Origin of the sequence: Methanofollis aquaemaris, from assembly GCF_017357525.1 — an archaeon.
Classification (GTDB): Archaea; Halobacteriota; Methanomicrobia; order Methanomicrobiales; family Methanofollaceae; genus Methanofollis; species Methanofollis aquaemaris.
Genome location: NZ_CP036172.1, coordinates 1,190,801 through 1,248,471 on the forward strand (window position 1 = coordinate 1,190,801; position 57,671 = coordinate 1,248,471).

The 57,671-nt window shown below is 60.7% G+C and carries 42 protein-coding genes and 2 tRNA genes (1 of these 44 cut by a window edge); 23 read left to right on the forward strand and 21 right to left on the reverse strand.

From position 1 onward, the window contains the following. Positions 1-41 precede the first annotated feature (41 nt). Positions 42-1,379 carry a methyl-coenzyme M reductase glutamine C-methyltransferase gene (locus tag RJ40_RS05730; protein ID WP_265582392.1) on the forward strand — a complete coding sequence of 446 codons (1,338 nt, stop codon included), beginning with the start codon at positions 42-44 and terminating at the stop codon, positions 1,377-1,379. A 97-nt stretch (positions 1,380-1,476) separates the two neighbouring features. Here the strand turns inward: RJ40_RS05730 and RJ40_RS05735 are convergent, their stop codons facing one another. Continuing rightward, positions 1,477-3,729 (reverse strand): efflux RND transporter permease subunit, encoded by a 2,253-nt coding sequence (locus tag RJ40_RS05735; protein WP_265582393.1) that lies wholly within the window; start codon positions 3,727-3,729, stop codon positions 1,477-1,479. A 338-nt stretch (positions 3,730-4,067) separates the two neighbouring features. On the opposite strand from RJ40_RS05735, the gene RJ40_RS05740 reads away from it, so the two are divergent. The 6 genes from RJ40_RS05740 (at position 4,068) to RJ40_RS05765 (ending at position 9,758) form a co-directional block, all read left to right on the forward strand. Then, entirely contained in the window at positions 4,068-4,649 is a 582-nt protein-coding gene (locus RJ40_RS05740) for a TetR/AcrR family transcriptional regulator (protein ID WP_265582394.1), read from the forward strand. A 120-nt stretch (positions 4,650-4,769) separates the two neighbouring features. Continuing rightward, entirely contained in the window at positions 4,770-5,288 is a 519-nt protein-coding gene (locus tag RJ40_RS05745) for an O-acetyl-ADP-ribose deacetylase (protein ID WP_265582395.1), read from the forward strand. Between the two features lie 64 nt (positions 5,289-5,352). Continuing rightward, entirely contained in the window at positions 5,353-5,877 is a 525-nt protein-coding gene (locus RJ40_RS05750) for a LabA-like NYN domain-containing protein (RefSeq protein ID WP_265582396.1), read from the forward strand. 657 nt (positions 5,878-6,534) lie between these two features. Beyond that, complete coding sequence (locus RJ40_RS05755) at positions 6,535-7,827, forward strand: hypothetical protein (protein ID WP_265582397.1); 1,293 nt, start codon at positions 6,535-6,537, stop codon at positions 7,825-7,827. A gap of 31 nt (positions 7,828-7,858) precedes the next feature. Next, positions 7,859-8,596: a carboxypeptidase regulatory-like domain-containing protein gene (locus RJ40_RS05760; RefSeq protein ID WP_265582398.1), complete on the forward strand. Its 738-nt coding sequence runs from the start codon at positions 7,859-7,861 to the stop codon at positions 8,594-8,596. A gap of 151 nt (positions 8,597-8,747) precedes the next feature. Next, positions 8,748-9,758, forward strand: coding sequence for a cytochrome c biogenesis CcdA family protein (locus RJ40_RS05765; protein ID WP_265582399.1), 1,011 nt, complete (start codon positions 8,748-8,750; stop codon positions 9,756-9,758). Between the two features lie 454 nt (positions 9,759-10,212). Here the strand turns inward: RJ40_RS05765 and RJ40_RS05770 are convergent, their stop codons facing one another. From RJ40_RS05770 to RJ40_RS05785, 4 genes are all read right to left on the reverse strand, one after another. After that, entirely contained in the window at positions 10,213-12,396 is a 2,184-nt protein-coding gene (locus tag RJ40_RS05770; RefSeq protein ID WP_265582400.1) for an adenosylcobalamin-dependent ribonucleoside-diphosphate reductase, read from the reverse strand. A gap of 444 nt (positions 12,397-12,840) precedes the next feature. Next, positions 12,841-13,677: an NAD(+) diphosphatase gene (nudC, locus tag RJ40_RS05775; RefSeq protein WP_265582401.1), complete on the reverse strand. Its 837-nt coding sequence runs from the start codon at positions 13,675-13,677 to the stop codon at positions 12,841-12,843. After that, positions 13,664-14,245: a flavodoxin family protein gene (locus tag RJ40_RS05780; protein WP_265582402.1), complete on the reverse strand. Its 582-nt coding sequence runs from the start codon at positions 14,243-14,245 to the stop codon at positions 13,664-13,666. The genes nudC and RJ40_RS05780 overlap by 14 nt, the downstream gene beginning before the upstream one ends. Positions 14,246-14,290: 45 nt before the next feature. Beyond that, entirely contained in the window at positions 14,291-15,421 is a 1,131-nt protein-coding gene (locus RJ40_RS05785) for an aldo/keto reductase (protein ID WP_265582403.1), read from the reverse strand. Between the two features lie 314 nt (positions 15,422-15,735). Here RJ40_RS05785 and RJ40_RS05790 point away from each other — a divergent pair, with 314 nt between their 5' ends. The 3 genes from RJ40_RS05790 (at position 15,736) to RJ40_RS05800 (ending at position 19,641) form a co-directional block, all read left to right on the forward strand. After that, a complete protein-coding gene (locus RJ40_RS05790; RefSeq protein ID WP_265582404.1) occupies positions 15,736-17,589 on the forward strand; it encodes a hypothetical protein in 1,854 nt (617 codons plus the stop codon). Next, positions 17,586-18,794, forward strand: coding sequence for a nickel pincer cofactor biosynthesis protein LarC (larC, locus tag RJ40_RS05795; protein WP_265582405.1), 1,209 nt, complete (start codon positions 17,586-17,588; stop codon positions 18,792-18,794). The genes RJ40_RS05790 and larC overlap by 4 nt, the downstream gene beginning before the upstream one ends. 196 nt (positions 18,795-18,990) lie before the next feature. Next, positions 18,991-19,641, forward strand: a complete 651-nt coding sequence (locus RJ40_RS05800; RefSeq protein WP_265582406.1) for a hypothetical protein — start codon at positions 18,991-18,993, stop codon at positions 19,639-19,641. Positions 19,642-19,647: 6 nt separating this feature from the next. Here the strand turns inward: RJ40_RS05800 and RJ40_RS05805 are convergent, their stop codons facing one another. Then, positions 19,648-20,016, reverse strand: a complete 369-nt coding sequence (locus tag RJ40_RS05805; protein WP_265582407.1) for an HIT family protein — start codon at positions 20,014-20,016, stop codon at positions 19,648-19,650. A gap of 245 nt (positions 20,017-20,261) precedes the next feature. Here RJ40_RS05805 and RJ40_RS05810 point away from each other — a divergent pair, with 245 nt between their 5' ends. Further along, positions 20,262-22,331 (forward strand): PAS domain S-box protein, encoded by a 2,070-nt coding sequence (locus tag RJ40_RS05810; RefSeq protein WP_265582408.1) that lies wholly within the window; start codon positions 20,262-20,264, stop codon positions 22,329-22,331. Between the two features lie 146 nt (positions 22,332-22,477). On the opposite strand, the gene RJ40_RS05815 is transcribed toward RJ40_RS05810, so the two are convergent. Continuing rightward, positions 22,478-23,905: an aldehyde dehydrogenase family protein gene (locus tag RJ40_RS05815; protein WP_265582409.1), complete on the reverse strand. Its 1,428-nt coding sequence runs from the start codon at positions 23,903-23,905 to the stop codon at positions 22,478-22,480. A 547-nt stretch (positions 23,906-24,452) separates the two neighbouring features. On the opposite strand from RJ40_RS05815, the gene RJ40_RS05820 reads away from it, so the two are divergent. Further along, a complete protein-coding gene (locus RJ40_RS05820; protein WP_265582410.1) occupies positions 24,453-27,719 on the forward strand; it encodes a tetratricopeptide repeat protein in 3,267 nt (1,088 codons plus the stop codon). A gap of 197 nt (positions 27,720-27,916) precedes the next feature. Here RJ40_RS05820 and RJ40_RS05825 read toward each other — a convergent pair whose 3' ends face one another. From RJ40_RS05825 to RJ40_RS05840, 4 genes are all read right to left on the reverse strand, one after another. Then, positions 27,917-28,105, reverse strand: coding sequence for a hypothetical protein (locus tag RJ40_RS05825; RefSeq protein ID WP_265582411.1), 189 nt, complete (start codon positions 28,103-28,105; stop codon positions 27,917-27,919). A gap of 111 nt (positions 28,106-28,216) precedes the next feature. Next, positions 28,217-29,551: a serine/threonine-protein kinase gene (locus tag RJ40_RS05830; RefSeq protein ID WP_265582412.1), complete on the reverse strand. Its 1,335-nt coding sequence runs from the start codon at positions 29,549-29,551 to the stop codon at positions 28,217-28,219. Between the two features lie 9 nt (positions 29,552-29,560). After that, complete coding sequence (locus RJ40_RS05835; RefSeq protein WP_265582413.1) at positions 29,561-30,355, reverse strand: FHA domain-containing protein; 795 nt, start codon at positions 30,353-30,355, stop codon at positions 29,561-29,563. Positions 30,356-30,794: 439 nt separating this feature from the next. Next, complete coding sequence (locus RJ40_RS05840) at positions 30,795-31,559, reverse strand: TrmB family transcriptional regulator (RefSeq protein WP_265582414.1); 765 nt, start codon at positions 31,557-31,559, stop codon at positions 30,795-30,797. Positions 31,560-31,830: 271 nt separating this feature from the next. Here RJ40_RS05840 and RJ40_RS05845 point away from each other — a divergent pair, with 271 nt between their 5' ends. Together RJ40_RS05845 and RJ40_RS05850 are read left to right on the forward strand one after the other, a co-directional pair. After that, positions 31,831-32,253, forward strand: a complete 423-nt coding sequence (locus RJ40_RS05845; RefSeq protein ID WP_265582415.1) for a hypothetical protein — start codon at positions 31,831-31,833, stop codon at positions 32,251-32,253. Then, positions 32,250-34,562 carry an efflux RND transporter permease subunit gene (locus tag RJ40_RS05850; RefSeq protein ID WP_265582416.1) on the forward strand — a complete coding sequence of 771 codons (2,313 nt, stop codon included), beginning with the start codon at positions 32,250-32,252 and terminating at the stop codon, positions 34,560-34,562. The genes RJ40_RS05845 and RJ40_RS05850 overlap by 4 nt, the downstream gene beginning before the upstream one ends. 995 nt (positions 34,563-35,557) lie before the next feature. Here RJ40_RS05850 and RJ40_RS05855 read toward each other — a convergent pair. Next, positions 35,558-35,630, reverse strand: a tRNA-His gene (locus RJ40_RS05855). A gap of 299 nt (positions 35,631-35,929) precedes the next feature. On the opposite strand from RJ40_RS05855, the gene infB reads away from it, so the two are divergent. Both infB and RJ40_RS05865 read left to right on the forward strand, forming a co-directional pair. Next, positions 35,930-37,741, forward strand: a complete 1,812-nt coding sequence (gene infB, locus RJ40_RS05860; protein ID WP_265582417.1) for a translation initiation factor IF-2 — start codon at positions 35,930-35,932, stop codon at positions 37,739-37,741. Positions 37,742-37,813: 72 nt separating this feature from the next. Further along, positions 37,814-38,218 (forward strand): 30S ribosomal protein S6e, encoded by a 405-nt coding sequence (locus RJ40_RS05865; RefSeq protein WP_265582418.1) that lies wholly within the window; start codon positions 37,814-37,816, stop codon positions 38,216-38,218. Positions 38,219-38,829: 611 nt separating this feature from the next. Here the strand turns inward: RJ40_RS05865 and RJ40_RS05870 are convergent. Both RJ40_RS05870 and RJ40_RS05875 read right to left on the reverse strand, forming a co-directional pair. Beyond that, on the reverse strand, positions 38,830-39,294 hold the full coding sequence (locus RJ40_RS05870; RefSeq protein WP_265582419.1) for a DUF2240 family protein: 465 nt from the start codon (positions 39,292-39,294) through the stop codon (positions 38,830-38,832). Beyond that, positions 39,291-39,716 (reverse strand): hypothetical protein, encoded by a 426-nt coding sequence (locus tag RJ40_RS05875; RefSeq protein ID WP_265582420.1) that lies wholly within the window; start codon positions 39,714-39,716, stop codon positions 39,291-39,293. The genes RJ40_RS05870 and RJ40_RS05875 overlap by 4 nt, the downstream gene beginning before the upstream one ends. Before the next feature lie 176 nt (positions 39,717-39,892). Between RJ40_RS05875 and RJ40_RS05880 the strand changes: the two genes are divergently transcribed. After that, the gene (locus tag RJ40_RS05880) at positions 39,893-40,231 is read left to right on the forward strand and encodes a DsrE family protein (RefSeq protein ID WP_265582421.1); all 339 of its coding nucleotides are present in this window, start codon (positions 39,893-39,895) and stop codon (positions 40,229-40,231) included. A 27-nt stretch (positions 40,232-40,258) separates the two neighbouring features. On the opposite strand, the gene RJ40_RS05885 is transcribed toward RJ40_RS05880, so the two are convergent. Together RJ40_RS05885 and hypB are read right to left on the reverse strand one after the other, a co-directional pair. Beyond that, a complete protein-coding gene (locus tag RJ40_RS05885) occupies positions 40,259-40,636 on the reverse strand; it encodes a 30S ribosomal protein S8e (RefSeq protein ID WP_265582616.1) in 378 nt (125 codons plus the stop codon). 84 nt (positions 40,637-40,720) lie between these two features. Beyond that, on the reverse strand, positions 40,721-41,368 hold the full coding sequence (gene hypB, locus RJ40_RS05890; protein WP_265582422.1) for a hydrogenase nickel incorporation protein HypB: 648 nt from the start codon (positions 41,366-41,368) through the stop codon (positions 40,721-40,723). Between the two features lie 54 nt (positions 41,369-41,422). On the opposite strand from hypB, the gene RJ40_RS05895 reads away from it, so the two are divergent. The 4 genes from RJ40_RS05895 (at position 41,423) to RJ40_RS05910 (ending at position 43,926) form a co-directional block, all read left to right on the forward strand. Further along, positions 41,423-41,695 carry a signal recognition particle subunit SRP19/SEC65 family protein gene (locus tag RJ40_RS05895; RefSeq protein ID WP_265582423.1) on the forward strand — a complete coding sequence of 91 codons (273 nt, stop codon included), beginning with the start codon at positions 41,423-41,425 and terminating at the stop codon, positions 41,693-41,695. Beyond that, a complete protein-coding gene (locus tag RJ40_RS05900) occupies positions 41,692-42,348 on the forward strand; it encodes a histidinol phosphate phosphatase domain-containing protein (protein ID WP_265582424.1) in 657 nt (218 codons plus the stop codon). Before RJ40_RS05895 ends, RJ40_RS05900 begins: the two co-directional genes overlap by 4 nt. A 328-nt stretch (positions 42,349-42,676) precedes the next feature. Then, entirely contained in the window at positions 42,677-43,687 is a 1,011-nt protein-coding gene (locus RJ40_RS05905) for a transcription initiation factor IIB (protein ID WP_220682778.1), read from the forward strand. Positions 43,688-43,854: 167 nt separating this feature from the next. After that, positions 43,855-43,926, forward strand: a tRNA-Ala gene (locus RJ40_RS05910). A gap of 493 nt (positions 43,927-44,419) precedes the next feature. On the opposite strand, the gene RJ40_RS05915 is transcribed toward RJ40_RS05910, so the two are convergent. After that, on the reverse strand, positions 44,420-47,911 hold the full coding sequence (locus tag RJ40_RS05915; protein WP_265582425.1) for a lectin like domain-containing protein: 3,492 nt from the start codon (positions 47,909-47,911) through the stop codon (positions 44,420-44,422). 369 nt (positions 47,912-48,280) lie between these two features. Here RJ40_RS05915 and RJ40_RS05920 point away from each other — a divergent pair, with 369 nt between their 5' ends. Next, on the forward strand, positions 48,281-48,967 hold the full coding sequence (locus tag RJ40_RS05920; protein ID WP_265582426.1) for a TIGR00266 family protein: 687 nt from the start codon (positions 48,281-48,283) through the stop codon (positions 48,965-48,967). A gap of 169 nt (positions 48,968-49,136) precedes the next feature. Here RJ40_RS05920 and RJ40_RS05925 read toward each other — a convergent pair whose 3' ends face one another. From RJ40_RS05925 to RJ40_RS05935, 3 genes are all read right to left on the reverse strand, one after another. Continuing rightward, positions 49,137-49,337 (reverse strand): hypothetical protein, encoded by a 201-nt coding sequence (locus RJ40_RS05925; RefSeq protein ID WP_265582427.1) that lies wholly within the window; start codon positions 49,335-49,337, stop codon positions 49,137-49,139. 39 nt (positions 49,338-49,376) lie between these two features. Continuing rightward, positions 49,377-53,291 carry a lectin like domain-containing protein gene (locus RJ40_RS05930; protein ID WP_265582428.1) on the reverse strand — a complete coding sequence of 1,305 codons (3,915 nt, stop codon included), beginning with the start codon at positions 53,289-53,291 and terminating at the stop codon, positions 49,377-49,379. 845 nt (positions 53,292-54,136) lie between these two features. Further along, entirely contained in the window at positions 54,137-55,363 is a 1,227-nt protein-coding gene (locus RJ40_RS05935; protein ID WP_265582429.1) for an adenosylhomocysteinase, read from the reverse strand. Between the two features lie 118 nt (positions 55,364-55,481). Here RJ40_RS05935 and hisF point away from each other — a divergent pair, with 118 nt between their 5' ends. Then, positions 55,482-56,288, forward strand: coding sequence for an imidazole glycerol phosphate synthase subunit HisF (hisF, locus tag RJ40_RS05940; protein WP_265582617.1), 807 nt, complete (start codon positions 55,482-55,484; stop codon positions 56,286-56,288). Here the strand turns inward: hisF and pheT are convergent. Next, positions 56,245-57,671, reverse strand: the 3' portion of a protein-coding gene (pheT, locus tag RJ40_RS05945) for a phenylalanine--tRNA ligase subunit beta (protein WP_265582430.1). The gene runs 214 nt beyond the window's last position; only the last 1,427 of its 1,641 coding nucleotides appear in the window; its start codon lies off the right edge, out of view — the gene reads right to left on this strand; its stop codon occupies positions 56,245-56,247. The two genes, hisF and pheT, sit on opposite strands and share 44 nt — an antisense overlap.

Consider the following 57,671-nt stretch of genomic DNA (forward strand, 5'->3'; position numbering starts at 1 on the left):
GATCGCATCTTTCAAGAGTCCTGCAACCGATAGATCACACGATGAAAACCGTGGTCATCTCCCCTGAGATCGCCACCTACGGCGCCATGCTCATCGGCGGGGCGGTGCGGGACGCGGGACACGAGGTCCGGCTCTCGACCGCTCTCGCCGCCGGCGACGCCGGGGCGGTGCTCCTCAGTCTGTACTCGACGCAGCACCTCATGGACTCCCGCGTGAAGGCGTTCGTCGCCTCGGTGCGAGGGGCGGGCAAACGCTGCTATGTCGGCGGCCCGGTCTCGGCGTACCCCGAGTACGTGCTCGGCGAACTCGCACCCGACGCGGTGGTCGTGGGCGAGGGGGAGGAGACGGTGGCGAGGCTCCTGGAGAGCGGGGTCGCTCCCGACCTGCCGGGGATCGCCTACTTCGACGCCGACGGCAGGACGGTGCTGACCCCGCCGGCACCTCCGGCGCCGGTGCGGCACCGTTCGATGCCCCTCATCCCCGTGACCATCGGGCAGCAGTCGGTGCGGGGGGCGAACGTGTATATCGAGACGCACCGCGGCTGCACCGGGGCATGCACCTTCTGCCAGGTGCCGCGGTTCTTCGGGCGCGAGATCAGGAGCCGCGACCTCGACGAGGTGCGGGCCGAGGCGCGGGCGTTCAAAGAGATGGGCGTCAGCCGGGTCTCGGTCTCGGGCGGGACCGGGTCGCTGTACGGCTACGACGGGACGACGATCAACAACGACGCCGTCATCGCCCTCCTCGAAGTGCTCGCCGGGGAGTTCGGGCCAAAGAACGTCTCGGCTCCGGATATCAGGGTGGACGCCCTCACCGACGAGGTGCTGGAGGCGATCAAGAAGTACACCATCGGCTGGCTCTTCTTCGGGTTCGAGTCGGGGAGCGATTCGGTGCTCAGGCAGATGGGCAAGGGGGTGAGCGTCGAGCAGATGCACCGGGCGGTCGAGTGGTCGCGGCAGCACGGGCTCAAGGTCGCCGGGTGCTTCATCGTCGGGTATCCGACCGAGACGCCGGAGGACTACGAGGCGACGAAGGCGTTCATCGAGGAGGAGATGCTCGACGATGTCTTCATCTCGGTCGCCGAACCGATCCCCAAGACGCCGCTCGCCGACCTCGCCCTGCGCACGCCGCACGAGGAGAACCCGGTCTACGTCCCGCACACCGGCGAATATCACTCGCTCCATCTCAGCGAAGCGGAGGCGCGGTGGTTCGACCTCTCGATGCATGCCGATATGTACAAGCCTCTCCTCCATGTGGTCACCGACGAGGTCTTCAATGGCTATCTCGCCGAGGCGAGGAAGCAGGGCGAGGATGTGCGAAGGGTGACGGCGTTGATCGAGCGGTACGACGGGGGAGACGCCCCGGCGTCGCCGCGTGCCTGAGAGAGTCAGGGACAAATGTCGCCGCCGGACACACTCCTCCTTTTTCCCTATCAGTACCCCTCACCCCGGCTCTGCCGGTATCCGCGCGATCCTTCCGCTATCCTTCGGTTACATCGTCGTTCCCGTACCCGGACGTTTCCAGCTCATTCCGCAACACGAGGGCAACGATCGCAGGCATGACGACGATCCCGCCGACGAGCGAGAAGAATATCGTGATCACTGTCGTCTGGCCGAATCCTGAGACGAGAGAAAACGAAGATGCAAGCATGGCCGAGAACCCGAACAGTGTTGTCAGTCCCGATATGGTGATGGGGGTTCCAATTTTCGTCACACCTTCACGGATGGCTTCGTAGAGTTCCATGCCCTTATCCAGTTCTTCCCTGCATCGTTCGAGCATCAGAACCGTGTACTCCATCGCAAGACCGATGGTCATCGAACCGAGGCACGCCGTGAGCGGCGTGTACACGATGTCGAGGGCGTACATGATCAGGTCGTTCCATCCGATGATCATGACGACAGGCACGATCGGCGCCAGAGAGTCGAACCTGCGGTATGCGAGGAGCATAAATATGGTGATCAGGAGAAGACCGAAGAGCGTCATCTGGTTCTTCGACCGGACAATCCCTTCGTACACGTTCCCGTATGCCGTGGACCTCCCCGTGGGCCGGATGTCAACCCCCGGCGGCGGTTCGAGCCAGACCGCATCGCTTCGGATCCGGGAGATCAGAGCGCCCATTCTATCGATCTCCAGATCGTCGGTCGTGAATTCGACCATTGCCTCCATATTGCCCATCAGGTATGCGTCTCGTACTTCGGCAGGAATACGTGCGACGACCTCCGAGATCTCGATTTCTGATGCGGGAATCGTTCCGCCGTTATAGTCGCGGATGAGCGTGGCGATGCTGGTATGAGTGGTGACCTCCTCTTGATGCTCGGTCTCGTAGGTTCCGAACGTATCGATCCATTCGAGGATCTGCGGGTCGAGGATCTTGTCTCCCCTGACGATCACCGGCACGGTCGATCTCCCGCCAATCGCTTCTTCCACCTTTTCGAGGCTGATTTTTGCCGGCATGGTTTCGGGTACGAAGGACTGCTGGTCGACATTAATGTCTATAGCGTCGTCGTACTGAATGCCGACGACGGCGACGAGCGCAAAGACGAGAAGAATCGGAGCGGGATTTTTTGCCACTCTTACCGCCAGACCTCCGAGGAATGTATTGTAGTGTCCGATCACCCCCATCTCTGCGGCGTCCGTCAGGTCCTGCCCGCGTCCGGACCTGCCGTAGCCGAAGAGAGCGAAAAAGGTGGGGACGACGAGGATTGCAAGCAGAAAACACGAGACGACACCGATCAGGCAGGCGGTTCCGAAATCTCTGATCATCGGGACTGAAGAGGAGAGAAGGGCCGCGAACCCGAGAGCAGTCGTACACATGGCGACAAGGATCGGACCTGCGTGGGAGAGCGTGGCGACGATCGCCTCGCGCAGACTTTTGTCCCGGATCTCTTCGTGGAATCGAGAATGGAATTGGACGCCGTAGTCGATCCCGAGACCGATGATCACCGGGAACGATCCGATGACCGGCGAGGTGACTCGCAGGTCGAAGAACCCGATGATACCGAAGGTCAGGAGGATCCCACACAGGATAATCCCCACGGGAAGGAAGCGGTAGCGGACATGGTTGAAGAGCAGTCCGATGGCGACGACCATCAGGACGAGTGCAATTCCTATCATCTGCCCCATCTCCTTGCCCATGGCCTCCTGCATCTGTTTGTCGAAGGCGGGATCTCCGGAGATCGAAACGCTCACCCCGGGAGGCGGTGACGAGACCGAAACGAGGGTTTCGATGGTGTCGAGAAATTGATTCCTGGCATCGCCGGAGAGGTCCGGTTCAAGGGTAATCAGGAGAAGCGTCATCATCCCCGAAGGTACGTACTGTCTCCGTGCATCTGCCGGGAGACGGGAGATCGCCTCTTCGACGCCGGCCTCAGAACGGGGGACGAGGCCGTCATTCACCGACCGTATCGCTGCCGGAAGGGATCGAGTCCCGTCCACGCCTTGTTCGTTGGAGATATCTGTTGCAAGGTGGTCGACATAGTCCAGAACGTCGGGATCCAGCACGTCTCCCGATTCGATGATCAGGATGATCGAATCGGTGCCGAAGGTCTCGATGTAGTGGTCGAGCAGCACGCCCTCCGGGGAGTCCATATCGACGAACGTCTCAAGGCCGGTCTCCATCCGGATCGATGAAGCGCCGTACAGGGAGAATAGTATCAACGAAAGGATCAGGCCTGCAAACAGGTAGGGCCGATCGGCGATGACTCTTCCAAGATATGCAAACGTCGTCTTCATTGCGTATGCTCCTGTTCTGCTGCCCGGTGCAGCAGTTCAACGACGATGCGGCAGAGTCGGGGCGGCCTCATGCCGCTCTCCTCCCAGAGTGCGGAGGTCAGGAATTCTCTATCCGGATACCGGAGGCATTCGAAGAACCCGACTCCGCAGTATTCTCGGACCAGGGTTTCGAAAAGTGCAAAATCTCCATCCTGTGCGGAAAATACCCTGCACGAGACGGTCGGCTCCGCAGGGGGGTCGTCCACATATGACTCTTGTGTAAATTTATCTGACACTCATGTCACTATGATCGATGGAGGCCGACCATATATAATGATACTGACACATGTGTTAGTATAATGCCGAAAGTTGTGCCCGAGTACAAGGATGAGGCAAGACGAAGGATCATCGAAGCCGCGATCGCTGAGGCGGATGAAAACGGTTTTTCCAACCTGAAAATGGAGAACGTCGCATCCAGGCTTGGTATCTCGCGTGCGACGCTCTACCTCTATGTCAAAAACAGGGAGGAACTGATCTCCTCCGCCCTGGTCTTCATCAGATCCTGGCTCGCAGATATCCTGCGGGACACATTCTCCAGAGATACTTTCGAGGACACGTTCTCAGCGATCTTCGACAAAATCATCTATCCGGGGGATGGAACGGGCATGAACGCCGTCCTTGAAGTGTATGCCGGCGCGGTGCGAGACGACATGCTCCATGAAGCCGTTAAAGAAAATTATTCAGTCATCAGCAGCACGCTCTCCGGCTATCTCGAAGAACAAAAAAGTCTGGGCCGTTTTTCCGAAGACCTTGATGCCGACCTCTCTGCAAGAATCATCATCTCGATAATTCTCGGGATCAAGATGGGGGTTGCAGCAGGCCTCAGCCGTGAGGAGGCATACCGCATCTGGGATGCCGCCGTCCGCAGGGCACTGGCATAGGCATTTTTTCAGATCCGGGAGCGGCGGCAGCCTGCGATGTACTTCTTCCCGCGGGCGATCGCCATCTCTGAGACATCCATCTCCAACACACTCATCATGCGCAAGAGCGACTGAGGAACCATGACCAAACTCACCGTGCTCAGGGCCGACATCACGGCCCTCGACGTCGACGTGATCGTGAACGCCGCCAACCCCTCGCTCCTCGGCGGCGGCGGGGTGGACGGCGCCATCCACCGGGCCGCGGGGCCGGGCCTCGACGAGGAGTGCCGGGCGCTCGGCGGGTGCAGGACCGGCGAGGCGAAGGTGACCGGGGGCCACCGTCTCCCGGCGAGGTGGGTGGTCCACACCGTCGGCCCGGTCTGGCGGGGCGGGGGCGGGGGCGAGGACGACCTCCTCGCCTCGTGTTACCGCCGCTCCCTTGAGGAGGCGAAACGACTCGGCGCACGGACGATCGCCTTCCCCGCGATCTCGACCGGGGCCTACGGGTTCCCGGCGGAGCGGGCGGCGGCGATCGCGGTGCGGACGGTGCGGGCCTACCTGGAGGAGCACCCCGCGGCGCCGGAGGTCTTCCTGGTGGCATATTCGCCGGCCGCCGGGCAGGTGCTCAGCGCGGCGGTCGAAGAGGCAGGCGAAGGATAGGAGTCGGGAAGGTCCGCCGGGGCGCACATTTTTATTTGATGCGCATTATAATTGCGCCGGCATTATGGATCGGATTTGTATATTTATCGACGGCAGCAATTTCTATCACGGCCTCAAGCATAACCTGGGCAGGACAGACGTCAATTTTTATCACTTCGGCCAGAAATTGTGCAACGGGAGAAAGTTGATCCGCACCTATTATTACAACGCACCCCTCGACCGCGAGGACAACGACGAGGCCTACCGGGGCCAGCAACGCTTCTTCGACTTTCTCAAGTCCACTCCCTACATCGAGATCAAACTCGGCCGGATGGTCCAGAGAAACGGGTTCAAGATCGAGAAAGGCGTCGACGTCTACCTCGCCGTCGACATGCTCAGGTTCGCCTACACCGACATCTACGACACCGCCGTCCTGGTGAGCGGAGACGGGGATTTTGCATCGGTGGTGAACGCCGTCAAAGACCTGGGAAAACATGTCGAGAACGTGCAGTTCCCGTCAGGGTGGTCGGCGCACCTGAGCGAGTGCTGCGACATCAGCACCGTCCTCGACGATGAGTATCTTGAGGAATGTTTTATGGAGTATCGGTGAGGGGGACCGTGAGGAGGAATTTCAGGGGCAAAACAGTACTCCTGTAAGTGGGGCAAGATGAGAGAGAGGATGGATGCATGGCAGACCTCCGGGAATGAGGAGAGTGGGAAACCCACCGGGGAGAGAGGCCCATGCACGCCTCTGGTGATGGCGATGGGCAAGAGGGATCGCCAGCAGATGCAACAGGTGAGGGGCACCCGCTTTTTCTGGCCATATACCTGACTTTTCTTAAGACAAAAACCGATCACTCACCCCATGACTGGGCAAGGGGGTGAAGGGCGGCGAACTCTCCCCTATAGGTCACAGCGGAGCATGGGGCCAGAGACACAATCGAGCGCAAAGGCACAAAATGGCGCCATCATCAATAAAGCCCGTCGAAAGACGGAAAAAATCCGTATAACCATTTTTCAGGCCACATGTATACGTTCGGGCGAGTGAAATCTCAGTAAAAATTAGATGATCATGCTAGAAACCATATATATATAAACAAGCATATTTTGCATCGTGGAGATCGATTCGGTCTCCCGGTGGGGGCCCGTTGCCAATGTCCAGATGCCGACGGAACCCCGCACTGTCCGGAGGCAAGGAGAGTGTACGCGGTTCCTCTTCTTAATCGTGTGCTTTGTCTGTCTCTGGGGGCAAATGGAGGTGGAACACATGATAAAAAGAATTGGAATACGAGCATTCTCCATGCTCCTGGCAATGCTGCTGGTGAGCGTGACGATGGTGCCGGTAGTGAGCGCCAGCGACGAAAAATGTGAGAACACAAACGCCATCGGTATCGATGTGCCTGTACCGGAGCCGGTGGTTGTACCATCGGATGAAAAATTACAGTCTCTCAGAGAAAGAGACGATGGAGTGATCATCGAGAGTACAATAACCTACCTGACCTATTGGAACAAAAAGATGAAATGGGACTTATCCGAGGAAGAGATCAAGAGATATTCCCAAGATCTTGAAGAAAAAGTACTGGTCGGGTATTATGATGCGAACGATGGTTATTACCGCATACATGATCTGGACATCTTTGGCAAAGAATTAGGCTTGGTTCTAGGGCTCAATACTGAGCAAACCATAGCTTTTGTCCGGACACACAGAGAACAACTTGCGAAGGATCATCAGAACTATCACTGTGACTTCTTCCCACCCAATAACCAGATCAAGCACTACATTTCTCCCAGTACTCGGTCGGCACCCTACGCACATGGAAAGATGTACTACCTTTACATTATCACGAATTTCCAGACTCCAAGCAGTGACGGAGCATGGACCGCCGCTCATCGGGATGATGCAATGAATGACGCATATGTTGGGACGAATGCAATCAGGCAACAAGCGCCTTCAGGTGCGAATGCTGTCAACGACGGTGGTTCTTATACTGTAACGGTTTCGGGATCGAATACCGGCGACAATAGCCAGGCCTGGGGAGTAAACGGCTGGATGGAAGAAGCGGCAAGTAATATCGGCTATTCTGACAGCAACGGTGACGGACGGACGACAGATGACATGGCGAGATCGATCAAAAGTTGGTCCGGAGCGGATACGGTTATAATTCTGTACTTAACCCATGACGACATGGGCGGTTATGCAATCGGTCCTGATCAGGGTTACGCAGACAGAACCGCACTGTCATACTGGGGCAGGGCAGACTGGGGAAGGTTCGATTCGGTCGCCGCGAGTTACGAGCATGAATCATTGCACCTCTATGGTGCCCTCGACGAATATGCAGGAGCAAGTTTCTGCGGACAATCGAGTATTCTTGCTGTCAGCCCGATGCACGACATGTACACCAACACAAATCATGTCTCATGTCCTTCGCCAACCAACAGCGTTATGAGGGATCCATACAGCACATCAACAATCAGTACGTCCACCAGGCGGTTCATCGGTTGGGGTGACAATGACAGTGACGGAATTCTTGATCCGATCGACCCCACGCCGTGGGGTTGATCCCCCCCTCTTTTTCGGACAGGGATCGGCAATGCACATACCCCTGATTATTGTCATGCTGATGGTCATCACGCTTCCTGCAGTATGTTCCGGTCTTCCCTCCGAACAAACGGTACCCACCGGAGAGTCGATAAATCTCATTGTCACCTCCCCGAGTGAAGGAGATGAAGGCTGGATCGATGTCGTTCCGCCTCATGTTGCAGTTGTCGGCGAAGTCCGTGCCCCTTCAGGAATACGGAGCGTTGTTGTTCAGAGCAATACCGGAGAGGTTGCGTGCGGGAACGGGACGACATTCGCATGCTCCGTGCCGGTCTCAGCCGGGGAGAACATGATCACCGTCAAAGCTACCGATAACCTTGGGAACCGGGCTGAAAAAATCCTGAACGTGACCATCCACATCGGGTTGCCCCCGCCTCCGGCGATCACCGTCTCGGGCAGGGTGACTGATCCGGACGACGGTCCGATCGCCGGTGCGTCCATAGAATTCGAGTCGGAATTTACGCTCGACAACGAACCTCTCATGGTGACGAACACCACGGACCAGGACGGCAGGTACCTGATAGAGAACGCACCGGGATACCGGCAGACCATCACTATCAGGAAAGAGGGGTATAAAGATCTCCATCGTGAGATCGAGTTCGAAAATCTGACGAACGAATATGATCTGGAGATGGAACCATCTGGCCAGACTGTTCCGGGGTTTGGTCTCCACCTGAGTGTCCTTGCCTTACTGGGGACTTTTTTGATCCTTCGGAGCAAGGGGAAATGAAGGCGTGCGCCTCATCGTCCGAACCAGAGAATAACGCACGCTGTAAAAACCCTTCATTTCGTATCATAGAAAGGAATCGAGATGTATTGTCCGATGAATTTGAGTTGCCCGGTTCATCGAAATACGCGATTCGTGAACGAGGGGCGTTTATATGGGCAATAGATTTATTTTTCAGGTTATTACCGTTGCAGTGATTATCAGTTTCATCGGCTTAATTCCTACCGTCGATGCATCCGTTATTCAATTAGAATATTTTCACACAGCCCGATGTCTCGAATGCGAAGACACCTCCCCGATAATTTCAGATCTGGAAGAAATATACGGGGAATCATTGAATGTGGAAAAAATTGATGTCAATACACCTGATGGATGGGAACGATGGCATCAATATGGATTTCTCGAAGTTCCTGCGGTGGTCGTGAACAGCACGATAAAAATTCCCCGAGAGGAGATCACCGAAGAGAACGTCAGGATGGCGATCAGGCAATCTCTCTCCGGAACCGAAGAGGAGAGCGGGCCACCTGCAATAAACTGGAACATCCCGCTTGCATATTCATTGGGCCTCTTCTCCGGCTTTTCACCCTGCCTGATGGCAATATTGGGGTTTATACTGGTATATGTCACCGGTTCTTGCAAAGGTCTGAGAAGCAGTCTCATGAACTCGTTGATATTCGGTATGGGGTTGGTTGCCGCATACATCATCATGGGATGTTGCGTCCTGCTGGTGGGGATATCGCTTGGCAGATTCGGTCCCTATCTATCAGTCGCAGCGGGACTGATCACGATCCTCGCGGGGGTAAGCCTGACAGGGTTGTTAACGTTCCCGGTGACCACGAACAATTTCATTGATTCCTCGGTACGGAAATATTCAACCTCGCTGGCCGGTTTATTCCTCCTGGGCATGCTGTTCTCGATCGTCAAAGCGCCGTGTGCCGCACCGATGATCCTCATACTGCTGAGCAAGATCCTGATCGACGGCACGATACAGGACCTCTCGCTCCTATTGATTTTCGGTCTCGGAGTGCTTACGCCGTTTATCGGAATCGGAATCTTCGGAGGATATGTTTCATTGAGTAAGATAAGAGAATACAGAGAAATCATGAAAGTCAGTAGCGGGATTATTCTGATAGGATTCGGAATCTGGCTGCTCTTCCTGGTATAGTGGAGGTGCGGAGCACATAGGAGAAGATGGGGTGAGCACGGATCCGCCGCTTTCCAACTCCATCTTCACGGGGGTGGATACACAGGAGGAAGATTGGGCCGGCGGGGGGCTACATCGAAGATCCTGAAGAGAGGATTGAGGTCCCCGGACCTATCCTGAAGCAGGGGTCCGGGGGCAGGGCCCCCGGCACCGATGTATGGGAAGGCGGGATGATCAGGCGTGCCGCCCTCAATCGTAGAACCTTCCCTGTAATCTCGCACCGGGGGGTTGCACCCCCCGGACCCCCCACGACGAAGATAGCCGAGGGGCGGCACGATGCTCGACTTCGATTCACTCCTCGAACGCAAGGATGAGGGTCAAGGATCGATCCAGTTCTGAGATGATATTTTCATCCCATATGCTTGAGGCGTGATCTCACCTCATGCGCAATTCTACAAAACCAAAAAAAAAAAGATCAGCTGCAACCGCTCCATCCGCAATGCTTGCAGATGCCCTGGTTGCACCCCTCGCCGAAGTCGAGTTCCGCCCCGCACTCAGGACAGAGGTTCTTCTTCTTCTTCTTCCCGGCACCGGCGACCTCGGTGATCGTCCAGTTGTCGAGGGTGGCGATCGTCTGCCTGGAAGCGGCAAGGTCGATGCACTTGCCGACGACGTCCGCACACGAGAGCCCCTCGGCCTCCGGGTTCTTGAGCGCGGCGATGCAGTTGACCTTGGCAAACTGCCGCACAAACTTCTGGTACGGCACCCCGTTCTGGAGCCCGGTCGAGATGGACCGGCCGAGAGCGTTGGAGTTGGCCTCGCACCCGCCGCTTCCCACCGTCCTGATGAAAACCTCCCAGGGCTTGCCGTCCAAGAGGTTGACCGTGATATACAACCGGCAGCACCCTGACTGACCAAGATAGGTCTTGCCAGAGAGTTCTTTCGGGCGCGGGGTCACCGGCTTCACCTCTCCTTCGACAGGCTTCGTCTCTTTGAGGGCGAGCACCACGTCCTCGCGGCTCCCGGTCCGGTAGATGGTCATTCCCTTGATGCCGCTCTTCCATGCCATCAGGACCGCCTCGGCGATCTCCTCGCGGGTGGCGGCGTTGGGCATATTGATGGTCTTGGAGATGGAGGCGTGGACATGCTTCTGGAAGACCGCCTGCATCCGCACATGGTCGCGCCAGTCGATGTCGAGCGCCGTCCTGAAAAGATGCCTGAACGAGGCCGGGAGCCAGGCGACGTCGCGGATGGTGCCGGTCTCGTGGACGTGCTCGATCGCCTCCTGCACCCGCGCCTCCTCCTCCTCGGCCGAGAAGCCCATCCCGCCGACGACCCGGCGGAGTTCGGCCTCGAAGAGGGGGTGGAGGATCATGAAGGTCTTGCCGACGGTGTTCTTGCGGGTATAGGCATAGGAGAAGACCGGTTCGATCCCGCTCGAACACCCGGCCAGGAGTGAGATGGTCCCGGTCGGGGCGATGGTGGTGAGGGCGGCGTTGCGCATCTCCGAGTCGCCCCAGACGCTCCCTTCGAACGCCGGGAAGGTGCCCTTTTCGCCGGCGAGCGCGTGTGACTCCTCGATCGCCGTCTCGTTCACCAGGGCCATCACCTCTTCGCAGACCGCCCGGCCCTCGTCGGAGTCGTACGGTATCCCGAGCATCAGCAGGGCGTCGTGGACGCCCATCAGTCCGAGCCCGATCTTCCTCGTCTTCCTGGTCGCCTCGCCGATCTGCGGGATCGGGAAGACGTTCTCGTCGATGACGGCGTCCAGGAACCGGACGGCCATCCGGGTTATCTTTTTCAGGCCTGCCTCGTCAACCGCCCCGTCCTTCACGAACTTCGCCAGGTTGATCGAACCGAGCACGCAGGACTCGAAGGGGAGGAGCGGCTGTTCGCCACATGGATTCGTGGTCTCGATGGGCCCGAGGTGCGGGGCCGGGTTCGTCCGGTTGATCTCGTCGTAGAAGAGCACGCCGGGCTCGCCGTTCTTCCAGATGCCGTCGATGATCCCGTTCCAGATCGCCCCGACCGTGATCTCTTCGTCGGTATAGGGGTGGGTGATCCAGACTTTGTTCAACTGCCCGGACTCCACGAACTCCATGAACCGGTCGTTGACCATCACCGAGATGTTGAAGTTCGAGAGTTCGCCTTCGACGCCCTTGGCATGGATGAACCTGAGGATGTCGGGGTGCCAGACATTGAGGATGCCCATGTTCGCACCCCGCCGGCGCCCGCCCTGCTTGATGACGTCGGTGGCGGCGTTGAAGACTTTCATGAAGGAGATCGGACCGGAGGCCACGCCGTCGGTGGACTGGACCGGAGCGCCGTCGGGACGGAGGCGGGAGAAGTTGTAGCCGGTGCCCCCGCCGCTCTTGTGGATGAGCGCACCCCATTCGAGGGCGTGGAAGATCTCGGGGATGGAGTCGCCGACCGGGAGGGTGAAACAGGCCGAGAGCTGGCCGATCTCGGTGCCGGCGTTCATCAGGGTGGGAGAGTTCGGGAGAAAGGAGAGCGAGCGCATCGCCTCAAAAAATTCCTCGCGTTCGGCGTCGTCCTTGCCCAGCGCGGAGGAAACTCTCCTGCATATATCTTCAAAGGTTTTTTCACCCTTGCGGAGGTAACGGGCCGCAAGGATACTGTCAACTACTGAATCGGTCATTGTGGTGCACCATAAAATAAGAGTTGGAAACTCTTCTCTACATCAGATCGGCGGGAGAGATAATTATTCTCACCCGCAGATCGGCAGGCACGGTGTTCAGGTGGTCGCCCACCCACCCTCGACCGGGAGGGATAACCAACGGGAACGTGAGAGACAGAGCGTGTTTCGAGGAATGCCGGCCTCGAAGGCTTCCAGCAGCGAGTCAGGAGTCAAAGGTCGCCGCCGGGATGTACCCGGTCGACGGGGGGCGGCGAGGGGCTCTCCGCCTTCCCCGCCCCATCTTCATCCCGGGGGTCGGGGGCAGCGCCCCCGGCACCGATGTTTGGGAAGGCGAGATGATCAGACCAGCCGCCTTCAATCGCAGCATCATCACACCCGGGAGCCGCAAGAATGTTCATCCCATATGCTCGAGCCCGAGGGTCATGACCAATTCTCCAACGCCCTTTATTCAGGAGGATCATCGTCCCCGAGGTGGCGCCGGATGAGGGCCCATGCGACGCTCATGCGGCCGGGAAGGTCGGGCAGGTCGTCGGGGGAGAACCATCCGGCCTCCTCGACCTCCGCGCCGTCGGGCCGCACCTCGCCGCCGGCGTACTCGGCGAAGAACCCGGCCATCAGGGAGTGGGGGAAGGGCCAGGGCTGGCTCCCGAAGTACCGGAGGTTTTTGATCGAGACCCCGGTCTCTTCGGCGACCTCGCGGGCGGCGGCGTGTTCGAGAGTCTCGCCGGGTTCGACGAACCCGGCGACGAGGGAGTAGCGGCCGGGCGGGAACCTGGGCGAGCGCACGAAGAGGATCTCACGCCCCCGCCTGACCAGGACGATCACCGCCGGGGTGAGCGCGGGGTAGACGACCCCGCCGCACCTGGGGCAGACCTTCGCCACTTCGCCCTCTTTGCGGACCGCAGGCTCGCCGCACCGTCCGCAAAACCGCGTCGTTTCGTCGAAGTGGACGAGTTGCACGGCCCGCCCCGCGATGGCGAGGCTCTCCTCGTCCACCCGGCAAAAGAGGTCGCGCAGGCCTTGCGGGGTGAGGCCTGGCGGGACGGCGTCTGTGCCGAGGGCGTAGAAGGGGATGCCGTCGAGGGTGCCGAGCGGGATGGCGTCCGAGGGGTCGGTGCCGTCGGGGAGGGCCGGAAGAATCGGCGAACCGCTTCCATCGCAGAAGACCTCGCCGCCGCGGACGAGGAGCCACCTGGACGGCCCGGCGGCCGGGTGGTCGGGATGGAAGGCGAGATGTTCGACGGCGAAGTGCGGGCGGGGCACAGGCTCATGCCCCGGCATGGATCTTCTTCAGGAGCCAGGCCATGTTCTGCCCGAGGATCTGCATCGTCTCCAGCCCCTCCGCGTCCTCTTCCACCTCGCCGGGCCCGAGGCCGAGCCCCAGGTTCCAGTACGAGGAACCGACGGTGACCATGTTGCTGATCCCGAAGAGGTGGTTGATGGTGTCGTAGGCGTGGATACCTCCGGCGCGGCGGACCGCGACGACGGCCGCCCCGGCCTTGCGGGCGAAGAGCCCGCCGTTCGCGATCGAGACGAACCCGGCGCGGTCGATGAGGGCCTTCGTCTCGGTGGAGACGTCGGCGAAGAAGGTGGGCGAACCGATGATGATCCCGTCGGCCGCGGTCATCTTCGCGATGCACTCGTTGACGACGTCGGTCTCGATGACGCACCGTCCGTCCTTCTTCTCGAAACATTTCATGCAGGCGGTGCAGCCGTGGACCGGCCTGCCGCCGATATGCACGAGTTCGGTCTCGATGCCTTCCTTCTCCAGTTCCAGCAGCACCTCCCTGAGGAGGCGGGCGGTGTTCCCGTCTTTACGCGGGCTCCCGTTGAACGCGACGACTCTCATGGTGATCTCTCTCGGGTACTCTCTTGATATATCGTTTTGGCCGGTTTATTTCTCGAAGAGCGAGACGGCCTCTTTCAACACTTCTGGGATCTCGATCCCCTGCGGGCAGAGGGAGAGGCACATCCCGCATTCGGTGCACCACGAGGCCGACCCGCCTTCGCCGAGGAGGGAGCGGTAGAAGAACGCCGCATACGCGGGGTCGTCGTAGAGCGAGGCATTGTTCACCTGGGCCAGGCACTCGGGGATGTTCACCCCGCACGGGCAGGGCATGCAGTACCGACACCCGGTGCAGGGGACGGCGAGCCGCGCCCGGTAGACCTCACGCACCGCGTCGATGACTTTGTGCTCTTCGGGCGAGAGCGCACCGGGCCGGGCGGCTTCGGCGGCGGCGAGGTTCTCGTCGAGCGCTTCCGGCGTCCCCATCCCGGAGAGGACGGTCGTCACCTCGGGGTGATCCCAGACCCACCCGAGCCCCCACTCCGCAGGGCTCCGGCGCACCGGGGCCGCGGCAAAGATCTTCTCCACGTCTTCGGGAGTTTTTCCGGCGAGGAGGCCGCCGCGCAGCGGTTCCATCACGACGACCGCGAGGCCTTTCTCCGCGGCGTACCTGACCCCCTCGGTCCCGGCCTGATAGTGTTCGTCCAGATAGTTGTACTGGACCTGGCAGAGATCCCAGGCGTACTCGTCGACGATCCGCGTGAAGGTCGGGAGGTCGTCGTGGAACGAGAACCCGGCGTACCGGATCCTCCCGTCGGCCTTCGCCTCGTCGAGGAAGGTGTCGACCTCCAGGTCCCAGAGTTTGTTCCACCGCCGCCGGGTGAGGGCGTGGACCAGGTAGGCGTCGAGGTGGTCGGTGCCGAGGCGGCGGAGTTGTTCGTCGAGGCAGCGGTCCATCTCCTCGCGGCTCTCCACCTTCCATGAAGGGAGTTTGGTCGCGAGGAACGCCCGCTCCCGGTAGCCGTCGGCAAGGGCGCGGCCGACGATCCTCTCGCTCTCGCCGTTGTGATACGGCCGGGCGGTGTCGATGTAGGTGGCCCCGCCGTCGACCGCCGCCCGGATCAGGGCGATGGCCGCCGCGTCGTCGACCCGGCCCTCGGGGGTCTCTGGCAGGCGCATGCACCCCATGCCGAGGACGGGGAGAGATTCTCCTGATGATGGCATCTGTCGATAGAGCATTCTTATTGATCTCCGTCGGCCGGAACCTTTTTGTTGCCGGTTGCTTGCGCGATCACATCGTCATGTCTCCCTTTTCAGGTATCTTACCGGTGGAGGGACCGGCAAACCCTCCGGGTCAGGGTTCCGGGATGACCTCGTTCCAAAAAAAGTATCAGACTTTTTTATGATAACATGAATACTTCTGCCCACATATTTCATAAACTCGCCAAATAAATCGTCGATATCCCCATAAACCTCTCTCATTGCGGAAAATTCCCAACCTATATGTAGAGGGACGACAATCCCCATTCATCGGAGAAAGGGAGAGAAATACGATGGGAGACGGACACGAAAAAGACAAAGTCATCTTTGCAGCGACGATGGCCTCGACCTTCGAACCTGACTCGATGACCAACGACAAACTCGAAGCAGCGACGAAAGGGCACGGATCTCTGGTCATCCCGGTCTACGCAGCGGCGAACTCGATCGCCGAGGATATCTTCTGTTCGATTGCCGGGCCAGAGATGAGCCTGATGGGCCGCATGACCGTCGTGGACGCCGCCGCCGGCGAACTACCCCTGGACATGGTCATCGAAAAAGCAGTGCGGGAGGCGATGAACGCCGGAGCCGAACCCGCGAACGCCGCCCTCATCGTGGCCTCGCTCGCCTACTTCTCAGGTTCCTGCGCCAGGTCGGGTGTCCCGCTCGGCAACCGGAAACTTGGCGCCATCGCACGGATCCACGCCGGAGCGGCACGGACCAGTGCGATCGCCCTCGTCACCGGCAAGTCCACCCACCGTATCCAGGCGTTCCCTGCCTATATGGCGATCTACGAAGCACTCATGGACAAAAAACTTACCAGGGTCGACGGTTCCATCCTCCCGCCCTTCATCTCGGGCGGAACGATCTACGGCCACTCGGCCCTCGGCGAGGACTACAACATCCCTGAACTTGCCTACAACGCCGCAAAGGTCGGGACCGAAGCGATGATGAAGAGCATGGCCGGCGCCGGGATCACGCCGCTCGCCCTCTGGCCGGCCCTCATCGGGGCCGCGGTGACGATGGAGATCGTCCATCCCGACGCCATCCTCGGCGAGGAGTTCGGGAAGTTCGGCCGCGTCGATTCGTCGTACCTTGCAGGCAAGGGTGCGCGGGACGCCGCCGGTCTGCCAGAAAAACTCCATATCAGGGGGACGCACGAGGAGTACGACACCGCCAAGGTGCTCGGCGACTTCGGGCTGATCCTCAAAGACATCGGGGGCCCATCGGTCATCGGGTCGATGGCACTCTCTGAAATTTTCGCTGCCTTCGAGGAGGCGGCATCCATCGGTGCCGGGTTCTCGGGCGGACCGGTGAACCCGCCCCTCGGCCACCTTGAGGGCGATTGCGTCCCGGCCCTCAGGCTTCTCATGCAGCACCACGGCGACGTCTTTGCGGTCTCGGAAGCGATCCGCGACTACAAGATGGACGCCTTCATCGACCCCGAGATGGCGCTCTGCGGCCTCAACACCATCGCGAGAAAGGCCGAGCAGGTGACCCGCGGCAAGGTCACGAAAGCCTGCATCCTTGCCTCCGAAGGCGTGCGGGACCGCGCGATCTACCGGCGGGCCGCCCACACCTACGACATCATCAAGGCCGGGAAGACCGTCGCCGACGCCACGCACATCCTCGACGAGGAGAGACTGGCCTATGTCGAGCGGCGGGGTTCGGCGATCCTCTCGGCGTTCACCGGCCGCGAGATCGCGTTGAAGTTCACCGCGATCAAGGCCCACGGCCGCCGGACCGACAAGTTCACCGCGCGCTACTGGGGTTTTGACTCCAATGTCTCGTACGACGTCTCCATCGACGGGAAGCAGTACCATGTCGAGAACCTCAGCGGAAAAGAGGTGCCGGCCTTCGCCCTCGAAGGGAAGAACCGGGACGATCCCGACTGGCCGGTCGCCCTCTTCTGCGGGTCCATCCTGACGCAGGAACTCCAGTACATCGGCCACACCATCATCAACATCACCGTGCCCGCGGCGGTTGCCGCCCTCATCGGGATGGAGGCGAAAGACGCCGCGAAAGGGGCCGAAGACGGGGCGTTCCTCACCCGCGCCATCCCCGGCGCCGACGAGAAGGCCTTCGAGGTGGCAAAACTCGCCCAGCGGGTGTACGCAAAGATCAACGAACCCTTCCCGCCCGCAGCATGAAGACGCTGCTCATCGACCCCAGAGTCGGGGGGATTGCAGGCGATATGCTCGTCGCCGCACTTGTCGACCTCACCGGTTCGACACAGCCCCTCTTCACTCTTGCCGAAGCGATCGTCACCTTGCGGGGGTGCTCGACCTTCGACGTCGGCATCACCGAGACCGAGAACGGGATCAGGGCGAAGAAACTCTCGATCGAGATCGCCGAGAAGAGGAGCGGGTCCGACGGCAACCTTGCGACGGCGATGGAGGAGGTGATCGAGATGGTCGGCCTCTCGAACGGTGCGGCGGCGAAGGCCAGGGCCGTGCTGAGAGATCTGATCGAGGCAGAGAAGCGACTGCACCCCGCGGGGTTTTCCCGTCATACCGTTGCCTCGGCCGACACGATCTTCGACATCCTCGGCCCGCTCCTCATCATGGAGGAGGCCGGGCTTTTGGGCTGTCCGGTGTATGCGACCCCGCCGGCCCTCGGCGGCGGGACAGTCCCGACCGGCAGGGGCGAGGTCGGCGGACCGGCGCCTGCCGCCCTTGAGATCTGTGCCAGGCACCGGATCCCCGTCTCGGAGAGTTCGCTTGCCATGGAACTCACCACCCCGACCGGCGCCGCCCTCCTCGCAAATCTGGCCACGGTGGTGGATCGTTTCCCGGCGATGGTCCCCACCCGCATCGGGTACGGTGCGGGCACCCGCGAGAACAACGGGCGGCCAAACCTCCTGCGGGTCGTCGAGGGGGAGATCGGCGATCTGGTCGAAGAGCGGATCGTGATCCTGGAGACCAACCTCGATGACATCACCGGGGAGACGGTCGGCTACACCTTCGAGCGTCTCTTCGCAGCCGGTGCGGTGGACGTCTTTGTCACCCCGGCGATCGGGAAGAAGCACCGTCCGGTGCAGGTGCTCTCGGTGATCACCGATCACGCCCGGTACCTGGACCTGATCAGCATCATGATGGACGAAACCGGCACCCTGGGGGTACGGGTGCGGGAAGAGCCGCGGCTCGTCGCCGACCGGAGCCGCGAGGCGGTGGAGGTCGCGGTGGCCGGGCAGATTTTTCAGGTGCGGGTGAAGACCTCTCACGTCGGGGAGCGGGTGGTGGCGGTCAAGCCCGAGTACGAGGACATGAAGGAGATCGCGCTCGCCCTCGGCATGCCCTTCAGGGCGGTGGCCGACGAGGTGCACCGGCAGATCCCGGGGATCTGCAGAGATTAGTGTCGCGTCAACCCCAGATGGCGGACCTTTCGAGACCCCTGAAGATCTGGTACTCCTGTCAGAGGGGTACGGCATATGATGTCAATATCCTATTTTCCTTCGGCCAACTGGAGATAAGAAGGTAAAACAGCCATAAAAAGAGACCAAACCAAATAAATGCAAACGAGCCTTACCGAAAATAATGAAAAGGATGATCATGGTATCACTCGTCCTCTGCACCGCCCTCCTCTGTTGCGGATGTGTGCAGACCGCCCCGGAAGAAGATCAGACGAAAGTCACCCCGCTGCCGGGGACGTCCTATGCCGGGACCGGCAACGCCTCCGAGACGGTCCAGATGGACGCCGGACTGTATCGTTTCGCCATGACCTCCAACGGGTCGGGCCCCTTCGTCTTCGAGGTGGAGAACCCTGACACCTACGGACTCCTCGCCCACGGCGAAGGCCCCTACTCCGGCACGCAGGTCTTCGGGATCTATGAGAACGGCACCTATAACCTGAACGTCACCGCCGCGGGCCCGTGGAGCGTGAACGTGCAGCAGGCGGCCGTGGAAGCCGGACACGCCCTGCCCTTCGCGGTCAACGGGTCAGGCGACGACGTCGCCGGATGGATCGACCTGCCGCTCGGCGAGACCGAATTCGATGTTGCCAACGACGGCACGTCGTTCTTTGCGGCCTGCCTCTACAACCAGACCGGTCACCCGGTCATGGATCCGACCGGCACCTATCAGCAGCCGGTGCACGGAAACATGGGCGCCTATAATGGGACCGTGACAGTGTATATCCCGGAAAAAGGCCCGTACTACCTGAATATCGTCTCTGATGGGAACTGGAGCGTCTCGGTCTCCTGAAACCTATCAGTACCCCTTTTTTTCCGGGATCACCCCTCGTACCCCGCCCCTCGGGTCCGGGTCGTCGCCCGCATACCGGGGGATGAGGTGGACGTGGAGGTGCATCACCGTCTGCCCCGCGGCGGCGCCGACATTGACACCGATATTGTAGCCGTCAGGATGATATGTCTCCTCGATCTGGTCGCGGCACCTGGAGACGAGTTCGAGGACGGCCATCTTCTCCGCGTCGGTCGCCTCGAAAAACGTCGGGACGTGCCGGCGCGGGATGACGAGGATGTGGCCCGGACTGACCGGGTAGCGATCGGCCCGCGCATAGGCCAGGTCGTTGCCGAGGACGATCTCCCCGGGCGCAGGGTTGCAGAAGGGACAGGTCATACCCAGAGGTCTCATCTTCGACCAATAAATACGTGGCTTTGCTCCTCCCATCGGACCGCTCGCATGCGGGCGATCTCTCGATCGACTCCCCGTTCATCCGGGCCACTCTGTCACACCGACATCTTCAGACATAATATTTTCGCAAATAATTTAAAGATAAGTATTAAACAAAATGGAAATATTTATTTCCCCCTCAATCACTATCATCTATCAACCTGTAAAATCATATTAATGCGTGAGATTTGATGATATCCCTCCTCTATATCAGTGAAAATACCCCCACACTCGACGAGGCATGCCGGTGCTTTGAAGACGAGGATGACATTTCAGTCATCACCTCGCGCTCCGCACCCGCTGCCCTCACGATGCTGCACAATCGCTCCTTTGATGCGATCGTCTCAGCATGCAAGATGGCGGAGATGGACGGGATCACCCTTCTCAAGATACTCAGAGACGCGGGAGACCTGACTCCCTTCATATGTCTCACCGAAGATGACGATGATGAGACCGTCATCCAGGCCCTCGGCAATGGCGCCGACCTCTGCATCTGCAGAAAAAGCGATCCTACCACGCTCTCGAAGAAAATCCTGGCCCTGGTGGCCGGCCGAAAAAAGATACACCCATGCCGGGATCAGATCTGCCGGTTCCTCCCGAAAAATACCGCGGCCGACACACCATCCGGGGATCCGAAGAGAGCAGAACCTTCCCTCCTGACCGCAAGACAAGAGGGAAGAGAGAGAGAGACCGGCAAAGTCGGAAAAGAACAGAACGGGGGAGTGGACCCCAGCAGAGAATGTTCGGACATCTTACAGATCTTCAGGGACATATCAGGACCGGACGACCCGGATAATCCCTTCAGGGAGAGTGAGAGATTCTATACATCCCTTATAGATTCCTTGCTCGACGGGATCGTGATCATCGACCTCTGTGGCAGGATCATCTATGCAAACCAGGCCGCCAGGGAGATCGGAGGCAACACCTCGTTCAAAGGTGAGGAAGAGAGCGTATTCGCCTTTATCAGTCCGGGATACATCGGCACGGTGAAAGAATGTTTGCAGAGATGCCGGACAGAAGACCACACCTTCTCTTTTGAGTGCCCGGCCAGAACTTGCAGGGGAGAAAAAAAGGAGATCGAAGTTCTCGGGAGTACCATCGCCTATCAGGGAAATCGGGGGCTTACAATCTCATTCAGGGACATTACCGAACGAAAGAAGGCGGAAAAAGCTCTCAAGGAGGCAGAAAAAAATAAGCAGAACCTGCTCCAGGGGTTCCCGGAATACATCATTGTCTACTCAGACACCCGCGGGGTGATCTATGCCAACCCCGCCGCAGAGGCGGCACTCGGCAAGCATCCAGACAAAATTACCGGGAAACCGGTTCTCTCCCTTGTCATGGAAGATTTCAGGGAGATCTTCGAGGGAGTTGTTGCAGACAGTCTTTCCGGGAATCAATCCATGCCGCAGGAGATCATGCTGAAGACCCCGGACAATACGCCTCTCCCGGTCACCGTCAGAGCGACGTCGATCACCTATCAAGACGAAGATGCCGTGCTCCTGGTCCTGACCGACATCACCGAGCGGTTGGTCCTCGAGAAGGAGATGGAGTACTACGCCGCCGAACTCAAACATTTCACAGAGTCGCTCGCCAGGATCAACGATAAACTCACCATCATGGGGAGTATCACCCGCCACGATATCCTCAACCAGCTCACCGTCCTCCTCGCCCACCTCGAAATGGCGGAGGAGGAAAAGGCCGAAGACCCCGCATTCCTCACCCACCTCAGGCCGATCCACAAGGCTGCAACCAACATCCAGGAACAGATCGAGTTCACCCGCGACTACCAGGACATCGGGATCAGGGCACCGCAGTGGTGTATCATGGAAAGAATGGTCGTCAGGCTGAAACCCCGGACCATCACGATCCAATCAGAGGTCAGGGGGGTCGAGGTCTATGCCGACCCGCTCTTTGAACGGGTTCTCTTCAACCTCCTCGACAATGCCGAACGACATGGGGGGGAGGTCAGCACCATCCGGATCTCATGTCGGGAGGAAGAGCACGGGCTTGTGATCCTCTGGGAGGACGACGGCACCGGGATCAAAGAACAGGAGAAGGAGAAGATTTTCAAACGGGGGTATGGGAAAAATACCGGCTTCGGCCTTTTCCTCTGCAGGGAAATCCTCTCGATCACCGGGATCGAGATCAGGGAGACCGGGAAATACGGGAAAGGCGCACGCTTCGAGATCCTGGTTCCAGAAGAGGGGTATCAAATGGAGCGGGATCCGACGGGTGCCCCGCACCACCCGACGCAGGCCTGAGCCCCCGGTCCGTGCCCCGGTACACACCCGATACCGGAACCCCCCTCTGATCATATCCCCGAATAATTTCGATCAGATCATTCATCCGGATTGAAGCACATGTTCCGGACCGAACGGATTTTCTCCTGCCGGGGGAGACCCCCCGGTCACCCGCGCCGGTGCAGGACCATCAGCCGCGGTTCGGTCATCTCCTCGATCGCATACCGCGGGCCTTCCCGCCCGAGGCCCGAGGCCTTCACCCCGCCGTAGGGCATGGCGTCGGCCCTGAAGGTCGGGATGTCGTTGACGATCAGGGCGCCGACCTCGCACTCGTCGAAAGCGTGAAAGGTGCAGTCGAGGCGGTTGGTGAAGACGCCGGTCTGGAGACCGAAGGGGGAGTCGTTCACCATCGCAAGCACGGCCTCGAAGTCGTCGAAGGGGGTGACGGTGATCACCGGCGCAAACATCTCGGTGGCGTTCACCCGCATCGTCGGGAGGGTGTCGGTGAGGACGGTGGGCGCAAAGAGGGTGCCGGCCCGCGTCCCGCCGGCGAGGAGGGTCGCACCGTCAGAGACGGCCTCCAGGATCTTTTCTTCGGCCGCCGCCGCAGCCTGCTCCGAGATCATCGGGCCCACGTCGACCGCCGGATCTTTCGGGTCGCCGGCCCTGAGCGCACCGGTCCGTTCCAGGACCATCTCCAGGCACGCCCGAAAGACCGAGCGGTGAAGGAAGACCCGCTGGACCGAGATGCAGACCTGGCCGGCGCCGGAAAAACCGCCCTGCACGATCCGCTCGGCGGCATACGTGAGGTCGGCGTCCTCGTCCACGACCACCGCGGCGTTCCCGCCGAGTTCGAGGCCGACCCGTTTTCTCCCGGCGATCTCGCGGAGGTGCCAGCCGACGGCCGGGCTGCCGGTGAAGGAGAGGTACGCGATCCGGCCATCCCGCACCATCCACTCGGCGAGGCCGGTGGTGCACGGGACGACCGAGACGGCCTCTTCGGGGTACCCAGCCTCGATGAGGAGTTCGCCCAGGACCAGGCCGGAGAGCGGGGTCTTCGAAGATGGCTTGAGGATCACGGCGTTGCCGGCGGCCACCGCCGGGCCGATCTTATGGCAGGCGAGATTGAAGGGGAAGTTGAAGGGCGTGATCGCGAGCACCGTGCCCAGCGGGACGCGGCGGAGATATCCGGTCCTGCCCGCCGTCGCCGGGGTGAGGTCGAGGGGGATCACCTCGCCGCAGATCCGCCCGGCCTCCTCGGCAGAGAGGAGGAGGGTCTCGACGGCGCGTTCCACCTCGGCCCTCGCAAGGACAGCCGTCTTCCCGCTCTCCAGGACGATCGTCTCCGCGATCTCGTCTTTTCGGCCTTCGATGAGCGCGGCAAGCCGTTTGAGCACGCGGATCCGTTCATGCGTCGGGAGTTTGCGGGTGCGGCCGAAGCCGTGCTGCGCCGCACGGACGGCGTCCTCTAGGTCGGTCGGGCCGGCAAGGCAGACGGCGCCGACGAGAGAGTTGTCGTAGGGAAAACGGACGTCAAGGATCTTCTCGCTCGTGCGCCACTCCCCGCCGACAAGGAAAGGTCGAGGGTCTGTCATAAGAGGGAATACGTGCGGGCCTGGATATGGACGTTTCGGCGGGGGGAGTGATCAAAACGAAGAGAGCGATGCCCTGACGGCCGAACGAAACGCCGCTCACGTGCGTCCGTCGACAGAATTCTTATAAGATGAAGTCCCCTGTCTGCGCGACTGCACGGGGGTTCGGGGCCGGATGCAAAATCACGAGGACGGAATAGATTTCCCGAAATGTCTGTACATTTTCCTGCGGCAACTGTTCGTCATAGGGATGCATACGGCGGTCCTGGTCCTTATCATCGGATTGATCCTGTTGGCGATCTATTCTATCGTGCAATGGTCCGGGATTTCTGAGACTTCCTTTACAATAATAATGGTCCTCTCTGTACCGGTTATCACGGGGGGATGTCTCTGGCTGATCTCGCTTGACCGCACGTACGCCAGGAAATGTCGATCTGATCTCAAACAGGCCCGAATACTCCTGCTCCCCCATGAGATCGAGATCAAAAAGGCCTCTTATAGATTCTACAAATGGATCGACAGGCCAATATTTATTTTCGTTAAATCTCTCTTGCTCAGCACCTTTATCGTATGGATCTTCACCCTCCTCGACCTGGTGATCTTCGATCTCTCGCGGGAAAAACTAAATAATTCAACTTATTATCTCGTTCAAAGCCTCAACGCACTCTTTAATCGTGATCTCATCGCCCCGATCCTGATCCTCGCCGCCGTTTACTTAACCTTCAAACTGCTCAACCGGGCACGGAACACCCTGATCATCGAGGATGTGCAGGGGGCGGAGAAAAAGAACGAGAAAAAAGAGAAGAATAGCGAGAAAAAAGAATCGCCGAACTATCACCTGATGCTCATCGAGGAACTCAACAAAATTTATCAGATTTACAGCGATGTCGATAAACAGCGCCCCATCAAGACCTCGATGGCAGAGAAATGCGACATCACCTCGGCATCCCTGAGGTCAGGAAGTCTGGACAACCTTCTCAACAGCGCGACTCTCTCAGATCTCAAAGTCAGTTTCGGCTCGATATCCATCCCGTTGGGACTGATATTGTCCCTGGCAAACAGGTTGCTGAAGGGCCCCCGCCTCCTCCTCTCGGTCGACCAGGAAGACGAGACGGTCAGACTCAGTGCGGTGCTGGTATCTCCCAGAAACCTCAGCTGGCAGGTCGCACGTCAGATCCCGCGAGCGCAGAGCGACGACGCAAGCACAGTGCGCCCGACAAAAAAACAACCAGACAGAGAGATCCTCTGCACCGAGATGGTCAGAGAACTTGCCCACCGGATCTTCACCGGCATGACCCACGGGAAGACCCAGCGCTGGGAATCGACACGGGCGTTCCTCGACGGCCTTTATTATTATCGCAAGGGCCTCAGGGCGCCGAAAGACCAGATATTCTATCTCAAAGAGGCAGAAGACAAATTTGTCGAGGCACTCGGATATGATGAAGGCTACAAATTTGCCTGGTACAACCTCGGCGTCGTCTATTCCGAGATGAAGCGATACAATGCAGCAGAGGAGGCATTTTCCCGGGCGACCGAGATCGACCAGACCCGGTGGGAACCCTACTACGCGAAGGCGGTAACCATCTGGCACCGGATGATTACAGAGGGGGAAAAGGTGTTCTGCGAAAAAAGCACCCCAGAAAGTCCGCCTTGCTGCAATAAGGGACTGCTTTCCATTCTTCGGTTTATCATCCTGAGTTTTACCCAATTTCTCAAATCTTTTTTCAACAGCGCTCGATGGAGGGATCAAAACAAGAATAAAAAATCATGCCCCTCCCCATCTCATCAGGACGAGGTCCGGGATCCCACGGCAAAATACCGGGAAATCATCGCAAACCTCGATCAGGCAGAGAGGATCCTGGAAAAAAAGCGACTCAAAAATGTCCCCGAGGTCTTCAAGTTCAGGGGAGAGACCTATCTCAGGATATATCGAGAGCGTGGGGAAAGGGACGATCTCGACCGGGCGATCAACGACCTCCGGGAGGCAACCCTCGCAGCGTGGAGGCGGTACCGGACCGATCTTGCATTATCGCCGACAACGGTCCCCGAACTCGCCAGAGAGGAGACCGCATGCCGGATGATGCAGGAGTCCCTGAGTTCACTCACCTATGCATACGCTCACGCTCACTCGAACGGATCCGGTGCCGAGTGCCTCATCTCCCATGCCGTCTCCATCGATCCGACCTGCCATAAAACCCACTTCGCCCGCGGCCAGATCCATCTCAAGGGGAAACAATGGGAGGAGGCGGCCGGGGCGTTCGGGACGGCGACCGAGATCGCCCCGCATATGATGAAGTATTGCCTGGCCCTCGCGATCGCAGAGTGTCTCGTGGAGACACAGAAGATGGACGGATGTTCTCAGGCCATCAAGAAGAAGATAGATGAATGTTTTCAGATTATCGAGAAGAAGGGAAATGAGTTCTGCAAGGGAATGACCGAGGAGGAATGGATCGAGATTGATGAGATTATCAAGGGTCTGAATAATGAAAAATCAAGTCAAAAAATAATAAAAGTAATCACAGAACTCGATGACACGATCAGTGAACTCCATCGTACGTGTTGCACCATTCGCCAGAATAAAATCACCGAGATCGCTTCATGCGAGGAATCTCAAGAAGGCGAGAAAAATAAAATCTATGAAACATGGGAGTCGTACTGGAATGAACCGCTCAAATTTCAGGAGCACTATGATCTCGCGTGCCTGCATTACCAGAACAGGAGATACAAACTCGCGATCGAACTCTGGACGACAGCACTCCCGCTCAGGCCCCTCGATCCAAGCGCCGCCGAATACATCGGTATCGCCTCAGTAAAAGAAGTCATCTCCTCTCATCCTCAGAATTATAAAGAGATCCTGAAGAAGGGCGAGGAGAACCTGGAGAACGCGCTCAGGATCTACAAACACCGATACTTCGAGGCAAAAAAGGCACAGAACCAGAACAAAAAGATCCCGGACGTGTTCCTGAGAGGGATCGTACGCACCTATTACTGGCTCGGCCGCCTCTTATCGATCCGGCAGAAGTACCCCGAGGCGATCGAGAAATTCCAGCTCGCCAGACAGCTCGCAGAGGAATCCTGCACCGACTATGAGGCATCAGTCCCGAAGGTGGCACTGACCTACCGGCTTGCATGGGCGTACCTGAGAAACCGGGAATACGACCTGGCAAAAGATCTATTTGAAACGGTCACCGGTGCCTCTGGGAATTGCGTCGATACCGATCTCAGCAGAAATCTCGAAGATGATATCACGATCCCAGACATCAGATTTTGTTCCCATCTCGGTCTGGCATATTCATTCCTTCTCCGGGGTATCGCCCCTGATGAAGTGCTAAGATGCCTGGATGAAGCAAAATTGATCCCGGTAAACGATTCTCACGATTATGCCAGTTGTCACGATTTCTGCCTCGGCCTCTATGGTTACACGAGATATCTCACATATTCGAGATACTTCTCGTATTCGAAGTTCCCGTCACATGCGAGATCTCTCTCCTACACAGAAAATCTCTCATACCCTCCTTCATTCCCCGGAACCCGGACATGGTATCTCAAAACGAGCATTGTATTTCTCACACGCAGCCTGGAGGGCAGGCCGACGGCAGGAAAGTACATCGCCCTGGCCAGGGCCTGCATCTCCCTCGGGGAACTGGAGGAGGTGAAGGCAGGTTCTGAGAAGAAACCAGGGATCCCGGCACAGATGCCGTACCTCTCCCGTGCACAGGAATGCCTTGCCCATGCCCGGAAGATGGACCATTATAGGAGACATACCGACGAGATCGAGAGGCTCAACAAGCGGGTCGAGAGATATCTCACCATCTGAAGAAGAGCATCGGAGAAGAGTGGCATACATGCCTGTTCCTTGCTGATCCGGGGGCGTGGACTCTCTGGAAAAAGAGACCGTTCACCTCACGCCCGGCAGAGTCGCTGGCAGGTCAGGGTGTGGTGGTGTGCGTAGTGTCACAGACGTGGTTGCCAGGGCATGACCTGTCCCGGCGTTGTCCCCCGGACCGGGACTGCTTAGAAGGTGCCGTCGTCAGCACAGGGACAATCCGCAACGGGACCACGCGCCCATACATGCATTTTCCTGAAGGCAGGCTGCCGGCAGCCGTGGTACCCGCCAGTACCGGGCTGTGCCGCAGCCGGCACAGGTGCCATCAGGGCGATGCAGAGCAGGGCGATGGTCCGGATCCGTCTTTGTGGGTCCATGGTTCTCCTTCCTCCCGCCAGGGCTCGTACCAGGCGACTCCATAGAAGAGGTCGCCGCGAGAGGATATAACAAAACACGATCCTGCCGGTTCATACCCTGAACCGGGGAGTTCAGTATTCGACCGCACCGAGCGCGGCACAGAACTCCTCGGCCGACCCGAACCGCCCGGCCGGATCTTTCTTCAGACAGCGCAGGACGATCGGATCGAAGGGGGCGAGCGCCTCGTCGACGGCCGAGGGGGGGCGGGCGGGGGCATCGAGGACGGCGGCGGAGTATGCGCCCGGCCCGTCGTCGTCATAGGGCAACGTCCCGGTGAGGAGTTCGTAGAAGACGACGCCGAGCTGGTAGAGATCGGTCCGCTCGTCGGGATGGCCGAAGCGGGCCGGGGCGAGTTGTTCGGGCGCGGCATAATGGAGAGAGTATCCCGGCGCCACCGTCTCGTCCCCTTCGCCGAGCACCTTACCCAGCCCCCAGTCGGCGATCTTCGGGGTGCCGTCTGAGGCGAGAAGGATGTTGCCTGGCTTGAGGTCGCGGTGGACGACCCCGCGCCCGTGGGCGTACGCAAGGCCGGCCGCAATTCCCGCGACGATCCCGACCGTTTCAGCCGGTCCGAGCGGGGTCTTCAGGTCCTTGAGGGTGCGGTCCAGGTACTCGGTCTCCACGTACGGGACCGGGAGGACGTTGACGGCATCGACCCTGACGATGTTCTGGTGAGACAGGCCCTGCCAGATGCTGATCTCCCGGAGAAAACACCGGCCCGTCGCCTCGTCCTGGCGGAGCGGAACTTTCACCGCCACGGTCAGGTCGTCGGTGCGGCGGACCGCCCTGAAGACCTGGGCGGTGCCCCCGCTCCCGACCGACGCGACCTCAGTATATTTTTCCATCAGCGCGGGGGGGAACCCGGACTGAGTCCATGTTGCATCTGCGGCCGACGGGACGACGACCGTCACGTCCTCGTCGGCAACCGGCGGAGGACTTCTTCGCCGGCGGGCATAGACGACACCGCCAAGGGCGCCGGCGGAAACGACGAGAGCGGCCGCCGCCAGGGGGAAGGGAGAGGGGGCCGTCTCTTCCGGTCCGGTCGGCCCGGCCGTTGGTGTCGGCGAGGGTGCTTCGGAGGTCTGCCGAGGTGTGGGATCGGAGGTCGGGACTTCAAGCGTGGGTTCAGGCGTGGGAAGAGAGGTCGGAACCTCGGATGTGGGTACGGACGTCGGGTCGGGTGTGGGAACAGCGGTCGGTTCAGGCGTGGGCACCGTCTTCTGCTGCCCCGGCGCATGCGCCAGACCCGGAGGGGTGTCCTGACCCTGGCCGCGGCCGGCCGTGTCCTTCGCGGCGTGATCGGGCACTGCCTGTACAGGACACATCAGAACGAGGAGAATGAGAAGAAGAACGACTACCGACCGCCACTGCATCCAGGTGCCTCCATACACAACAGCATTCGACATCCCCGCATATCAAGCCTGATGATCGCTCTTCTGCCCGGACGGCGGGACGGTGAAGAGGAGGCGGGCCCCCTGCGGACCGCGGGCGAGGTCGATGATGTCGCCGTCCTCAAGAAGGCGACGTTCGTGCCGGCGGAGTGGTACGGCGTTCACCTGGGTGCCGCCGGTGCTCTCGCAGTCCTCGATCTGCCATGCCTCTCCGGCCGCCACAAGGCGGCAGTGCGGACGGGAGACGCGGGTGACCGCGGTGTAGGCCGGAGAGAGAGCGATCGCCTCGACACCGGCGCCGGCACCCGCGGGGTCTTCTCTTCCGAGGGCATACCGGCGCCCCTCAAGGGGGAAGACCGTTCCGTCTTCAGGCCCGCCGACAACGAGGAGAAGAGACACGTTCCCGAAGAACGTCGAAGAGACCTGGTCTCTCATCTCCCGCAGCCTGAGCGAGACCCCGTGAGTGTCCGCCGCGATCCCGAGGTTCCCGAAGAGGGCGAGGTTCTGGACCACCCGTTCGAGCCCGCCGGGGACCAGGGCATACTTCCAGACCGGATGCACCCCGGTCGCCGTCTCGCCCGAGAGCCCGGCCTCTTTCGTGACCAGGCCGGCAAGAAGAAGACGGTCGAGATGTTTCCTGGTATTCTCGTAACTGGTCCCGACCGCACGGGAAAGCGACCGGGCGTCCTTCGACCCCCCGGCGACGAGTTGCAGGATCCGCAGGCGGACCGGGTTCCCGAGGACGTCGAGGTAATCGGAGAGTTCCTCGAGGAAGTCGGGATCGGCGCCTGAGAGAAGGGTGCGGTCGCTCTCCGTCATGAAGAAATATGGGGGGGCATGATAGATAACCCGCGTGGTTTTGTGGCTCCGGCGGCGAGAAGGTGAGAACGCCCTCAGAGCCGGGACGTGCCCTGTTCCGGTTCTGTAGAAGCAGGCACGAGCCTCGGGCTCAAGCATACGCGATGAGAATCGTGGTGGTCTCCGGTGCGTGGATCCTTGTTCCCTCTTCGGAGCAGGACACCCCGTGGGAGCACCACCCCATTGCCGCCCCCACTGTCTTCGCGCGGCGGGGTTCCGGGGGGCGAGGCCCCCGCAGAGAGAGCAATCCGGATGATTTCAACAAAGCCCGATCCTGATGATTGATCGAGCCAGGGATACTTTTGAGATATGCTCATCATGAAGAGCGTGGTGTCATCCATTCTCTATCTGCTGCGAGGGTAATGCCGGAACAATCCGGGACAACCTTAGAGAGAACTCCTCAGCCCATATTGCAGTTGCTCTTTTCCTCCGCCAGCCACCCGGCCAGCGAGCGCTGGACGTATCTCGCGAGGGGGATGTTCGACCCGAACACTGCAATGCGTTCGGAACCCGTCCCCCCGACATGGATGAAATCTTTCTCGTCGACAAAGATGACACACTCCATGCTGACCCCGTCGGTTATCATGTGCTGATCGTCGAGCAAACCGGCAACAATCCCGCTGGCCACAGAGATCGGGAGATCGATCCCGGCATAGGCGCGAGCGTCGCGGACGATGATCGCGAGATCGATCCGCCGGTCGAGTGCCCTGAGGGCCCTGAGGTGCTGCTGCAAGAACGCGGGGGTATGACAGAGTATCGTCATCCGATCCTTCGTCTTCCTGAAGAGTGAATTGAGGTGATTCTCGATCGCCCACTCGCTCTTCAGCAGGATCACCGGTTCAGGGGAATGGTGCTGAGGGAAGGAGACCGCATGGATCGCCTCGCGCGTCTCCTCCAGGGAGCGGATCGAGTCCTCTTTCAGGCGGTCGATCACCTGATCGGGGTCGAGAAGATAGAACGAGGTGGGCGTACCCTCGATCACGCCGATGAAACCCCGGCGCACAAGGTCGTGGAGGATCTCATAGATCCGCCCCCGCGGCACCGCACTCACCTCGTGGATGTCCCGTGCGGTGGCCTTTCTGAGACCGACGAGGGCGGCATAGACCTTTGCTTCATACTCGTTGAGCCCCAGGTTGCGGAGCAGGGGGACGATCTCATCTGCCATTGCTCCTCTGTTAGGTTGCACCAGGGGTAATGATTATCGATGAGGACGGGACCACGCGGCAGAACGGCGGCAAGGAGGCGCGTATCCAGCCAGATCCGACCCCGATGCGCCGCCCGGAACAGGAGACGACGGCGCGCCGAGGCCACTCGGAGATCACGGAGAGACGGCGAGTCCAATTTCAACCACATTCGGCCGTTTTTTCACCTGAAACTTCACAGAGTTGCACCAATACTATATGATAGAATTGCCGAAGGGTGTGAGGAAAGATGGCATGAACCCTCCGCATATCATGGACCAGGAGCACAAAGCGATAGCACACTCACCTCGATCCACTTCTCCGGATCATGGGGATCCGGGACCTGAAGAGGCGGCTACATCACGGATCTGGGGTGAAGCCGGGTTTCTGCCTCCGCCGGTCTGCCGGGAAGCAGTGGAACTCCTTCATCTTCTCGCGATGGAAGACGAGACGGCAGAGGGGGACGGCATCGCCTTTATCATCGGAATGGCCATGCAGGCCCTGAGACTTTCGAGGAGCAGGTTTCATATCCTTAACATCCATAAAATTGAGGAGATCGCCATCGAATACGGCGTCGCGGTTGCAGGGAGAGATCCCGATGCGATCGCCCGCGACGTGACCGAGATGATCATCGCCGATTACGGTCGGAGACCCAGCACACTGATGGAAACACCATGAAACGATTTTACGCCCTCCTTGCCGGGGCCATCAACACCAGACCGTTCGCCGTGCTCGGGATCGCGGCGGCCGTCTTCATGCTCGCCCTCTTCGGCCTCTCGATGGTGGGCATGGAGACCGGGGACGACACGTACATCGACAAGAGCACTCCAAGAGGCGCGACGCTCGCCCATTACGCCGACACCTACGGTTCCGACGCCATCATGCTCATCTTCGAGAGCGACGACGTCGCCGACCCCGAGGTGCTCGCCTACATCGACAGTCTCGAAGACGACATCAGGAACGAGCAGTACGTCGATCAGGTCTCGGGCATACCCGACCTGATGAAACAGGCGAACGGCGGCACCATGCCCACCTCACAGGGCGAGGTGAACGCCGTCCTGGCCCGGGCACCGCCCGGCACCCTCGACCGTTACCTCCCCTCCAGACTCATGACCATCGTCAGCATCACCATCCAGCCCGGTGTTGCAAGCAGTGTCCAGGAGCAGGTGCTCGACAATGTCAGGACGGTCATCGACATCTCCGAACCGCCGGCCGGGATCTCGGTCACGGTCTCGGGGAGTCCGGCGTTCTCGCAGGAGATGGGAGAGGAGATGGGACAGTCGATGGGCATGCTCATCCTGGCGGCGATGCTCCTGATGGTCCTTGCCGTGACATTCCTCTTCTCCCATGTGCGTTACCGTCTCCTCCCGGTCTTCATCGTGGGGACCGGCCTGCTCCTCACCTTCGGGTTCATGGGGCTCGCAGGTATCCCGATCAGCATGACGGTCATCGGCGCCTTCCCGGTGCTCATCGGGATCGGGATCGACTATGCGATCCAGTTCCATTCCAGGTTCGACGAGGAGCGGAGGCACGCCACCATCCCCGAAGCGGTGACGGCGACGGTCACCAGGTCGGGGCCGTCGGTGCTCATCGCCATGGTGGCGACGTCGCTCGGGTTCATCGCCATGTTCGTCTCACCGGTTCCGATGGTCGCGGACTTCGGGGTCACCTGCACCATCGGCGTCGTCTCCTGTTATCTTGCGGCGCTCGTGATCGTCCCGGTCTTCGGGACCGTCATGAAATACCGGCCGAAAGAGGGGGTCGGAAAACTCGATGATGTGGAGGCCTGCGAACTTGACTGGGAGGGGTGCGAGGAGGAACCTCCGCACACCGCAGGTTCGCGCGGCTCGCTCATCGAGCGTTACAACCATCTCCTCGGGAAGAGCGCGTTCTGGATCGCGAAAAACCCGGTTCCGGTCCTCCTGATCTTCGGGCTCGTCGCCTTTGGCGGGATCTATCTGGACCAGGATGTCCCGATCAATGCCGACGAGGAGACTTTTGTCCCGCAGGACATGCCCGCACTCCAGGACATGAAGAAAGTGACCAGGACGATGGGGGCGACGAACACGGTCCCGATCATCGTAACCGGCGACGATGTGCTCGGCATGGATACTCTCGAATGGATCGACGAGTTCGGGGCGTACGAGGTGCGGACCAACGAGAAGATCACCGGCGTCACGAGCATCGCCACCCTGATCCGGCAGTACAACAACGGCGTCCTCCCGGCGACCGAGAGCGAGGTCGGGGCGGTGCTTGCCGCGGTTCCCCAGGAGACGAAGGGGCGGTACCTCAACGGCGGGATGGAAGCGGTGATGGAGTTCACCACCGTCGACATGGAACTGGACGCGGCAAGGTCGATGATCCAGAACGTGGAGAAGGATGTCGAGTGGATGGAGGCCCCGCCGGGGACGCATGCCAGGGTGACCGGCGGCACTGAGATGTTCGCCTCGCTCATGGACGATATCGCTCACTCGAAGACGATGATGGTCCTCGCAGGGTTTGTCTTCATCCTCGCCTTCCTCCTCCTGGTGTACCGGAGAGTAAACGCCGTCACCCCCATCATCCCGATCGTCATGATCGTCGGGTGGAACGGGGCGATCATGTACTTCCTCGGCCTCGACTACACCCCGATGACCGCCACCCTCGGGTCCATGACCATCGGGGTGGCCTCGGAGTACACGATCCTGATCATGGAGCGGTGCGAGGAGGAACTTGCCAGGGGTCTCGACATTTACGAGGCGATCCAGACGAGCGTCCAGAAGATCGGGACGGCCGTCACGGTCTCGGGGATGACCACGGTCTTCGGGTTCTCGGCGCTGACGCTCTCGGCCTTCAACATCATCTCGAACTTCGGGATCGTGACGGTGATCACCGTCGGGTTCTCGCTGGTGGGAGCGATCCTGGTCATGCCGGCGGTTCTCTCGTTGATGTACCGCTTCACCCACCGCCGGGACGGTGGGGGGCAGCAGGCGGGAGTGGCGGCGTAGTGAGTGAACGACAGAAATTTTTGACCGTGAAGAAATGGTCCGTACGGGTTTTTGTGCGGGGGTCGACCACCCCCCGGATCCCCGCGTGAAGAAAAGCCCGAAAAGACATCTCCCTCCCGATCACCTGCCGTCCCCCCCCCCTCAACCGTTCCTGCTCTCACGCCTTCCCACACCATACGCATCGGGATTGCGATAGGGACGGGAAGGCAGAGGAGAGAGATTCATGGGGGGCCCGCCCCCATCAAAGAATTTTCATCGCCCTCTTGCGTAGGAGGACGTTGCCCCCCAACCCCCCACGGACGAAGATGGCCGGGGAGCAGTGAGGTGCTCGGTTCACGTCACCCTCGCTGTCATGAGGAGAGGGATCTAAGGTTTTCCATGAAAAGTTATTCATCAAATATGTCTGAGGCGTGCCCTTGACCCATAGGGAATTACCATGAAAATGATCCAGAATATCTGCTCAGTAGTGGTGAATAAATTTTTGACCGTCCCGAGCCTCCGCATGACTGATACACAGAGGCCAAAGACATCTTCTGAATGATCAGCCCTCTGCCTTCCCAGCCCTATCTTCATCCCGGGGGTCCGGGGGCAGCGCCCCCGGCGCGATTCATGGGGGAAGGCACGTCGATCAGAAGGGCCGCCCCGCCAGAAGAACGAGAAAATTTACCCTGCTCTCTCTCGCCGGGGGGAGACCCCCCGGACCCCCCCGATGAAGATAGCCGAGGGGCGGCAATTGAACAATATCCTTCAGGTGCCCGGTTGCAAGGAGAGGAATCAAGTATCCCTCTCTACTCAGGAGAACTGCAGCGAGAAATATTCAACCGCACATGCTTGAGCCCGGGGTTCATGCCTGATTCAACAGAGCCCGGCAATCCTTGAGTGAATATCCCGCATGGTCTGCACAGACGGCCTGTCGTCTCCTCGGTTTTCCTTCTGAAATTCACACCGAGAAGAAAACCATCTTCACTCACACAGAAATCGATCGAAAACAAGAGGGCCGGGGCCGAGATTTGAACCCGGGTCGGGGGATCCACAGTCCCCTAGGATGACCAACTACCCTACCCCGGCAAAAGGCTTCTACTATGTTGCATGCCACCACACATTAACCTATCGACACAACACGGCGACAGAACGCGGGTCTGCCGGGATCCGGCCATCATACAGGGGCGTGCGCGAAGGTGGGAGAGCATTAATAGGGGGAGGCGCCTTAATATAGTCAAAAACCTGCCTCCAGGGAAAGGCAGGTGTTTTGCGAGCGTGTAGGACGGCACCGGTTCTTCGGCGGGCAAAAAATATCCCGGTCGCCGTTCACCGACCCGCCGGAGAGAGGCGTTGCAGACCAGTGCATAAAAGGGGGCGTGGAACCAATGGGGAAAAAGAAAAAAAAGGAATCACAGAAGAGCGAAGGACCCGCGATCAGGACACCGATCGTCTGCGTCCTCGGACATGTCGACCATGGCAAGACCTCACTCCTCGACTGGATCAGGGGCTCCTCGGTGACCGCCGGCGAGGCCGGGGCGATCACCCAGCACATCGGAGCGACGATCGTCCCCCTCGATGCCATCCAGAAGATGAGCGGCACGTTTGAAAAACTGCATTTCAATGTCCCCGGCCTGCTCTTCATCGACACCCCCGGCCACCACGCCTTCACGACGCTCCGCGCCCGGGGCGGCGCCCTCGCCGACATGGCCATCCTGGTCGTGGACATCAACGAAGGTTTCCAGCCGCAGACCATCGAGGCCCTTGAGATCCTCAGGACCTACCGCACCCCCTTCGTCGTGGCCGCCACCAAGATCGACCGGATCCACGGATGGCGGGTGAACGAGAACGCACCCTTCAGAAAGACCTTCGAGACCCAGGGCGACCGCGTGAAGATGGACCTGGAGAACAAGACCTACGAGTTGATCGGCACCCTCTCCGAGAAGGGCTTCAACTGTGAACGCTTCGACCGGGTCTCTGACTTCGCCAAAAACATCGCCATCGTCCCGGTCTCGGGAGTCACCGGAGAAGGCGTGCCCGACCTGCTCCTCATGCTCATCGGCCTTGCCCAGCGGTACATGACCGAAGCGCTCGAAGTCTCGGTCGAAGGCCCCGGCGCGGGGACCGTCCTCGAGGTGAAGGAGGAGCGCGGCCTCGGGATGACCCTCGACGTCATCCTGTACGACGGCACCCTCTCGGTAGGAGACGAGGTCGCCATCGCCACCTCAGACGGCGTGGTCAACACCAAGATCCGTTCCCTTCTCAAGCCACGGCCCATGTCGGAGATCCTGGTCGAGGAGAAGTTCGAGCGGGTGAAATCGGTCACCGCCGCCTCAGGGATCAAGGTCGCCGCACCCAAACTCGAAAACGTCATCGCGGGATCGCCGCTGCGGGCCATCCCCGGTCCCGAGGAGATCGACGCCATCAACGAGGAGGTACGCCGGGAGGTCGAGGAGATCCATGTAGACCTCTCAGAGGAAGGGATCTTCATCAAGGCCGACACCATCGGAGCCCTCGAAGCCCTTGCCAAAGAACTCGAAGGGCACGGGATAAAGATCATGAAGGCCGAGGTCGGGCCGGTGAGCAGACACGATCTCATCGAGGTCGAGACGATCAAAGAACCTTTAAACGCTGTCCTCCTCGCCTTCAACACCCCCCTTCTCCCGGATGCCGTCGACATCCTCAAGCACCCGACCTGCAAGATCTCGGTCTTCGTCGGCGATGTCATCTATAAACTCATCGACGATTACACCGAGTGGGTCAAGGAACAGAAACGCAAGATCGAAGCCCAGCGTTTCGAGCAGATCATCCTGCCGGCCAAGATCACCATCCTCGAAGGGTGCATCTTCAGACAGAGCAACCCGGCCGTGGTCGGGATCAGAGTGCTCGGCGGGAAACTGAGGAGCGGAGTGAAGTTGATGCGCAGGGACGGCAAAGCGATCGGTCAGATCAAGACCATCCAGGTCGCGCAGGAGAATGTCCCTGTGGCAGATGCCGGAGCCGAGGTCGCAGTCTCGATCGAAGGCGTAACCGTCGGACGCCAGATCAATGAGAAAGACGATCTCTATGCATACATCCCGGAAAATCATGTCAAAGTCCTGGAAACCGAGATGATCTCGACCCTGAACCCGGGGATGCGCGAGGTGCTCGAAGAGTACACCACGATCAGAAGGAAGGACAATCCCTTCTGGGGCAAGTAGTATTTAATAATGGTATCATCCAATTTTATAGACAGGTTCTGATAGTATCAGGATGAGAAGGAGTCAGAGATAATGGTCGATTTCAAAGTTGTCGTTTCAGACAGAAAGGCGGGCCGCGCCTACAATATTGAGGCCAGCGGGGCAGCTGCCTCCGGATTTGTCGGGAAGAAGATCGGCGACGAGGTAGACGGCACGCCTCTCGGGCTTGCGGGTTACACGCTCCAGATCTCCGGCGGCTCTGACAAGACCGGGATCGCAGCCAGAAAAGATCTTCCGGGCGCAGGCCGCAGGCGGATCCTCCTCTCGGATGGCTTCGGGTTCCACCCTGAACTCGATGGCGAGCGGCGCAGGAAGACGGTCAGGGGCAACGAAGTCACGCAGGACTTCGTCCAGATCAACACCGTCGTCTCGGCATACGGGGCTCAGACTCTCGAAGAGATCTTCGGGAAGTCTGAGGAAGAAACGGCTGCAGAGTAAAAATAAAACCATCTCGCAGGTTGAAAGGGGCGGAGCGGGAATTGTGCACCTCCAGGAGAGGTGCACAGGTGCAACTCTTTTGTATGTCTGTGCAAAGCCCCCTTTCAGAGCAGGGAGAACACGGCACAACCGGAGGTTGTGCCGGATCAGAAAAGGTTTTGTTTTTCGGGATTTTTAGAATCAGGCATGAGCCAGGGGCACGCCTCAGGCATACGGGATGGAAATTACTCGTCGCTCGATCTCCGGGTGTTGAAATCGTTTCGATCCCTCTTTTCAGGACATAGGATCGGTGGAGGGCCCGTTCAATCGCCGCCCCCCGGTGCGAGACGACGGTGAAGATTCTACGATTGAGGGCGGCACGTCGGATCATCACTGCCTGTCTTCCCGCCCCTATCACAATCCCGAGGGGTCCGGGTGCAGCGCCCCCAATGCAAGGAAGGGTGGAAGGCAGACGATCAGAAGGGTTGCTCCAACAAAAGGATGAAGAATGCGAACCTGCTCCCTCCCCCCGACAGGAGAGAGCGGTTCAGAATTCCTGGAAAAAAGCGCTTCGAACCGGGGGGATGTTCAACCCCCCCGCCACTTCCGGGATATGCTCCGTGAAAACCCGTTCACTTCTTTCCTGTGACTCCTTTTCGAATCTCAGGCAGGAGATCATTCCACTCCACACCATAGCGCCGGGCAAGCAGAACCGCCGCGGCGCCGGCCCGGAGTTTGCCGTCGAACTCCTCGTCGATCACCTGGTTCATCTCCGCAACCACCTCACCGGGTTCGCGCTCCACAGCCGCAGCGATCCGTTCGACGAGATCATGGCAGGGATCAGGGGCATCGAAGACTTCGGGACCGGGCCTGAAACCCAGCGGTATCGCAACGGCCGAGACATCAAAGAGCGGCGAGACGATACCTTCCCCCACCTTCACCATCCCGGCCTCCTCTGCCAGACGGAGGACGGCATTGGCCTGGTCGACGTTCATCCATTTCCGATCCAGGGCAAGGAAAAAGACAAACTGGCTCCGTTCCATCTCCCCTTTGTGCATCTGCTTGAAGGGGGCCGCGACCGTGACCTGGAGACTCACTCGCAGACACCCTTGAGATGATCTCTCACGTCGAGAGCGTCCAGTGACCCGGCAGTCCCTTCTTTGACGACAAAGACCTCAGACTGCGGGCCGCGGTCGACGACCCTGACGAGGAAGGTGTTCTCAGAGACCGGCACCCTGCCTTCAGGACGGAGGAGAGTCTCGTGGATCGAGAACCTGAAGTCCGCCGACTCGGTCACCTCAACGGCGATGTCGGGGAGAAGGTCGACCGGGAGGAAGCGCGTCCGATCGTCGGCGATCTCCAGGATGAGGTGGTGCTTGAAGAGGTCGGCGCCTTCCCGTCTGTTGGTATGAGTGCGATGGAGGGCGGCAATGGCCCCGATCGCCCGGGGGAAAGGAACCATCAGAGAGAAATTAAGGTCGAAACGGGTCGGGAAGCGGTAGTACACTCTGCGCATCATAGAGATATGTGCAGGTGGATCAGATAACTTCTGCTAATCATCATTGGCCGGTGAGAACAAAGAGGAGGTGAAAGACTTTCCTGTACAACGGCCCGAGAGCCTTCCCGGCCAGCAAGGTATAAGGGCGCAGGGGGAGAGGAGAGGATGCCGCCGGGGGGCGGGGGAGAGGATGAAGAGTGAAGAGAGTTCAGGCTCTGGTCCACCTTACCGAGGTCGGCAAGGGAGAGGCCGTGATGCGAAATGTCGAACATCTCCTCGAAGAGTTCGGGAACGAAGTAACCGCCGAAGTCGTGGCAAACGGGGACGGGGTGAAGGCGCTGCTCATCACCGGGCCACACGGGGAGCAGGTCCGGGCCCTCGCCGAAGTGGGGGTGCGCTTTGCGATCTGTGCCCACAGCACACGAGCCCAGGGCTTCACGCGTGAGGACTTCCCGAGAGTCGTGGCAGTCGTGCCCTCCGGTGTCGGTGAGATCGTCAGGAGAGAGAACGAGGGGTTTGCGTACATCAGGCCGTGAACGGCCCCGCAAGAACAGAAAAAAGGGTTACTCGATCAGCACGGCGTTGACAACGCCATCCTGACCGGGGCGGCTCATGATACGGGCCCGCCCGATTTCAGTTCTGATGATCGCACCCTTCGTGAGAAGGTTCCGACGGACGTAGTTGATATCTGCCGGGTTCTCTTCCACGTTCTGGATAGCGACTTTCTTTGTTTCACCGGACGCGGGGTTCGAGACGGACGCAAAGTTGGCACGGAGTGCCCGGACCTTTGTCTCGCCACCGTGAACCCTGACGTTGCGGTTTCTGTTCTCCCCGATGTGGGTTTCAGCCGGAGCCCGACCGCGCTGGTACCGCCGCCTACCGACTGCCGGGTGGTTTCTCCCACCGGTGAGACGCCGGACAGATCTACCTTGCCACTGTATAATATCACCTCAGGTTATCTTCTGTGAGACCAGAATCCCATAGAGAGTGCTATATATATTCAGGCTCTCTGTATTTATTTCTGATCACTTCAGAACGGCATCCAGGAGCGCCGCCATCCCTTCGCCGGTCTTCATGTTTGTCCGAAAGATCTGCATCTCAGGGTTGTATCGCCGCATGTCGGCCTCCATACGGTCGAGGTCGCAGCCGACCAGGGGTGCGAGGTCGACTTTGTTGATCACCCCGATGGAGCAGCCCCGGAACATCATCGGGTGCTTGTTCACGACGTCGTCGCCCTCGGTCGAGGAGACGACCACGATCCGCTTCTCGGCGCCGAGGGCGAAGTCGGTGGGGCAGACCATGTTGCCCACGTTCTCGATGAAGAGTACATCGATGTCGTCGAGGGCGAGGTGGTCGATGGCATGCTCCACGAGGTGGGCGTCCAGATGGCACTCGGTGCCGGTGTTGGCGTTGACGGCGGGGATGTCGAGAGCGACGATCCGCTTGAAGTCGTCGTCGCCGTAGACGTCGCCGGCGATCGCACCCGCGTTCAGACCACGCTCTTTCAGGAGGGGGGAGAGGCGTTCGATCAGCGAGGTCTTGCCCGACCCGATCGCACCGAGGAGGTCGAAGGCCCGGACTCCGTGTTCCTTGAGGTGGGCGGCATTGGCGGCGGCGAGCCGGTCGTTTGCCGCATACACATCCTTCTCGATCTGGACGTCAATGTGATGCATACATTGAGTATAGAACGTGAGTCCTATATAGGTTCACCATCTACCTAAACAGTCATGGAACGTGTCTGCGTCCTCTATCCCTGCTATTTTCATGCCGGTCTGAGACGGGCCGAAGGACGACGTGTCCCGATGGCTCTCGCCGTCAAGGGACCGAGCCTCGCCGACCTCAATGCCGCCCTCAAAAAGTGCGGCTGCACCTTCAGGACCGAGGAGAAACACCACCCCGCCCACTGGTACAAGCGCGAGGGGCGGGTCGTCGTCGAATATGAAGGGCCCAAGAACGAGTTGATCCGGAAGGTGGCGCGGGCCCTCGAGGTGAAGGGATGAGCGGGCTGTACGACCTGCACACCCACACCACGCTCAGCGACGGCGAACTCCTGCCGATCGAACTGGTACGAAGGCTCTCGGTCCTCGGCTTCGAGGTCGTCGGGATCGCCGATCATGTCGACTGCTCGAATATCAGACAGGTCGTCGAGACGACGGCATGTCTCAGGGAGAGCGCCGCGCGCTATGGGGTGAAACTCCTCTGCGGGGTGGAGATCACCCATGTCCCGCCCGAGGAAATCGCCGGGCTCGCCGCCCTTGCGAAAGATCGGGGTGCGGACCTGGTGGTGGTCCACGGTGAGACGACGGTCGAGCCGGTGGCGCCGGGGACGAACCATGCCGCCTGTGTATGCCCTAACGTCGATGTCCTCGGTCATCCGGGATTCATCACCCCCGAAGATGCACGGCTTGCCGCAGAGAACGGGATCGCACTGGAGATCACGGCGCGGGCCGGGCACAACCGGACGAACGGGTATGTGGCGGCGATCGCCAGGGAGGCCGGGTGCATGACAGTCGTGGACTCGGATGCCCATGCGCCCTCCGACCTGATGACTGCAGAGGAGAGAATGGCTGTTGCTCGCGGCGCGGGGCTAACAGAGGACGAGTGCCGGAGATCAGCATCTATAAATATTCTTTCGGATTTACTCGGGATGTAATCAGCATTTATATTTTTTCGAAACTTTTAAATACTGACGAAACTCATTTATATATATCACTCCATATCCACTGGAGTTTTGCCGAGGTCACGCTATTGAAACTTTTGGGCACCATAGTTAAAACTTGCGGCTCTCGTCTGCTGATCGTCAGATGCGACGCCGCCAGGCTCCCCCGCCTCTATGGCGACGCGTTCAGTAGGCGTCTCAGACCAGTCGGAAAAGTTGTGGACATATTTGGGAATGTCGCTTCGCCTTATGCGGCGATCTTCTGCCGGGGAGATCACGGCCAGGCTGCGGGCGAGAAACTCTATACAAAAGGTGATGGGAAATGGCAGAAATCGAAAAACTAAAGATGCTTCAGAGTGAGCGCGAGGCCCTCAAGAAGAGGGTCCGCACCCCGGTCAGAGAGAAAGAGGTCAAGCGAGAGGCAACGAGCGAGACGGTCTGCCCGGAGTGCGGCAGCCGCCAACTTGTCCACGATTACGAGCGGGCCGAACTGGTCTGCAAGAACTGCGGGCTGGTCCTCGACGAGGAGTTCATCGACCGCGGTCCGGAGTGGCGGGCCTTCGACCACGACCAGCGGGTGAAGCGGTCCCGTGTCGGTGCGCCGATGACCTTCACGATCCACGACAAGGGTCTCTCGACGATGATCGACTGGAGGAACCGCGACTCGTACGGCCGGGCGATCTCCTCGAAGAACAGAGCACAGTTGTACCGTCTGCGTAAGTGGCAGCGGCGGATCAGGGTCTCGAACGCCACCGAGCGCAACCTCGCCTTCGCGCTCTCCGAACTGGACCGGATGGCCTCGGCACTCGGTCTGCCCAGGAACGTGCGCGAGACGGCGGCGGTCATCTACCGCGACGCGGTGGACAAGAACCTCATCAGGGGCCGTTCGATTGAAGGCGTGGCTGCGGCCGCGCTCTATGCGGCGTGCCGGCAGTGCTCGGTCCCGAGGACGCTCGACGAGATCGCCGAGGTGTCCAGGGTATCGAGGAAAGAGATCGGGCGGACGTACCGGTTCATCTCCCGCGAACTGGGACTCAAACTCCTGCCGACCTCACCCATCGACTATGTGCCGCGGTTCTGCTCGGGGCTCTCCCTGAAGGGCGAGGTGCAGAGCCGTGCGGTCGAGATCCTGCGGCAGGCAGGCGAGCGCGAACTGACGAGCGGCCGCGGGCCGACCGGTGTCGCGGCGGCGGCGATCTATATCTCCTCCATCCTCTCCGGGGAACGGCGCACCCAGCGCGAGGTCGCCGAGGTGGCGGGCGTCACCGAGGTGACGATCCGGAACCGGTACAAGGAACTGGCGGAGAAGCTGGATATCGAGATCATTCTCTGATCTTCTTTTTTTGTCCCCCACGGGCGTTTGCGCGCCCTCATGGTAAAAAACCCCTATGCCTGAACCGCAGGGTCGGATCAGGTGTCGGCGGGAAGGGAACCATCAGGAACAGATATAAGGGAACAGCGGCAACAGTATCTGGCAGGATCAGCACTGATCCGGTACACGGGCTCGTAGATCAGGGGTAGATCGCGTCGTTCGCAACGACGAGGCCGCGGGTTCAAATCCCGCCGGGTCCATCCGTTTTGAAGAATTTTTTTGGAGAAGAGCGTGAGCGATTCTTGGAGCGAGGGTGCCAATATTCTCTTCGTGATCTCTGTTCTCTTCGAGCATATCCCGGAAGTATCCCGGGGCTTTGAACAATCACCCCGGATTGAGATCTTTTCACTGCCATCTCTCCGCCTTCCCGACCCTATCTTCATCCCGGAGGTCCGGGGGCAGCGCCCCCGGCGCGATTCATGGGGGAAGGCACGTCGATCAGACGGACCACCCAAAAAAAGAATGAAAAATGCGAGCCTGCTCTCTCGCGCCGGGGGGAGACTGCCCGGACCCCCCGTATGAGATGAGGCGGGGGCGGCGATTGAGCGGTGTTCCCGCCCACTGCTCTGTCATGAAGAGAGGGATCAGGGATCCTTCCACGCACCAACGTGCTGCTCGGCACAATGTTCATGCGATATGCTTGAGGCATGCTCCCGGCTCATGCCTGGTTTGACACAGCCAAAAAAAGAGTTCTCATCTCCTCCTTGCAAAGAGGAGGGCCGCAAGACCTGCCGCCAGGCAGGGGATGGCGAGCCCGACCGGCGTCGGCTTCGGGGTCGTGGAGGCATCGGGGGCCGGTGTCCCGGTCGGAGCCTCTTCGACAACCCCCGGCGAGGTCGGCGCTCCCTCTCCCTGCGGCTTCTCCGCAACGGCGATCGCGAAGTACGAGAAGCCCGGCGTCTCCGCCACATACAATGCTTCGCCGTTCTCCTCTTTCACAAACTTCGTCTCAAGGGAGGCCCAGGCGCCGTCATGATACCTGAGGAGGACGATCTCCCCGGTGTCGGCACCCTGCGCCTCCATCCATGCGAGGGGCACGGCGAAGGAGATCGCAGCGCCGCGGACCTCGGCGTCGGTGAGATGAGAGAGCGTGATCTCGTCGTACTCGTAGACCGGGGCCGCGGGCGGGGCGATGCCGGAGGGAAGGGATTTCTTCTCGGCGACCACCGTCACACCGTCGAGGTCGGCGGCCGCGGTCAGGTCGATCGCCGAGACCGCGGACTGACTCTTCACCTCGTACGAGGCCTCATGGAGGGGGACGGCAGGTTCCACCGGGAAGGGCACCGGGGGCGACGGAGCACGGTGGCCGCCGCCACCGCCTCCACCCCCGCCGCCGGAGGGCGAGGGCGGGACAGGCGTCGGTGTCGGGGTTGGTGTGGGCGGCAGCGGGACTTCGCCGACACCGTAGTGATCGGCTGACACGATCAGGGGAGAGGTGTCGTTGAGACCGGAGATGACATACGGCGTCTCCCCGATGCCGTCGCCGTCAGTGTCGTTCCCGGCATAATCGTCCCAGAAGTTGCCGAGGGCGTGGGTGTAATAGGCGTCCCCGTAGCGGTATGGGAGCGATGCGGTGGAGTTCAGGGCGACCTGTCCTTCGAGGGAGAGGTGGCCGCCGGTGTTGTTCGCAAAGGTGTTGTGCCAGAGGGCGGTCTCGTCCGGACTCCCGGCGGCGAGGAACGCACCCACCTGGTTGTCGGCGATGAGCGAACCGGTGACGGCGGTTGCAGTATTGTTGAGAGACGAGAGCCCCGAGAGTTCGTTGCCCACGAAGGCTGAGGCATTGATCGAGAGATCTTCTGAGCCCTGGCAGAACGCCCCCGCATAATTGCCGGTGGCCGTGACATTCCTGACGGTGACACCGGTCGAGTTGAAGACGACCAGGCCGACATAGTTGCCGGAGAGGACGAGGTCTTCGGCGGCGATGTTCCGGCACTCCACCAGGTACACCATGCCGGCGTCTGTGGGCACAACCTCGTCCTGCCTGCCGGTCCATACATAGACCGGTCTGCCGTCGACGGTGTTCGTCTCGGCAATCGCGACCGAGCCCTCATGGCCCGCGGCCGGGGCGAAGCGGATGTTCCATCGGTTCTCGGCCATCGTGTTCCGGGAGACCGTGCCGTTCCGCACCCCGTCGAGGTCCAGGCCGGCCCCGGCATTCCCGACAGCCGTGCAGTCGGCCAGGGTAAAGGCTTCGGAGGAGGCGACGGCGATCCCGTCGGCCCCGCTCCCGGAGACATCGCACCCGAACACTCCGGCCCCAAAGGCCCCGTTGACCAGGATGCCGGTTTGACCGACCCCCCGGACGTCGGCGCCGATGACGGAGACATTTGACGCGCCTTCAAGATCGATGCCGTCCTCAGTGCAACCGGTGACGGTCAGGTCCATGAGCGCGGCATCGTTGCCGGTGACCAGGACGCCGTCGGCACCATCGGTGAGGGTGATACTCCGGACGGTGATATTCGCCCCGGTCAGGGTGAGCGCGTCCCCGCCATCGCCGTCGATGACCGGGTCGCCGCTCCCGGCAAGGGTGAGCGGCCGGTCGACCACGACATTCTCATGGTACGTTCCGTTTTTGACAAGGATCACATCGCCGGGCAGGGCGGCGTCGACGGCCTCCTGGATGGTGGCATAGTCGCCGGGCACGCTGACGGGATCTCCGGTGAAGGCCTTGATGCAGAGGTTGGTGTCGGGGAACGATGCGGTCAGGTCTTCCCAGTGCTCCCCGTCGACGCTCATGAAACTCTCGCCAGGATGGGCCGAGGCTTCACTTGAGTAGCCTGCAACCGGTTTCTCGACAATGAGGGGATAGGTGTCGGTCGGGGCGGTGACTTTGATGGTCACCGCAAAGTCCTGGCCGGGGACGAGGGGCACCGGTGCGCCGAGCGGGAGGGTGTGATAGCCGGGGAGTGTCATCGTCCCGTTTGCGGCATAGACCTGACGGGAGGTGTCCCCCTCGTTGAGGTCGACCCGGAGCTCATAGATCGTGCCGGGCTCGCGGGTGAAGAAACTCACCGCCTCCAGGTCTTCGTAGCGTTCTGCGGTGAAGACATTGGCGCCGTACATCGTGGTCGTGGTGCCGGTGCCGATGCTGGTGGTCCAGCCGAGGGGGTCGTACTGGTAGAGGTGGTCGTAGGTGCCGGCCGGTTCGCCGGTGAAGAGCACGGCCGCCGTGGCCCGGCCGGTGCCGATGTATTCTATCGCAGGGTTCTGGAAGCGCCCGATACTCCGATCATAGTACGAGATGGAGAAGTAACCTCCGTCCCCCGAGGAGGTGCCCCAGGAGTTCCTGGCGATGAAGGCGCCGTCGCCGGGCGGAGCCTCGACGAAGTTCGCGGCCGGGTAGGCGTCGTCCCATCCGACAAGGAGGATGGCGTGGGCGCCGTCGAGCTTTGCGGTGCTGTTCTCGGAGAGGTAGTAGGTGGAAGCCCCCGGCCCGAAGCAGGAGTAGTTCACCAGGAAACTGGCATAGAGCCCGCCCTCCTCTTTGATCGTCGCCTTGACAAGATCGTTGTCGAGGGGGCCGGCACGCGGCGGGAGGAAGGTGACGTTCTGGACCTGCATCACCGGCGAGAGTCCGGCGGGCGACCCGGAGGGCGGGACCGGGAGGAGGTAGGGGTCGTCGCTCTCGTTCACCGGGCCCGACCACCTGGTGAGATAGGCCGTCGCCATGAGGGCGTTGCCGCCGTCGCAGGGCCCGGCGTCGAAGCCGTGGGTGTTCTTCATATTGTTCTCAGAGAAATCCCAACTGCCCAACCCGTCGGTGAGGAGTGCAGACTCAAGCGATCCAAGAGAGCCGAAGGTCCAGCAGGCCCCGCACTTCCCCTGGTCCTTCACCGCGGTGACGCGGCCCTCGTCGGCGAGGTTGAAGTACGGCTCCGCGGGCGGGTCGGCCGTCGCCGTGACGACACCGCCGGACCAGAGCGGGGTGCCGGGCGCAGGGATCAGACTGTTCGGATAGACGGGATATTCATGCTCCGACATTTCAGGTGGGGGTGCGGCCGCAAGGAAGAGAGACAGCTCGGAAGGGGCTGTCTCCTGTTCATCCATATACCGGACAAAGTCGGGGTTCAGCGGTGCGGTCTCGATATCGAGGGCCGCCGCTCCCTGCACGCCGGGGAGGGCGAGGCAGAGGCAGAGGAGGAGAGTTATGATCGGCAGGTGCTGGTTGGTCATGGTGCTCATCTCCGGCACATTGATAAAAACGAAAAAATAGGGTAAAAGATCGACCCATTTGAGCGAAAAATAAAATATACTCAATAAAGATGCAGGATTAACCGGATAAAAAAACAGAAACGTCCATATATTACGATACCGGAATGAATTGGATTCTGGCGATTATCCACTGCAGGCACAGACCGAGAGAGGATACCGAATATCTGGCGCAACGGGCGAGAATATGCATCTTATCGCACGATACAATGCATTCAATCCTGGATAATGGATGATAAGTCGTCATAACGACCTTAAGAGAGGAGAAAACACCCGGCGCGTCGCACCGCCCGGAACAGAGATATGATAAAGGAATGTCACCAGACGGTTACATGATCCCAGATGAAGTACGAGATAATCGGAGACAACCTCCAGATGGTGAAGACGACCCTTGCCTCGGGCGAGAAGATCAATGCCGAGGCCGGGGCCATGGTGAACATGAGCGGGAACATGCAGATGGATTCCCACCTGAAGGGTGGCCTCTTCGGCGGGATCAAAAGAATGCTCACCAGCGAGAGCCTCTTCCTGACCGAGTTCACCCCGAAAGGCAGCGAGGGTTTCGTCTCCTTCGCCGGGAATGTACCGGGCCGGATCTTCCCGGTGGACGTGAACGGGAAAGAGTTCATCGCCCAGAAGGATGCCTACCTCTGCTCTGAGGAGGGCGTGACCCTCGACATCGCCTTCACGAAGAAACTGCGGTCGGGGTTTTTCGGCGGCGAAGGGTTCATCCTCCAGCGTCTCCACGGAAACGGCAGGGTCTTCCTCCACTGCTGCGGCGACATCATCGAGATGGACCTCGCGGCCGGGGAGACGATCAGGGCCGAGACCGGGCTTGTGGTCGGGTTCGACTCGACGGTCGACTACTCCATCGAACTTGCCGGCGGCGTGAAGACCGTTTTCTTCGGCGGCGAAGGCCTCTTTCTGACCACCCTCACCGGACCGGGCAAGGTCGTCCTCCAGTCGATGGACATCGCCAAACTTGCCGGGTCGCTCATCCCCTATCTCCCGACCCAGACTTCGGGGGACTGATAGGGCCGGGAAGGTCATCGCCACAGAAGAACAAAGAATCCTGACCTGCTTTCTCTCGCCGGGGGGAGACCCCCCGGACCCCCCACGACGAAGATGGCCGGGGGGCGGCGATGGCTTGTGGTCACACTCGTTTTCTCTGCATTCTGACTGGAAAAGAGCATTCTTCTCCTCAGGACTCCTGCCTGTCTTCCCATCCGGTCCGCTTCAGGAGTGCGGTGAGGAGGAGGTCGACCGCCATGATCACGCCCGCCGTCGCGACGAACATGACAACCGGGTCGGGCCAGACCGATCTGACAAACCGGCTGGCAAGGAGACCGGCCATCACGGCAACGAAGAGAACGATGATACTCCGAGTATGCGAGCGATCCATATGAGAAAAGTGTGAAGGAGAGGAGGAAATATCTTCCTCTCACCGGCGGCGGGTGAAGGAGATTGTTCCTCCGGCCGCAAGCACTGCCAGCCACCAGGGCAGAGGGCTCTGCGCCGGGGCGGTCGGTGCGGGAGTCGTGGCCGCGGTCGATGCAGTCGGTAACGGCGTCTCGGAGACGACCGGTTTTTCCGCGGTGGCGTTCGCCGCTGTCGCGTTCAGATCCACGGACTCCGCAGACGGCACAGTCACCGCGGGCTCTATCGCCCGGCCCGCCGCCACGGCGAAGTACGAGAAGCCCGGCGACGTTGCACGATAGACAATACGGCCACTCTCCTCGCGCACGATCTCGGTCGGGAGCGCCACCCATGTTTCATTGTGATAGCGCCAGAGCGCAACCTCGTCCGGTGCGAGCCCATGCTCGTTCAGCCATGCCGCCGGGACGTCGAAGGTGAAGTTCGCCTCAGCAATCGCATCGTCGGTAACATAGGTGAGGTTGGCAGTGAGGTACTGGTACACCGCGCTGTCCAGACCGTCGGGCCCCTCATCCACCGGGGCGACGGTCACCATGACCCCGTCGATCCGCTTCGCAGCGGTGAGAGTGATCTCGGTCACCGCCGAACCCCTGAACTGCATCGAGGTGGTGGCGCCCGCGTTCAGGTCGCCGCCGACACCGATACCGCCCCAGTCGTCCCCGCCGTCGTTGTCGGGGAAGCCGGGCACATACCGGTCCGCCGGTGCGACCAGCGGACAGGTGTCGTTGACGCTCATCGGAGTAAACGCGTTCCGGGCGGTGTACGGCGTCTCCCCGACCCCGTCGCCGTCGGTGTCGTTGCCCGCATAGTCGTCCCAGTAGTTGCCGAGGGCATGGGTGTAGTAGGTGCCGTTATAGCGGTACATGAGCGGCGCCGCGGTATTCAGGGTGACCTGCCCCCCCATCGCGGCGAAGTGGCCCGCGCTGTTGTTGACAAAGGAGTTGCGCCAGAACAGGGTGTCGGCCGGATCGTCGGCGACAACGATCGCACCCACGATGTTGTCGGCGATGCGCGAGCCCGTGACCTCGAGGGCCGTGCAGTTCTGCGACACGAACCCTGCAAACCCGTTGGCCTCCATCGCCGAGGCGTCGACCGAGAGGTTGTCGACGTACCGGCAGTACGCCCCTGCATTGTTGCCGGAGGCCAGGACATTCCTGACCGTGATGTCGGTCGAGTTGTAGACATACAGCCCCATAAAGTTGCCCGAGAGCGTGAGGTCCGCGGCGGTGACGTTCCGGCATCCCATCAGGTACACCATGCCGGCATCGGTGGGCACGGCCTCGTCGTACCGGTCGTTCCAGACATAGACCGGTTTTCCGTCGACGGTGTTCGTCTCGTCAATCACGACGGTGTCTTCAGCGCCGTCTGAGGGGGCGAAGTTGATGTTCCACTTATGCCCGGCCATCGTGTTCTGTGAGAGCCCCCCGTTCTTCACGTCGTAGAGAGCAATCCCGCTCTCGCCGTTGCCGGTGGCCGTGCAGCGTGTCACCATGAACGCGTCGGCGGACGAGAGGTCGATCCCGCTCTCACCGTTGGCGGCGGCGTTCACGTCGACGAATACCGTCCTGTTGGAACGGGAGACTTCGACGCCGCTATCATGGTTCACCGATACGTTGGAGTTGTACACACTGAGGTCGGCGGTATCAATGGCCCATATCCCGTCGTCACCGTTCCCGGCGAGGGTGCACTGGAGCACCATGACGCCGACGGCAGTATTGGTTCTCATCCCGTCGTCGTCGTTCCCGGTGAGATTGCACCGATACGCGATGACGCTTGAGGCATCGTCGACGCTCATCCCGTTGCCGCCGTTCCCGGTGAGAGCGCACCCGAACACAAAGACATTTGAGGCGTTGTTGACCTTGATCCCGTCGTGCATGCCATCAAGAACCTCGGTGTCGGCGATGAAGGTCTTTGAAGCGCCGTCAATCTCGATTCCGTCTCCCCCGCACCCGATGAGATGCAGGTCGACGAGCGTTGTGTCGTTGCCGGCGACCAGGACGCCGTCGTCCCCGCCGGTGATCGAGAATCCCCGGAGGGTGACAGTGGATCCGGTCAGGGTGAGCGCGGTCCCGGCGCCTCCGTCGATGACGGCGTCGCGTGAACCGACGAGGGCGAGCGGTTTGTCGATCACGACGTTCTCGGCATAGGTGCCGTCTTCAATGAAGACCATCTGGCCGGGCAGGGCGGCTTCGACCGCCGCCTGGATGGTCGCATAGTCCCCGGGCACGCTGAGGGGATCGCGCGTGAAGGCCTTGATGCAGAGGTTGGTGTCAGGGAAGAAATCGGTCAGGTCGGCCCACTCTCTCCCGTCGATGCTCACAAAACTCTCGCCCGTGTGGGCGGTGGCATTGCTCGAGTAGTCCTCGATCGGCATCTCGACGGCGAGAGGGTGGGTGTCGGTCGGGGCGGTGAGTTTGAGGGTCACCGAGAAGTTCTGGCCCGGGACGAGGGGCACCGGGGTGTCGAGCGGGACGGTGTGGTAGCCGGGGAGTGCCATCGTCCCGTGTGCGGAGGACGTCTGGTACGGGATGCCCCCATCCAGGGAAGAGACCCTGACCTCGTACGCGGTGTCGGGTTCGCGGGTGAAGATACTCACGGCATGCAGATTCTCGTAGCGTTCCACGGTGAAGAGGTTCGCGCCGTACATCGTGGTCGAGATGCCGATGCTCCGGGTGGAGCCGAGAGGGTCGTACTGGTAGAGGTGGTCGTAGGTGCCGAGCGGTTCGCCGGTGAAGAGCACGGTCGCCGTGGCCCCACCGTCGCCGATATACTCCCTCGCCGGGTTCTTGAAGCGCCCGACGCTCCGGTCATAGTAGGAGATGTAGAAGTAGCCGTTGTCCCCGAGCGACGTGCCCCAGGAATTTTTCGCGATGAAGGCGCCGTCGCCGGGCGGGGTCTCGACGAAGTTTGCGGCCGGGTAGGCGTCGTCCCATCCGACCAGGAGGACGGCGTGGCCGCCGTCGAGTTTGGCGGTGCTGTTCTCAGGCAGATAGTAGGTGGCCGCGTTCGGTCCGAAACAGGAGTAGTTCACCAGGAACCCGGCATAGAGCCCCCCGTCCTCTTTGATCGTCGTCTTGATCAGGTCGTTGTCGAGGGGACCGTCCCGCGGCGGGAGGTAGGTGACATTCTGCACCTGCAGCACCGGCGCAAGGCCGGCGGGGGAGTCTGGGGAGGGGTTCGGGAGGAGGTAGGGGTCGTCAGACTCGTTCACCGGCCCGGACCACCGGGCGAGGTAGGCGGTCGCCATGAAGGCGTTGCCGCCGTCGCAGGGCCCCCAGTCGAAGCCGTGGGTGTTTTTCATATTATTCTCAGAGAGGTTCCACTCCCCCAGGCCGTCGGTGAGGAGCGCGGACTCCAGCGACCCGAGAGAGGCGAAGGTCCAGCAGGATCCGCATTTCCCCTGGTCCTTCACCGCAGTGACGCGGCCCTCGTCGGCGAGGTTGAAGTAAGCCTCCGATGGCGGTTCGGCCGTCGCAGCGACGACACCACCATCAGACCAGACCAGGGTGACGGGTGAGGGGAGGAGTCCGGTGAGGGGTGGGAGGGCCCTGTCCTCGGGGGCGACCGCGCAGAGGAGCACGGGGCCGTTCGCTGCTTCCTGTTCCTCCTGATACCTGACAAATGCCGGGTTCAGGGGAGCGGCCTCGAGGCCGGGAACCGCACCGGCGGTCAGGGTGCCGTCTGCGCCGGGGAAGGTGCCCGGATCATCCAGAGGGAGGATGAAGGACTGGTTCAGGGATGCGGCCTCAAAGTCAGGGACCGCATCGGCAGTCGGAGGGTCGTCCGCCCCCGGGGAAGGGGCTGGTTCATTCGGAGAAAGGAAGAAGGACTGGTCCAGGGGGGCGGCCGCACCGGGCATGGCAAGGAGGGCAAGCCCCACACAGACGAGCACTGTCAGAATATGTCGTGATGGGATGGTCATGGCTCTCATCTTCTTTATAAACGGGACATATGGGGAAAACAGGATATGAATTGTCCGGTTTGGGATTTGAATAATAGATATGTGATAAATTTTACGATAACGGATCGTTAGAGAAAGGAAATCTGATATATCAGAACCGATGGATACATGACGCCACCTCCCGGGGCCGGGGCCAGGAGATCAAAAAAGTCTGTGTTGAATCGAGCATGAAGCGGGAGCACGTCTCATGCATACCGGATGAAAATTTCTCGTCATTCAATCTCTCTTTTTCAAGACAGGAGAAGCGGGTGGGATCTCGTTCAATCGCCGCCCCTCACGATCTTCAACTCTGCCTTCCCGGCCCTATCTTCATCCCGGGGGTCCGGGGGCAACGCCCCCGGCGCGAGCGTGTGGGAAGGCATGATGATCAGATGTGCCGCACCGATCGTAGACTCTTTCCTGGAATCTCACACCGGGGGTTTCACCCCCGGACCCCCACGGACAGAGGATAGGTGGGGGGCGGCACTACGCCACTCACGGTCTTCAACTCTGCCTTCCCCCCCTATCGCAATCCCGGGGGTCCGGGGGCAACGCCCCCGGCGCGAGCGTTTGGGAAGGCGTGGTGATCAGACGTGCTGCCCTCATCGTAGAATCTTTCCTGTAATCTCGCACCGGAGGGGTTTTCATCCCCTGGGCCTCCGCGGTGAGGATAGCCGAGGGGCGGCAATGAAGTGGTAGTGCCATGTGGTTCCTGCTCGAAGAGGGAACAGGGATTCACTCACCAGAAACCACCAGGAAATTTTCATCCCGTATGCTTGAACCCATCCAGGGTTCATGCCGAATTCTACACGGCCGAAAAAAAGAGATTATGTCCCGATATCCCAGGCCGAGAGATAGGTCTTCTGCTCCTCGGTGAGGAGATCGATCGCGATCCCGAGAGCGGCGAGTTTGCGCGTCGCCACCTCTTCGTCGATGGCGTTCGGGACATCGTAGACGCCCGGCGCAAGATCCTTCCCGTGCTCGACCATGTAGAGAGCGGAGAGTGCCTGGAGCGCGAAGGAGAGGTCCATCACCTCGATCGGGTGGCCCATCCCCTTCGGGGTGGCGAGGTTGACCAGGCGACCCTGGGCCAGGACATGGATCTTCTTCTCGCCCAGCGCGTAGGTGTCGATGCCGTCCCGGCGCTCGATCGCGTCGGCGTGCTCCTCGAGCCATGCCACATCGATCTCCACGTTGAAGTGGCCGGCATTGGAGAGGATCGCCCCGTCACGGAGGAGCGGGAAGTGCTGTGCGGTGACGACCGAGGTGTTTCCGGTGGTGGTGATGAAGATCTCGCCGACCTTCGCCGCCTCCTCCATCGGCATCACGCCAAAGCCTTCCATATGGGCTTCGAGTGCCCGCCTGGGATCGACCTCGGTGACGACGACCCTGGCACCCATGCCGCGGGCCTTCCTGGCGACGCCGCGCCCGCAGTACCCGAACCCGGCCACCACCAGCACCTTGCCGGCGATGAGACTGTTGGTCGTGGCCATGATCGCCGTCAGCGAACTCTCGCCGGTCCCGTGGACATTGTCGAAGTGACGCTTCATGGGGGTGTCGTTCACCGCGACCACCGGGAACTTCAGGGCGCCCTCGGCCGCCATCGAGCGCAGACGGTGGATCCCGGTCGTCGTCTCCTCGCACCCGCCGACGACATCCTTGAGGATGTCCTGGCGGTGAGTGTGAAGTTCGTGGATGAGGTCCATGCCGTCGTCGATGGTGATCGACGGGCGGGCGTCGAGCACCCGGTTGATCGCCGCGTAGTATTCGTCGTTCGAGCACGCCCGCTTCGCATAGCAGTGCACGCCCGGCACCTTGCCGAGGGCCGACGCCACATCGTCCTGGGTGGAGAGGGGGTTGCACCCGGTGATATACACCTCGGCCCCGCCTGCCGCCAGGGTCTCGACGAGCACCGCGGTCTTGGCCTCCACATGGAGGGCCATGCCGATGGTCACGCCGGCGAGGGGCTTTGTCTCCTCGAATTCCTTTCTGATGCTCCCGAGCACCGGCATGTACTGCCTCGCCCAGTCCATCTTCTGCTGACCTGTCTTCATATTTTCACCAGAGCCTCGTGTCCATCTCTATTACGCGGCCCAGGCCATAAAAAGTATGAAGTCGTCCTCCGACCCCGCGTCCACAACGCTCATGACCGGAGCGGTCAGACGTATGGACATGCCACTCACCAAACGGATCATCCCCTGCCTCGACATCAAGGACGGGCGGGTCGTGAAAGGGACACACTTCGAAGGGTTGCGGGACGCCGGCGACCCGGTGGAACTGGCCGCGAGGTACAACGAACAGGGCGCGGACGAGGTGGTCTTCCTGGACATCACCGCCTCGAAAGAGAACCGCGGCACAATCATCCCGGTCATCGAGCGGGCCGCGGACAAACTGTTCCTTCCGCTCACCGTCGGCGGCGGGATCCGGAGCATCGATGACATCCAGCAGGTGCTCAGGGCCGGCGCGGACAAGGTCTCGCTCAACACCAGCGCCGTCACCGACCCCGACCTGATCACCGAGGCCGCGGAGCGGTTCGGGACGCAGTGCGTCGTCGTGGCCATCGATGTGCGGGCAAACCCGGAGATGAAGGAAGGGGCGACGCCGGTCACCCTGGCCGACGGGCGCGAGGTCTGGTACGAGGTGGTGACCATGGGCGGGTCGCACCCGACCGGACTCGACGCCGTCCAGTGGGCAGAAGAGGTGGAAAAACGGGGCGCCGGCGAGATCCTGCTCACCAGCATGGAGACCGACGGGACGAAGGCCGGGTTCGATATCCCGATCACCCGCACCATCTCGGAACGCGTCGGCATCCCGGTCATCGCGAGCGGGGGCGTCGGCACCCTCGAACATTTCTGGGAAGGTTTCGCCCTCGGCAAGGCCGACGCCTGCCTTGCCGCGAGCGTCTTCCACTACGGGGAGATGACCGTCAGCCAGGTCAAGGAGTATCTGGCCGGACGGGGTATCCAGGTACGGCGGTAAGGTCGAGTTCGAGCGCCGCCACCGGGTGTTCGAGGGAGAAGGCGGTGAGCACGTCGGGATAGATCTCACCAAAGACTCCCACTCTTTTTCCGTCCACCAGGACGTCGCCGCGCCGGCCGTCGATGAAGGCCGGATCCTCCGACTCGGCGAACTCTGCGGCCACGCCGCACTCGCGGCAGAGGGTCTCCATCATGGCGTAGGCCTCGGAGAAGTCCGCGCCCGGATGGATCGAGACCGCGGCGACGGTCTGCGTGGTGTGGGTTCCTCGGATCACGTCGCCGGTCGCAAAGACCCGCTGCGGGAGTTCGCGGTGGCAGTTGATCTCCAGGATCTCCATGAGAAGCGGGAGGATCTCGGTCCGCACCACGGTCTGTTCTTCTGAGATCGGTTTGGCGACCCTGAGCACCTCGGGCGAGGGCTCGCGCCGCATCTGCTCGTACAGCACCCGCTCGCTCGTGAGGGTGAAGGGCATCACCTCCAGGTAGCCCATGCCGGTGAAGACCGAACGGATCTCGCGCTGGAGGACGGCGACCGGGTGCTCCTTGCCGGTGGTGAAGGTCTGCGGGAGGGCGGCCTCGAAGTTGTCGAAGCCGTACGCGACGGCGACGTCCTCGAAGATGTCCCAGTCGTGCATGATGTCGGCACGGTACGGGGGCACGAGCACCCGCACCTTCCCGTCGGGCAGGGCCTCCGCGCCGAAGCGCATCTTTCGCAGGAGCGCCGCCATCTCCTCGGCCGTCAGGTCGATCCCGAGGAGGCGGGCGCACTCGGCCACGCTCACGACCCGCTCTGCGGGGGCGAGGTCGGGGTACGGCGTGCCGTCGATCTCGACGCTCTCGATGGTCGCCCCGGTCTCGGCGAGCGCGGTGCAGATGATGTTGGCCGCCATCCGCACCGCCCGCTCGTCGGTGCCGGTGCAGTCCAGGAGGATATTCCTGGTCCCGGTGGTGACGCGGGTCAGTTCGCCGTTGATGATCGGCGGGAAGGAGAGGACCTGATCGTTTGCGTCGACGATGAGCGGGAAGCGCTCGAACTCCTCGACCAGACGGGCATAGTCCCGGCCCTTCGGGTGCTCGGCAAGGATCTCCTCCATCGAGAGTTCGTCCTCGAAGTCGAGCGGGACAAACTTCCGGTCTCGCGGCGAGGCGAGGTACCGGAAGGGCGGGGTGACGGTGTCCAGGTCGTGGACGCCGATCGCCACCTTCCGCCGGCCCCGACCCAGGGCCCAGTGCAGGGACTCCTGAAGGGCCATCAGGCTCTCGATCCCGGCCTCGTCAAGGTTGACGTTCCTGATCACGGCCGAACCAAGGTGTGGGCGGATGGAGGCGAGGGCCGGGTCGACGGAGAAGGCGATCCCCGAGGGGGTGACCTCGTACTCGGGAA

Coding starts and splice junctions, on each gene's coding strand:
- RJ40_RS05730 (WP_265582392.1), top strand. CDS start 42: ATGAAAACCGTGGTCATCTCCCCTGAGATCGCCACCTACGGCGCCATG.
- RJ40_RS05735 (WP_265582393.1), bottom strand. CDS start 3,729: ATGAAGACGACGTTTGCATATCTTGGAAGAGTCATCGCCGATCGGCCC.
- RJ40_RS05740 (WP_265582394.1), top strand. CDS start 4,068: ATGCCGAAAGTTGTGCCCGAGTACAAGGATGAGGCAAGACGAAGGATC.
- RJ40_RS05745 (WP_265582395.1), top strand. CDS start 4,770: ATGACCAAACTCACCGTGCTCAGGGCCGACATCACGGCCCTCGACGTC.
- RJ40_RS05750 (WP_265582396.1), top strand. CDS start 5,353: ATGGATCGGATTTGTATATTTATCGACGGCAGCAATTTCTATCACGGC.
- RJ40_RS05755 (WP_265582397.1), top strand. CDS start 6,535: ATGATAAAAAGAATTGGAATACGAGCATTCTCCATGCTCCTGGCAATG.
- RJ40_RS05760 (WP_265582398.1), top strand. CDS start 7,859: ATGCACATACCCCTGATTATTGTCATGCTGATGGTCATCACGCTTCCT.
- RJ40_RS05765 (WP_265582399.1), top strand. CDS start 8,748: ATGGGCAATAGATTTATTTTTCAGGTTATTACCGTTGCAGTGATTATC.
- RJ40_RS05770 (WP_265582400.1), bottom strand. CDS start 12,396: ATGACCGATTCAGTAGTTGACAGTATCCTTGCGGCCCGTTACCTCCGC.
- nudC (WP_265582401.1), bottom strand. CDS start 13,677: ATGCCGGGGCATGAGCCTGTGCCCCGCCCGCACTTCGCCGTCGAACAT.
- RJ40_RS05780 (WP_265582402.1), bottom strand. CDS start 14,245: ATGAGAGTCGTCGCGTTCAACGGGAGCCCGCGTAAAGACGGGAACACC.
- RJ40_RS05785 (WP_265582403.1), bottom strand. CDS start 15,421: ATGCTCTATCGACAGATGCCATCATCAGGAGAATCTCTCCCCGTCCTC.
- RJ40_RS05790 (WP_265582404.1), top strand. CDS start 15,736: ATGGGAGACGGACACGAAAAAGACAAAGTCATCTTTGCAGCGACGATG.
- larC (WP_265582405.1), top strand. CDS start 17,586: ATGAAGACGCTGCTCATCGACCCCAGAGTCGGGGGGATTGCAGGCGAT.
- RJ40_RS05800 (WP_265582406.1), top strand. CDS start 18,991: ATGGTATCACTCGTCCTCTGCACCGCCCTCCTCTGTTGCGGATGTGTG.
- RJ40_RS05805 (WP_265582407.1), bottom strand. CDS start 20,016: ATGACCTGTCCCTTCTGCAACCCTGCGCCCGGGGAGATCGTCCTCGGC.
- RJ40_RS05810 (WP_265582408.1), top strand. CDS start 20,262: ATGATATCCCTCCTCTATATCAGTGAAAATACCCCCACACTCGACGAG.
- RJ40_RS05815 (WP_265582409.1), bottom strand. CDS start 23,905: ATGACAGACCCTCGACCTTTCCTTGTCGGCGGGGAGTGGCGCACGAGC.
- RJ40_RS05825 (WP_265582411.1), bottom strand. CDS start 28,105: ATGGACCCACAAAGACGGATCCGGACCATCGCCCTGCTCTGCATCGCC.
- RJ40_RS05830 (WP_265582412.1), bottom strand. CDS start 29,551: ATGTCGAATGCTGTTGTGTATGGAGGCACCTGGATGCAGTGGCGGTCG.
- RJ40_RS05835 (WP_265582413.1), bottom strand. CDS start 30,355: ATGACGGAGAGCGACCGCACCCTTCTCTCAGGCGCCGATCCCGACTTC.
- RJ40_RS05840 (WP_265582414.1), bottom strand. CDS start 31,559: ATGGCAGATGAGATCGTCCCCCTGCTCCGCAACCTGGGGCTCAACGAG.
- RJ40_RS05845 (WP_265582415.1), top strand. CDS start 31,831: ATGAACCCTCCGCATATCATGGACCAGGAGCACAAAGCGATAGCACAC.
- RJ40_RS05850 (WP_265582416.1), top strand. CDS start 32,250: ATGAAACGATTTTACGCCCTCCTTGCCGGGGCCATCAACACCAGACCG.
- infB (WP_265582417.1), top strand. CDS start 35,930: ATGGGGAAAAAGAAAAAAAAGGAATCACAGAAGAGCGAAGGACCCGCG.
- RJ40_RS05865 (WP_265582418.1), top strand. CDS start 37,814: ATGGTCGATTTCAAAGTTGTCGTTTCAGACAGAAAGGCGGGCCGCGCC.
- RJ40_RS05875 (WP_265582420.1), bottom strand. CDS start 39,716: ATGATGCGCAGAGTGTACTACCGCTTCCCGACCCGTTTCGACCTTAAT.
- hypB (WP_265582422.1), bottom strand. CDS start 41,368: ATGCATCACATTGACGTCCAGATCGAGAAGGATGTGTATGCGGCAAAC.
- RJ40_RS05895 (WP_265582423.1), top strand. CDS start 41,423: ATGGAACGTGTCTGCGTCCTCTATCCCTGCTATTTTCATGCCGGTCTG.
- RJ40_RS05900 (WP_265582424.1), top strand. CDS start 41,692: ATGAGCGGGCTGTACGACCTGCACACCCACACCACGCTCAGCGACGGC.
- RJ40_RS05905 (WP_220682778.1), top strand. CDS start 42,677: ATGGCAGAAATCGAAAAACTAAAGATGCTTCAGAGTGAGCGCGAGGCC.
- RJ40_RS05915 (WP_265582425.1), bottom strand. CDS start 47,911: ATGAGCACCATGACCAACCAGCACCTGCCGATCATAACTCTCCTCCTC.
- RJ40_RS05920 (WP_265582426.1), top strand. CDS start 48,281: ATGAAGTACGAGATAATCGGAGACAACCTCCAGATGGTGAAGACGACC.
- RJ40_RS05925 (WP_265582427.1), bottom strand. CDS start 49,337: ATGGATCGCTCGCATACTCGGAGTATCATCGTTCTCTTCGTTGCCGTG.
- RJ40_RS05930 (WP_265582428.1), bottom strand. CDS start 53,291: ATGACCATCCCATCACGACATATTCTGACAGTGCTCGTCTGTGTGGGG.
- RJ40_RS05935 (WP_265582429.1), bottom strand. CDS start 55,363: ATGAAGACAGGTCAGCAGAAGATGGACTGGGCGAGGCAGTACATGCCG.
- hisF (WP_265582617.1), top strand. CDS start 55,482: ATGCCACTCACCAAACGGATCATCCCCTGCCTCGACATCAAGGACGGG.